Genomic DNA, 52,259 nt, shown 5'->3' with positions numbered 1-52,259 from the left:
AGGAATTTATAATGTTAATATTTGTTAGTAAAATGCAGGGCTTTATTAGAAGCTCTAGCGGATTTTACTTAACCGGTGGTATACTTTTCAATTATTTTAGTGGACTACTTTTCAATTATATTATACACTTCTTTGCCGAATACATTAAATGCCCTGTCAAATATTTCGGCTTCTTTTTTCAGCAGGGAATCGGGAGTTTCCGCTTTGGGTGGCTCCTTGTCTGAATACTGGAATTTGCGGCACGAGCTGACAAGGCTTAAGGGTGTTTTAGTCTCTCCGTAGCCTAATACCAAAAAACCTTCTTCTCTCATGCGTTGGGCTAAAAGCGTGTAGTCGCCATCGCTGGCCACAATGCAAAAACCGTTTACAATACCTGAATGGATTAAATCCATGGCATCCATAACTAAGGCAATATCCGTAGAGTTTTTACCCTTAACATAGGATGGAGCTTCTATTAAGCGGAATGCAAGTTCTTTAGCAGGTTCTTTCCATTGGGATGTCCCTGTTTTAGACCAGTCGGCATATATTCTTTTTACAATGGGAGTACCATAGCCGGATACAAATTTCACTGCATCGTTTAACTTTGAAGCTGTCGCATTATCTCCGTCTACCAGAATGGCGAGAGATACCTGAGATTTGTCTTTGGATTCTTTTTTTGCCATTGTACTACTATTTTGTTCGTTTTATTAGCCGGGATATAATGACTGCTTGCACAATAAACAGCCGCAAGCGTGAATCAGGGAGCATAAGATTCCCCCATAAGCAACTCTATTTTAGTTCAACGAAAAGCCACCGGGTCGATTTAGAAGATACTCAGCTACTGTCTGATCCTTGACTTCGGGATGGGGTATTAACGAATATTTATCAACTATTTCATCCAGCAAGTTAACAGGCAGATGCAAATAAACTGCAAAATCAGGGTAATAAGACAATCCGAAACCAAACATAATCCCGTCCCTTTCACCTGTGCAATCAATCATAAAAACACAGTAATTGTGTTTATGCTCCGCATCAAGATTAAGGATTACTTCTGCATCGGACAATTCCTGCGGTTGTATTTTCTGCGGCATTAATTGATAGTAGTCAAAATCTTTCCACCCTTTTTTGATATAAGTAGTGTATAGCTCCTGAAGCTCTCCGGTAGATAAATGTTTTATATTGTAAAAACGTTCCGTCATGATTCACTCCTTGTTTATCCTGCCACAAATATATGGATAAAAATAAAAAACAAGCCGTTCATTTTGATAAACAGCTTGTTCGATTGGGTTTTTGTTACTTTTTTTCGCACGTTTCTTGAAGCTCATGAAAAAGTAACCGGGCAAATTATTCACCCGTCTTATGTTATCAATAAAAGTTTTGTTATGTATCCTGTTTTTGTGAGTTTTCCATCTTGCCAAAATTCGAATTTTCCATATTGGAATTTCATCAGGGGGATGGTTTTATATTCGATATATGTCTTAAACTCTTTAATATTATTACTGCTCCTGCCTGTCAGATTGCCGAATATGAAAGGGATAAAGATAGTATCATCACTTTCGATAATCGTTTCTCCATTTTGTCTTATTTCCTGTTTCATACTATTATTGATGTATTTATTCGATTGTGTATTTTCCTAAAAAACCTCTACATGGGACTACTAAGAAATCCTGATCCATAAGGAATATATCGGCATCATGAAGTGCCTGGTTTTCATGTCCTACGGCATGGACGCAGATGTAAAATTCATCCCAATCCCATCCGTGAATAACAAGCCCTGTGAGCCTGCGTCCTACATATCCAAAATCTTCATGCGGTTTGAACTGCCGTTCGGCTTTGAATATATGACCTCTGTATCTGAATTCATAAACTTTCAATCCTTTGGTAACAACATGCTTTAGCTTTTCTATGAGTTTATTTCTCCTGCTATAATAATAATTTGGGATAGCTTTATCCATTAGGTTACGATACTTCATAGCTTCGTTGATCTCAGCCAAACCTGCAAGCAGGTCGGCTTCATCGGTACAATATCGGGCGTGCGTATAGTTAGATAGCTTTCGCATAGCGTTTTTGTATTTCGGTTTCTAAGATTGTTTCAAGTTCTACAAGTCGCTGTTCCTTATCTTTTACTTTCTGCATGGCATTGAGCCAAATAGGGTCAGCCTCAAAATCGTGGAACAATGTTTTCTTTCGTTCCTCTTCGTATTTCTTTACCTTGTTTCGGCTTCTTGTCAGCCACGCTTTAGCCGAAATAATTCGTGTGTAAAGACTATCGTGTTCTAACCGCAAGGAGGTACGTTTATCATAATTGGTCAGCCATGTACAAATGTCTTCTTTAGGGTGTTGGCATTGTACTTTGGCTGCTCGCCAACGGATTACCCAATTGTATTTTTCTTTCAGATAAAGCGGAATATCGTATCTGAATAAAATTGTATCGGGTGTTTTATTGTCCCTGCTTCTGTAACCGATGGATATAACTACCCATCGGTTTACATTGAGTTCTTGTTCTATTATCTTTTCCATTTTCTGTTGGTCGAAGTAATCTTTGAGTGCATCCATGTTTCAATAATTTATAGGTTTGCAATTCGATTATTTAATCAGTTACGCACTCATTCTCTTTTGAATCAGAGGTATATTCTGCCCGACAAGATTGAGTATTTGCTTGTGGTACTTACTGTTTTGGTTGCACACACCTGTACATTGGAGGATTTTCATTTCAGAGATCGATAACTCGATTGTTTCCATCGGCTGACCGTCTATAGAGGCGGTTAGAAGAAGTGAATCGGGTTTCAGATGATAATTGTTAGTAAAAATGCAATGGTGTAAATTATCTCCCTCCAACATTACTTCTTCGACACTCTCAAGTACTCTCACTTGGATTAACCCATCCGTAAATTGAATACCGAAGAACTTGGATTTTTCTTCGTTGAAAACGACTTGGTCTTCCAATGCTTTCTTTCTTGCTTCTTCCTTGCGTTCCTGTTCGTAGTATTCTTTTTTCTTCTTGACATATTTGTCGTGTTCGGCTTTTAGGTTCTTGGGACACACATATTTTGCATTGTGCAGATCTTTCCCGAAAAAGCGAAGCAAGTCGATATAATCACACCACTGGGAAACCTTTTCTATCTTATATCCATTTCTAAAACAAATGCGGACAGATGCCCAATAGTCGTTTATATCCTTTCGGGTGTTATAAGCAAAATAACGGAATAAATCTGTCTGCCCTGCTTTGAGTAGTGTTTCAGCTTTGCTGTTACTTAATAGAAAACTGAACAGATCAAAAGGTGTAAGGTTATAAAACTGTTTTTTATAGCCACTCCTTTGTACTTCGGGGATTAACTTCTGCTGTGGATATATTTCGGTAGGCGTGATATTGTACAATGACCTTTCGGGACGAATTTCAAGGTCGCTCCACCAACTCCATTCATGCCCATAGAAACCCATTGGTCTTAGTCGTGCCATAGTCGCATATTTGCCATTGGGAGCAACCCATCGTTGTACCACTTCCGAATGGAAATACTGAGGTTCTTCTCCTTTTTTCATCTTACATTCAATATAGAAGAAACGCAAGACTTGAAAACCCTCACAGGCAGTAACGATACACAGGTATTCGTAATCCAAGAAAGTACGTTTGCGTGTTTTTTCTATCTTTAGTTTGGTATTGCAATGCGGACAGGTACAGTGTTCCATTATTGTGGTATCAGTCCATGCGTGGTTGCATTCCAGACAAGTAATAACGCTCTTGGTTGTCTTATGTCCGATATGTTCTATACAGTTCCTATATGCCCATTGTATTTGGGTATCGGTTATTTTGGGTAATTTCTTACTCGCTTCAACGATTTGTTTTTGGAATTTAGTCTTTGGTTTCATGGGTCAAAACAGGCTTAGTTGGTTAGTAGACTCGGGTTGTTTGGCATTGGCTTTCTTCTTGGGTTGCATCGCTCGGTTATAGGCTTCGTTATGTGCTTTTTGGATGGCTTCTTTGCGTACTTCCTCCTGCTCTTCTGCCGTTAAAATTACCGTATGATTAACTACAACCTTGCAATTAATAGGATTGCCGATTTCAATATTTTCTTGTTGGTAAAAATGTACAGCCATGCCGAAAATCTCTTCCCTCGTAAATCCATTGCAACCGCTTTTCTGAACCGTATTTAATATAAATCGGATGCAGTCGTCAAGGTTCTTTTTGGGATTGGTGTATACCCTTTCAAAGAGTGTATCGCTTGCTACTCGTTCTTCCAAATAGGCTAGGATGGTATTTTTAAAATGATCGGTTGATTTCATGATTATTATGCTTTTAGGTTTAAAATTGTGTTTAACTCGTTTCTCTTGCTTTTGGAAAATATCCACCCTGCTTGCTTCTGTTCATTGTGGGTCAATCTCGGATTGAATTTTCCGCCCATTGCCAAAAGCAAGTCTTTGATAGCTTTGGTATCACCAAAGAGGGCAATTGCTTTCTGCGAATAATCTACTATCTCAAATTGTAGCTTTTCGTTACTGATTTGAGTTTTAGTCTGCTCTTTGGGTTCTGTTTTGAATGCTTTGACGGAGGTGGTTTTGATATGGATATTATCCGCACTTCCTGCGATATAGGCAAAGTATTCGATTGCTCTTTCACAATCTGAAAAGGTTTCCTTTTCGATAATCCATCCGTGGTAACTGCTTTCGCCTAAATAGTACCCTGCACCCATAGAATATTTTTCTCTGTGTTCATATTCTTCATTGTACTCTGCTAAATAGGCTGTTTCTTCAAAATTGGATGCACATTTACGCATTTCAGAGAAGATGTCCCTTTTGTGTTTGGAGAATCCGAGTATAACGGTTCGTGCGGTGGATGATGCAAAATAATCTGTTTGTGAATCGGATTCATCTTGTTTTAAATGTGCGACAATAATGGCTTTGGCATCCATTGGGAGGTTGTCTTTCAGCCATTGGCGACCAATTACTTTAACGGCTTCTACACGCTCTTTTTCTCGCTGTTCCTCTTCTTGTTCCTTAGCCTCTTGTTCTTTGGCTTTAGCTAGTATTTCGGCTACTTCTTCATCGGTTTTGAATACAATGTTGTGTTCATCGAAATACATACCGATACCAAACTTTTGGCTCAAAGGGCGTATGATTTCGGAGGTATCAAAATGGAATGTTCTGAGGTTGATTAAATGATAATGTACTCCCCAACGGTCTTGGGTTATATCGTACACTACATATTTATCATAGCTGTAACCCTCCATGCGGATGATTTGGTTAATGGCTACTGCTTGCTGGTCTTTATCTATGGTTTGTCTGCTTGCTAATAAATATACTTTGTTCATGGTATTGTTATTTGATGTTATACAAATTGATGATTGGTATTGAATTGGCTTTTGCCTTGCGGACAGTGTAAGCCGTTCCGCTTCTGAATCCTCCATCGTGGTAAGCAATAAGCAATGATGAATTGTGTATCATGTAATCGTTACGGCGAAGAAAACAACCGTCATAGTATTGGCTAGACAGAATGATATTGGATGTGGCTCTGTCTGCTATATCTATATAGCGTAGTTTGTCCTCCCTGTCAAATGCTCTGTGATGTCCTGCGTATGGAACGACACAAAAGAGTTGTATATCGGAATATATCTTTTGTAGTTCCAATACTGCTTCCGCTGCTAACAAGTCGAAGCCTTGTGCTGCACCCACATAACAGGCTCTGAAGCCATTGTTATAGGCTTGTGTCAGCGTTGCCAACAAATCGGTTCTTACTTGCTCTGCATCGGTTGACCCACTAATGGTACGGTGTCCTGTAAAGGCTATGGATTTGCTTTTTTCTACATGTATGATATTCATAGTTGGATGTTTTAAAAGATTAATACTACAATCAGGGAGATAACTATCATCAGCAACAGGATAGAGAGTACTGAAAAGAATATGCTGACTGACAAACGGATGATTTTAAGCACGCTACGGATAAGTATATATATTCCCACCACAGACACTGCTGATACTCCTATTCTGTACACACACCACACGCAAACACCCAACAGAGCTACTCTACAAACCAATTTTATGTTAATTCCGGCAGGAGCGTCATTTTGTTTCATTATTTGTTTTTCGTTTCTCATAATCATGACTTTTTTTTTCTTCTGCGGCATCCGACAGGTCGGTCATTTTTGTTTCATAGAGCAACAAGAGGTATTGTGATTTTTGATAGAGATATTTTTTTGGGATAAATACGCTCGCCCAAAGGGAAAGAGGAAGATTTTCACGAAAAATGCGAAGCGGAATATCTATGACAAAAACACCATCATACCTTTGCTCGATGAACAAATGACCGACTTTGGATAAAGGAAGAATTGAGGAATGATTATAGGAGAAATGAAAAAGAAATGCAATAATCAATTATTTCAAAATATATGGTTTAGACCATATCAATAAGGAGGAGATGAGTTGTTTAAATCAAGGGTATATCGGAAGAATATACGCTTGGTTCTCTATCCGGGACTTTCTTTGCAGTGGATAGTTATGTGGTGCAGGGGGAATATACAGTAATAGTATATATTTCGGCTGCAAAGGTACGTAATTGCTTTTTTGAAAGAATAACTTGTGAGAATAATTTGATTATTTTATCGCTTTCCCAATAAGCGTTTGCGTTGTTCCAGAGTGGATTCAGGGGGTTGTCTTTCACTGGGCTTTACGATACAGCTATTACTCCCGTATACTGAGTGTAAATAATAGATACTTTATTCCTTTATAAAGCTCTTTCTCTATTTAATTGATAAAGGTATTCTCACAAGCATATTTCTAAATACCAAACAATCAAAGTAAAATTACTTATTTAATGTTTCATATATTAAACATATAATATATATTTGCATTAAATATGAATCATAATGAAAAAGACAAACGCAATATTATTACCAAAGTTAGCACAGATCTTAGCTGATATGGGCGAGAATATAAAACTTGCACGTTTGCGGCGAAAACTAACGGCTGAACAAGTTTCAGAACGAGCAGGCATATCCCGATCTACACTTTGGCAAGTGGAAAAAGGAGAATCGAGTGTTTCGATGGGAATTTATGCCCAAGTGCTGTTTGTGCTTGGATTAGAAAAAGACTTGTCTCAGATCGCATCAAATGATATATTGGGACGCAAATTACAGGATGCTGAGCTGCTGGTCGGCAAACGTGCTCCAAAGAATAAAAAATCTGCACAATGAAGAATCAAAAGAAAGAAATATTCGTTTATGCTGACTGGCTTGAATTGAATGAGGCTCAGTTAATGGGCAAGCTGACTGTCGATTATTTGAGAGGTAAAGAGATCTTTTCCTTTGAATATAATAATAATTGGCTCAACTCGGGTAAAGCACAAACGCTAGATCCGGATTTAATGCTATTCTCAGGAATGCAATATTTGAGAGAAGAGAAATCAAATTTCGGATTATTTCTTGATTCCTCCCCTGACAGATGGGGACGGGTTCTAATGAAACGGCGAGAAGCAATCTTGGCTAAGTCTGAAAAAAGACCGATGAGTACTCTTTTTGAATCCGATTTCTTATTGGGTGTTTACGATTTGCATCGAATGGGGGCGTTGCGCTTCAAAATAGATGAGGATGGTATGTTCTTAGACGATAATAAGGATTATTCCGCTCCTCCTTGGACTTCAATACGAGAGTTGGAACATGCCAGCCTTGAGTTAGAGAAGAATATAGAAAAGGATAATCCCGAAATACTAAAGTGGTTGAATATGCTGATGGCTCCCGGCTCTTCTTTAGGTGGTGCCAGACCAAAAGCCAGTATTCAACATACAGATGGATCGCTTTGGATTGCAAAATTTCCGAGCAATAGCGATGATCAAAATACAGGAGCGTGGGAAATGGTTATAAGTGAGTTGGCTCAAAAAGCAGGAATTAATATGGCTGAGGGTATTGTGAAAAAATACAACAGTAAATACCATACCTATTTGACAAAGCGTTTTGATAGAACTAATGAAGGAAAAAGAATTCATTTTGCATCTGCCATGACCTTACTAGGATATATCGATGGAGCTGATTCTCAAGATGGAGTAAGCTATCTTGAGTTAGTTGAATTCATCATTCAGAATGGAGCTAATGTAAAAGAAGATTTAATTGAACTATTTAAACGTATTGTCTTTTCAATAGCAGTGAGTAATACGGATGACCACCTCCGAAATCATGGATTTATTTTGACAACATCGGGTTGGATATTGTCTCCTGCCTATGATATCAATCCCAATCCTTACGGAACAGGACTGAAGCTTAATATATCGGAAGATGATAATTCGTTAGATTTTGATTTGGCATTGAGCGTTGCAAAGTATTACAGATTATCGAATCAGGAAGCAGAAGATATAATTGCAAATATTAAGAGAATCGTTTCTAAATGGAGAGCGATTGCTATCAAATATCAGATTCCAAATTCAGAACAAGACATGATGGAATCAGCATTCACGTATTGACGGTAAGACCAATGAAAATGTGCATCTTCCGCTCTTTCGTTAGTTGCAGAAACTAAACAAGAAAAGCCGTATATTGAATATAATCTTTATATCGATCAGGACGATAAAACACATTTCATCTTCATCGAAGAATGACCCGACATAAAGGCATTGGATATTCATTGTCAGACAGAACACTTTAGAAGACTTGTTCCGCAAATAGATAAATTCTAATTGAAAAACGGTACGGTAATTATTATGGATTCATTTTGCAGATAAGTTAAGAATCATTTTTTCGCATAACAATCCCCACTTAGGCTTGTACTATTCAGCGGCAGTTGTTTCCAAAATGGAAACAACTGAATCGGATAGCAACTCGTTTGTTTCAAATATATTCTTAAGTGTATCACTTTACATAAGAATACACTTAGCATAATATCAGACTATAAGCAAGTGTACATTTTGGGACTCTTGTCCTCTATCCGAGAATGTCTTTGTAGTATATGGGAGCATAACCAACGGAATAGATTTTCACAGGGTTATTATATGTCTTAGTATTAAGATTTCAACATTAACAAATTAGGATAATACAACCATTGTTTTGTATTTGTTCCGATATGTTTTCATATATCTTATTTCAAAAATGATCGGCCCGCTCCTTCGAAAATCTACCTAAATATCTGCCTGAATAAAGATTGAAGGAAATGAGGTGGAAATTTCTAGAGTAGATAGCAGATATAAGACAGCCCATAAATAACTGTACCCGATACTTCAGATAGTACCGGGTACAGTTATTTATAATCCTGTCATTAGGGTTTTCAATTTAAGGAGAAGACGGACAGATTATGCAGAATATAAGATTCCGGCTTATTGTTATTTCTATTATAGAATTCAGTTTGTATAAGTTTCCTGATGGTTTCTGCCTGAAAAGTGCGTATGCGGTAGCATAATGTAATAATTGTTTCAAGATTGTAATAAACTGTAATACGTTCAATATCCTGTTCTTTGTATCTATACTCCTTGACAGCATCTTTTTCATTTAGAATACCGGCTTTGAAAATTGCCCGTAGATTGTTTCCAATAGTATTTTGATATACCATTAGCAAGTAGGCTATTTCAGGTTTTGTCATCCAGACTTCTCCACCGGCAGGAACTATCTCTATGGAGGTTCTTGTATTGAAATTTTCAGTTATTTTGATTATGCTTCTATTCATGATAATGTTATTTTACTATTGGAATTAATCCATTACTTTTTAGGTTTTCGCTTTACAGTATGTTTTACCGGGAGTATCGCTAAATTAAGCTCCAGGGTTGTCTCAGTATCAGTTGTCTCAAATGATGGCAATTGTTATTTGTGTTGCAACAGGATTTTTGAGAATCGTCGACAGCATATACAATGCTTTTTCACTCAGACTTTGTTATTGATGTCGATGAGAATCTGAGGTTTGAGAGGTGGTCAAATTTTTTGACCACCTTATTTTTGTCCTCTTCTGTCAAAGTAATAATGTAACCTTCGGGAAATTTATCAGAATTATTTCTTATAGCCTGATTAACATGTTTAGTTGCCACTGCGTACAAGTTTGCGACATCTGTATCCAGTATAACCTGTTGTCCCTGAATAAGAATAATTTTATCTTTAATTTTTTCTAAATTCATTGCTTTTAATTTCAGGTTTATTTTAGGCTGTTATTGTCTGATTATCTGATACATTCAGCTTTTGGGCTAATTTATCCATATCCTCGCTCAGCTTCTTATCGATTATCCGGGCATATATCTGAGTAGTTTTTATTTTTGTATGCCCCAATAACTTCGAAACACTCTCTATCGACATACCTTCTGTCAGGCATAAAGTTGCGAAAGTGTGCCTGGCAACGTGGCAGGTTATTTTTTTATCAATACCGCAAATAGTAGCAATTTCAAACAAGTAACTGTTCATTTTTTGATTACTGATAACCGGCAATAGTTTACCATTATCCTGTGAGTTTTCGTATTTCTTTAAAACAGCCGCCGGTATATCCAGCAAACGGACTTTGTAAGGAACCCCTGTTTTGTTACGTGTATCCATGATCCATAAATGACCATCTATTCCTTTCTTTATTTTATCTGTTGTCAGGTCAGATAAATCAGAGTAAGATAATCCGCTGTAGCAACAGAAAAGGAAAATATCCCTCACTTTGTCCAATCTTTCGCACCCGAATTCTTTATTCGACAGTACTGTTAATTCCTCCTGAGTCAAATACGAGCGTTCTATCTTTTCAAAATGAATCTTAAAATTGGCGAACGGGTCGGCAAAAGCTTCCCCCGTATTCTTAATATAGTAGAAGACAGCCCTCAAATGCTGAATCGTTTTCATTGTATTATTATTGGCAGAGTTATAATTATTGCGAAGAAACAAGTAAAAATCCTGAAGGAAAACAGTTGTAATCTCTCTGTAAGGCATATCAGTCACATCGTATTTCTCTTTCATAAATTCGCATAACCTTTTCTTTGCCGTTTCATATCTCATGTAAGTAGTTCGTGTAACCATCATACCTACTTTAGATTTGTATTGCTCATTGAATTTATCAAAATAATACATAATCGACTTGCTCTTTTCCTCTAATCCTAGCAATGCGTTTTTTATTTTATCAGGAGTAACATAACCATTGACATCCGTCAGTTTGTTATAATACATAGATGCTTTAGCCCGTATATTATCCAACATACGATTTAAGTTTGCCGCATTGACACTGTTTCCTTTGGCTTTTCCATAAGTATTATCCCAAAGCGAAGGGATAATTTCGAGCTTTGTACTGAACTGCGAACGTTCACCGTCTACAGTAATCCGTCCCATTATAATCACATTACCGTTTTTCTTCGGATTACCTCTTTTGATATAAAAAAGAATCCTGAATGTACTTCTTCTCATACTCTTTCGATTTAAATTACAAAAATAAATTTAATTGATTCGAAAGAAGAACAGGTAGGCAGACAATATGCGACAAAACAGAGACTTATGCTCTAAATCGGTACCTGTTTTGGCATTTTCAAAACAGGTACCGATTTAGTACCTATTTCTTGTCTGCCGTTGGCTTTTTGTAGTCTTTAAATTGGAATAGATATTAAAAAAATAGCTTCCAATCTATTGATTTGGAAGCTATTATCTATATATTTCTCTCTGATGTCTCTCAGAGACAGAGCGAAAGACGGGACTCGAACCCGCGACCCCGACCTTGGCAAGGTCGTGCTCTACCAACTGAGCTACTTTCGCAATTGAGAGTGCAAATATAGATGCTATTTTTAATTATTCAAAATTTTCTCTCAAATTTCCTCTAAAAATATTACAATTATTTGACTTCCCAAGTATCTTTAGTCATCAAATAATCTCTTAATGTGCGGGTTGTATCTTTTTCCTGCACATCTTTTATTTGTTGTTCTACCCCCTGATCATAAACCGGACTATCAACATCACGCACAACACCTAATGCGATAGGTAATCCCTGTTCTAATGACATCATGCCCAGCTTTTGATGCAAAGTATTATCTATTTCTTTAGCATCATGTACCAGCACATCATCCATTGTATAGCCTTCCTGACCAATAGTCACAGCTTTCAGCTTCCAACCGTCAACAACAAGCCCTTTATCTTTATTTGTACCGAACAACATCTTCTCACCATGCTTAAGCAAGATAGTACGTTCGTCTCTCCAAGCCTTGTTCACAATGTTGCTATGGATATCGTCATTAAAGATTACACAATTCTGAAGTATCTCAACTACAGAAGTCCCTTTATGATTAGCAGCTTTTACTAGCGTATCAGTAGTATTAGCCAAATCAACATCGATAGCACGGGCAAAAAATGTTCCGCGCGCACCAAGGCACAATTCTACGGGATGAAAAGGATCTTCAATCGTACCATAAGGCGACGATTTAGAAACAAAACCTCTATCCGATGTCGGAGAGTATTGCCCTTTCGTCAATCCGTATATTTTATTATTTAGTAGCAGTATATTCAAATCTATGTTGCGGCGTACGGCATGTATAAAGTGATTACCACCAATCGCCAAACAGTCTCCATCGCCTGTTGCCAACCAAACCGAAAGTTCAGGCTTAGCCGTTTTCACACCCGTTGCCACAGCTGCCCCACGTCCATGAATAGTATGGAAACCATAAGTATTCATATAATAAGGCAAACGCGAAGAGCAACCAATACCCGAAACAACAGCTGTCATATGGGGTTCGAGTTTCAACTCGGCCATCGCCTTATAAAGGCAGTTAAGTAAAGCATGGTCACCACACCCGGGGCACCAACGTACATACTGATCACTCTTATAATCTTTCGCCTGACGCGTATCTATTTGCAAATTTGTATCTATCATAATGTTTACTCCCCCATCTTTTTAGTGAAAGCCCCTATTAAATCTGACACCTCAAATGGTTGTCCTTCTATTTTATTATAACGCGAAAGTTGTAATCCGCTTATTTTCTCTTGCAGGTATCCTGCAAATTGTCCGCTATTTTGCTCTGCCACAATCACTTTATTATATTGCTTCAAAACAGATTCTGCATTCTTAGGCAATGGACTGATAAAATGGAAATGAGCTAGAGCAATCTTCTGACCTGCATCATTCATTTTCTCAATAGCTTCGCGTAAATGTCCATATGTACCACCCCACCCTACAACAAGTAAATCGGCATCTTTAGAACCAATAATTTCGAGTTCAGGTATATAATCGGCAATCTTATCTATTTTAGCCTGACGTACATCCACCATTTTTTGGTGATTAGCCGAGTCTGTAGAAATAGCACCTGTGTTGTAATCTTTCTCAAGTCCGCCTATACGGTGCGTACAGCCTTCTGTTCCTGCTGCTGCCCAATAACGAGCATAAGTCTCATCATCACGCAACGCACTGCTCCATTCATTGCTTCTAAATAGACTAACATCATGCGGAGTAATAGACGGAAATCTATCTAAATCGGGGATCCTCCATGCCGACGAGCCGTTCGCAATATATCCGTCTGTTAGTAATATAACAGGAGTTATATGCTCTAACGCTATTTTGGATGCCCAATAAGCCATATCGAAACAATTTGTCGGACTTGCTGCCGCAACTACCACAAGAGGGCTTTCGCCATTACGACCATAAAGAGCCTGACGCAAATCTGTTTGTTCAGTTTTAGTTGGTAAACCGGTAGAAGGACCTCCTCGCTGAACATCGACTACCACAAGCGGAAGTTCTGCCATAACAGCCAAGCCAATAGCCTCCCCTTTAAGAGCAAGCCCCGGACCGGATGTTGTAGTTACCGCAAGGCTTCCCGCAAAGCTGGCACCAATAGCAGTACATACACCTGCTATTTCATCTTCTAATTGAATCGCTTTTACGCCCAACTGTTTTAACTTAACCAGTTCGTGCAATATATCGGTAGCTGGTGTAATCGGATAAGAACCCAAGAACAACGGTTTGCCCGAAATCTCGGAAGCCGCAACCAAGCCATAAGCCGTCGCTGAATTCCCATTTACATCTATATAAAATCCTTTTTCTACATCTATTGTTTCTACACGATATGAAGAAACAGTCATATCACGGTTTTGTCCGTAGTTAAAGCCATCGGTCAAAACCTTTAGATTCGCCTCAACAAGTATCGGTTTTTTAGAAAATTTAGTCGAAAGCATATGGTTCGCCACATCCAACGACCTATTAAATAACCAACAAACAAGACCTAAAGAAAACATGTTTTTGCAACGCGTACGCGATTTACTATCCAAATCGAAACCTTCGAGGCTGGCACGCGTCAGCGACGTGATCGGCACAGCAACCACCTCTTGTGTAGTCAATCCGATTTCTACAAACGGATCTTCTGTCGCAAATAAAGCCTTCTCCAAATCTTTCTTCAAGAATGAATCTGTATCGATAAGAATCACAGAATCCTGTTTCAAATATTTGGCATTTACCTTTAATGCAGCAGGATTCATAGCAACCAAAACATCGGCTTTTTCGCCCGAGTTGTGAATATTAGCACCTAAATGTACCTGAAAACCCGAAACTCCGGAAAGTGTGCCCTGAGGCGCACGGATTTCGGCAGGATAATCCGGGAATGTAGCTATTTGATTACCAAAAATCGCTGATAAGTTAGAGAAGATTGTTCCTGTTAATTGCATTCCATCTCCCGAGTCTCCCGAGAAGCGGATAACGACATCTTTTACGTCTTTTATGTTTACTTTATTCTGCATTTTTCTATAAGAAATAGTCTTTATTAGTTTTAGAATAACAAAGTAACAAAATATATACAAGAAAACAAGGTTCTTACATATAGAAAATAAACTTTGCCTTTTAATGTCATTTAGATTACAAAAACAAGCTGATACAACAATGTGAGCCAAACATTTGAATATCCGGCTCACATTTTAACTATTCTATATTAAAAATTATTCTTTAGGAATAGCTGCTTCATCCATAAAAACCACTTCCCATAGATGCCCGTCGGGATCTTGAAATCCCCAACTATACATCCAGCCGTAATCCTGCGGTTTATTCGATGGAGCTGCTCCATTTTTAAGAGCGGTATTAATTAGATCTTCGACACGCTGCCTACTCTCAACCGAAAAACAAACAATAGCTTCGGTTGATGTTTTAGAATCGCTTATCGTTTTCTTCCCAATAAAATCTTTAAAGAAAGGCTCCTTTAAAAACATTACGTATGAATCGTTCGTAATAATCATACATGTCGCATTGTCGTCTGTAAAATCCGGATTGAATTTAAAATCCAACTTTTCCCAAAACTCTATTGTCCGCTTCAGGTCTTTAACCGGCAGATTCACATATATCCCTGTTGCCATATTATCACATCAATTATATAACTAATAAAATACTATATCTTATTAATAACAAATACCAAGCCGAAATGACTACCGGATTAACTATGTTTTACAACAATAAACTTTGATACTTATTCATCCCAAGCCTCATAGCCTCCATCTATACTATATACCTCTTGAAAGCCTTGCTGAGAAAGATACATGGCCACAGACTGGCTACTGTTACCATGGTAACACATCACCAAAACCGGATGGGAAAAATCTGTTTTTTGTATAAAATCAAAAATACTGTCCTGCGACAAATGAATAGCGCCTGAGGCATGCCCCTCTTTGTAACTTTCGGAATCTCTAACATCTACTATTACAGCATTGTCATCATTCAATATCTCTTTGGCTTTTGCAGCACTTATCCTTTTAAATACATTCATTTTATATTTTATCCTTTTAATTATATTCTAGATATACCCTAAATTATATATATGAACAATACAGAGTAGCTTTTGTTATAAAATTACAATAAATTTATATTATGGTTAAAAAATCAATAATCGCACTAAGCGCACTACTTTTATCAATTTCAGTATTCTCACAAACGGAACCGGCTTATAAAAAAGGGAAATTCTACGCTCTTTGGGGATGGAACAGAAATGCATACACCAACTCCAACATCCATTTTAAAGGTAACGACTACGATTTCACTCTCTATCGTGTGAAAGCATCGGATAAGCAGAATAAGTTCAGTTATCACAACTATTTACAACCAAATCGTATTACAATTCCTCAAACTAATCTAAGGCTAGGTTACTTCATTAAAGACAACTTAGCGATAACATTAGGAGTCGATCACATGAAATATGTGGTGAATCAAAATCAAACAGTAGATATATCGGGTAATGTACGCCCGGGATTTGAATCGCATATCAACGATGATAATTCGATAAAACTCACAGAAGATTTTCTGATGTTTGAACATACTGACGGTCTTAATTACATTAACTCAGAAATAGAATACTACCGCAACTTTTATAAAAAAGATTTCTTAAAAGTAAATGGCTTAATTGGAGGGGGTGCAGGATTTCTTCTTCCCAAAACCAATTCGACTCTCATGGGTGAAGAAAGACACGATGCATTCCATCTGGCGGGATTCGGACTTACGGCAAAAGGTGGATTAGATATTCTTCTTTGGGATTTATTCTTCCTCAGAAGTGAGATCAAACAAGGCTATATAAATATGCCTAGTATAAGAACAACAGCCGATAGCAGCGACAAGGCCAAACAGACCTTTTGGTTTGTAGAATGGACATATATGTTCGGGTTTAGCTGGAGTTTTTAGACATCACACTACATATAATGTCAATCCGATAGACATAAGTAAAAAAAAGAAATACGACTTATTTATGAATAATAAGTCGTATTTCTTTTTTAGATAAATTAGTTTGATTAGATATCAGTTTTTCTTACACCTGACTGACCATAAATGCCTGCGATTCGTATTACCACGTCCCACTCTTACATTATCGGCAGCCAAATTCCGATATACGGAAACACCAGCTTTAATATTTTGACTACCGGAGCTACTAGTCCAAAAATAAATGCGACTTCCATAATTTAACGACGTAGCACCATCTATACTACCAACTAAAAGGGAGTTAAAACCTCCTTCCGCTAAAGTCTTTGATGTGCCGTTAGTATTGGTCGATATGCCAGCAGACGGAGCGCATCCACTCTTCATCGCGGTCCCGTGACCGAAAGCAGTACTAGAGCCACGATAGACATTCATATAAACCAAACGAGTAGGCTCCCCTCCCCAGTCAACAACCCATGAAGTAGGGCTAAAATTCGATGTAGACGAACTACTATACGCACCGGCATTATTATAAATCTCTTGTTCTAACTGATTCCACTCGCGATCACTCGGAAGATGCCAACCGTCAGGGCAGACCCCCTGAACATATTTGTTAGGTGCTGTACCTAGTGGACCCACCATTTCAACTTCGAATGCTTCGACCGCAGCCCCAATCACCTGCTGATCGATGGCTATACTGGTATTGCCTTTGGCAGCGGCGAACCAACTATAAAGCAAACCTTGATTTGGACTCCATGTTGAAGGTGCAGAACTCCAGTTAGCTGAACTTCCATTGGGATAGGCATATGCTACAATAGTCGAATCTGTTCCGCTGGTATGAACAGGAATAGCACCACCACCCATGCTCGGTGCATAATTCTTAGCAGCCAGATTTTGTGTCATCCAAACACCGGCGCTTCCAAACGTGGCTGCTTTAAAACTATTGCCATCCTGATCTTTATATATTTTTACATTCGCTGACAACAGCTCATTCCCAAGAAGTTGCCACTTCGAACCATCCCAAACATTCATACCTGTCGGTGTGGGTGCGCAAACATTTGTGTTGTAAACCATCAGCCCGACATGCGCTATTTTCTGTGTAGCATAATCAGATTCGCTACCTGTGAGCATCGGATAAAGATTAGTCAAGCTCGTAAGAGATACGCGAGGCATCAGTAACCCTTTAGTAGAGGTCGCCAAATTGCCCGACTCAGCATTCTTATCTTTTAATTCGAGCAATGCACCCGATGCAGGAGGTATATTCGAACCGATAGTTACTTGCGCATATAGACCTGAAGTTAAAGCTAATAAACTAATAAAAATTAGCTTAGTTAAATAAATCATCTTCATACTTAATTTATTGGTAATTGTAAGTTAGTGTGAACTCTTAGCTCCTGCAAAATTAACGAGCAAAAGAGTTAGTGAAAAACAAAGGAATGACGAGCATTCCGAAAATCTAAATTATGTATACTTTGTGCGTAATATCGCACCTTTTCAATAAAATACACATAACAAGTCCGGCTTAAGTAATATAATATTTGTGGCTGACGTAATTTATAAAATTTAGTTGCAAAAATAACTTTATAATTTCAAATATAAGCCATTCCAGTTATAATTTTTTAGTTAAAAAGATCACAACTCATTATATCGTATATTTAACACAATATAAGAGCAAAACTATCTGCAAGTAAAACACTTTTAAGCATTAAAATGTTCTCCGAAGGCAATAGTCTTTATGGATTTATATACGATTAATCACACTATAAATTACTGACACGAAAGAGCGTGAAGATTTATATTATTTTCGTAACTTTGTTTCTCTATTAGAATTACCATTATAATATTACGAGATGCCTGTAAAAATCCCCGACAACTTACCTGCAATAGAGCTTCTTAAGAAGGAGAATATATTCGTTATGAGCCAACTAAGGGCCGACGAACAAGATATACGCCCTCTGAGGGTTCTCGTTCTTAATCTGATGCCTATAAAAATCACGACTGAGACCGATTTGATACGCTTGCTGTCAAACAATCCGTTACAGGTAGAAATCGAGTTTCTTAAGTTGCAGACTCATACATCTAAAAATACACCGGAAGAGCATTTACTTGCATTCTACAAAAATTTTGAGGATGTAAAAGACGATTATTATGACGGCATGATTATTACAGGTGCACCTGTTGAAATGTTCGAATTCGAAGATGTAAACTATTGGGGAGAAATTACCGAAATATTCGATTGGGCGCGTAAGCGTGTCACATCCACTTTATATATATGCTGGGCAGCTCAGGCAGCTATGCATCATTTTTACAAGGTAAAAAAAGAATTGCTACCCGAAAAAATGTTCGGTGTATTCAAGCATATTGCTCACGACAAAAAATTTCCTCTCTTTCGTGGGTTCGACGACGAATTTTACATTCCTCACAGTCGACATACAACTGTAACGAGAGAAGATATTGTGAAGCATAACGAACTAAGAATATTATCAGAATCGGACGATTCGGGTGTTGGCATCGTGTGCTCAAGAGGTGGACGTGAATTTTATCTGACAGGGCATTCGGAATATGCTCCGCATACTCTGCATACCGAGTACACGAGAGATAAAGAAAAAGGGATGGATATTAAATTACCTCAGAATTATTATAAGAACGACAATCCAGATAATGCTCCTTTAGTGACTTGGGCCGGACATGGCAATTTATTATTCAACAACTGGTTGAACTATTTCGTTTATCAGGAAACACCTTACGATAAGACGCTAATTGAGAAGCTAGACGAGATAAAATCTACTAACGATTCATATATGTATCACATATAAATTAAATAACAGATGAAAAGATTATCTTGTCTGATATTAGGTGTTATTCTTTCTTTAACATCGATACATGCACAATCTGTAAGAAAAAATATGAACAAAGCGCTTATCATAATAGATATACAAAACGACTACTTCGAAGGGGGAGCTAATCCGCTTGTAGGTTCTTATGAAGCCAGCCTGAATGCAAAACTATTGCTTAACGATTTCAGAGCAAAAGGCTTACCTATTATACACATACAACATCTTGCAAACAGGGAGGGTGCAACTTTCTTTGCACCGAATACAAAGGGAGCCGAAATTCATGCAAATGTAACTCCTGTTGATGGCGAAAAAGTGATTGTAAAACATTTCCCCAATAGCTTTAGAGAAACAGAATTGCACGCTTATCTGCAATCTCTCAAGATCGACAAATTGGTTATCTGCGGAATGATGACCTCTATGTGTGTCGATTCTACTACACGTGCTGCCAAAGACTTAGGATACAACTGCACTGTTGTAGGCGATGCGTGTGCTGCTCCTAACTTACAAATCAATGGAAAAACTGTGGCAGCAAAAGATGTGCAAAATGCTTTTCTTGCAGCCTTAAACTATTTCTACTCCACAGTTTTAACTACAGAACAATACCTCAAATAAATTGATAAAAGCCCGAAAAATAGAATTATTAGCTCCAGCTAAGAATTTAGAATGCGGTATCGAAGCTATTAATCATGGCGCAGATGCTGTTTATATAGGATCACCTCAGTTTGGCGCACGTGCTGCCGCCAGTAATACACTCGAAGATATAAAAGAACTGGCAGAATATGCCCATCTTTTCGGAGTAAAGGTATATGTGGCCCTCAATACTATACTATCGGACAGAGAATTAGCCGATGCCGAAAAACTTATCTGGGATCTTTACAGTATCGCAAAGGTGGATGCACTAATTGTACAGGATATGGGTATCACAATGCTCAACCTCCCTCCTATTGCACTGCATGCCAGCACACAAGTAGACAACAGAGACGCTAAGAAAATAAAATTTCTCGAAGATGCAGGCTTTAAACAAATAGTTCTAGCCCGCGAATTGACAATTGACGAAATACGAAATATCGCTTCACAAGTAAACACACCACTCGAAGCCTTTGTGCATGGTGCTTTGTGTGTTTGTTATAGCGGTCAATGCTATCTTAGCCATGCCCTATCGGGCAGAAGCGCAAACAAAGGGGCATGCGCTCAATACTGCCGCTTACCTTACGATCTGGTGGATGCAACAGGCGAGAAAGTAATCTCTAAAAAGCATTTGCTCTCAATGAAGGATCTTAACTTGTCGGAAGATTTGGAAGAACTACTCGAAGCGGGTGTCAGCTCTCTAAAGATAGAAGGACGATTGAAAGATGTATCGTATGTAAAAAACACGGTAGCTTATTACAGGAAAAAGTTAGATGCAGTTTTAGCAAAGCATCCCGAATATGTCAGAGCATCATCGGGAAAATCGACCTATACATTCGAACCCTTATTGGATAAGAGTTTCAACAGAGGATTTACCAAGTATTTCCTACACGATCGTACCGATAATATATGGTCTGCTGATTCGCCCAAATCGATAGGTGAACCAATTGGAAAAATTACAGAAATCACAACACGATTTATTAAAATAAGCACTTCAAAGAAATTGCATAATGGCGATGGGCTTTGCTTTTTCAACAACAAGAAAGAGTTGGAAGGTATCCATGTCAATCGTGTGGAGGGAGATATGATTTACCCCTTATCGATACCCGAAGTCAGAAAAGGGACATTTGTGTACAGGAACTTTGATCATGAGTTTGAAAAGAACTTGTCAAAGAAAACTGCCGAACGAAAAATCAATACAACTATTGATATTAACGAAGTAGCTTTCGGTTTTTCTATACAAATAACCGATGAAGATGATAACTATTCTATCCTCAATTTTGAACAGACAAAAGAACCGGCACAAAAAGATCAGTCGGATAACATACGGAACAATTTAAGTAAAACAGGAAATACTATATTTCAGGTAGAAAAAGTGAATATTAATTTCACTCAAAATTGGTTTCTACCTTCCTCTGTCGTCTCTGAATGGAGGAGACTACTTGTCGAGAAACTTCTTTCAGTTCGATCGATCAAGTACCGTCAAGATACCATTACGCACAAGCAAACAACCCATGCATTTCCATTAAAAGAACTTACTTATCTTGGTAATGTAATGAATACTAAAAGCCAACAGTTTTATCTGCAACATCAGACAAATATTATACAGCCTGCCTTCGAAAAAGAAGTACAAAAAGATGTACCTCTGATGTTTACACGCCATTGTATCAAACAATCGCTTGGTTATTGTCCGAAAGAAAAGACAGAGAAACATCCATATACCGAGCCGTTCTATTTAACATATAACAATACCCGCTTACGCTTATCTTTCGATTGCAAAAATTGTGAGATGAAAGTGTTTCACGATTCACATTGAGATAATACATTTTTGCTATATTTTCTGTATCTTTGACCTCACTATGTTATAACTAATTAGCATAGTTGATATTTATGTTGAAAAAATTATTGAAATATAGCTGGCCACCGGCAATTATAGCTGCTATTATATTTTACCTTTGCTGTCTGATTCCGAGCGATGATGTTCCCAATTCAGAAATTCCGCATTTCGACAAAATTGTGCATTTCTGTATGTATTTCGGGCTTTCGCTTGTTGCTTCATCCTACTATATCTACGAGAAAAAAGGTAAGGTTATTATCCTCAAATTGATTATATTTGCAATTATAATTCCCATATTTTATGGTGGACTAATTGAAATATTGCAAGAAGTTTTTTTCGACAGAAGTGGCGATTGGTTCGATCTGCTTGCCGATATGCTCGGCTCGTTAGCAGCACTTCCTTTCGCTCTGTCATTTAGGAAATTATTATTAAAACAACAAGAATTATGAAAAAGTTATGGCTTCTCTTGGCATTTATCTTAGTATTTGGTACAATGCAGGCACAAGATGTAGATAAACAATATAAGGTAAAAGTGGGCGACATGGCTCCCGATTTTGAAATGAGCCTGCCATCGGGTGAGATTGTAAAACTATCGTCACTTCGAGGTAAGGTCGTTATGCTTCAGTTCACAGCCAGCTGGTGTGGTGTATGCAGAAAAGAAATGCCTCACATAGAAAGTCAGATTTGGCAAAAGCATAAAAACAATCCCAACTTTGCTCTGTATGGCATAGACCGTGAAGAGCCTGCCGAAACTGTTATCAAATTTGCTGAAACAACAAAGGTTACCTACCCAATTGGACTAGATCCAAAGGCTGATATATTTGCACTTTATGCTGATCGTAAAGCCGGTATAACCCGAAATATTATTATAGATAAAGATGGAAAAATCGTAAAACTCACCCGCTTATTCGAAATGGAAGAGTTTAACGAAATGGTTAAATTAATAGATGGCTTATTAGCCGAATAAAATGGCTTGGATTTATTTACTCATAGCCGGTGCTGCTGAAATAGTATGGGCCTATGGTCTGAAGATGTCGCACGGCTTTACCAATATAGGATGGACTTTGTCCACTTTCTTTTTTATAGCATTTAGCTTTTATTTCTTTGCCCGCTCCATGCGGACAATACCAATAGGAACTGCTTATGCCGTATTTACGGGCATTGGAGCAGCGGGGACTGCTATTGTAGGAATCGTATATCTGAATGAGGATTTAAACTTTTTGAAAATAGCATCTCTAATTGTTCTTATTTCAGGCATAGTAGGCTTGAAAATGCTTGATAAAGGAGAGAGCAAAGGGCCGGAAACAAATAAAACAAAAGAACAATGATAAGTTGGTTATTACTTTTCTTAGCAGGTCTGTGCGAAATTGGATTCGTAACAATGATGAAGCTATCGAAGGGATTTAAAATATTGAAATTCTCAGTACTTACAATATTATTTATGGCGGTCAGTTTTACACTTCTATCCACTGCATTACGCACTATACAAATTGGTGTGGGTTATGCTGTATGGTCTGGAATCGGAGCAATAGGAAGCGTGCTTGCAGGTATGATCTTTTTCAAAGAATCGAAAGATATAAAAAAACTATTCTTCATATCGCTGATTATAATCGGTATCGTAGGACTTAAACTATCTACAAATTAATAAACAGACAAGAAAAATGAGTATTGTCATTATAAAGTATAACGCAGGAAATATATTCTCAGTCGAAAATGCGCTTAAACGCTTAGGAACCGAAGCCATTGTTACAGGTGATATTAAACTGATTCGTGAAGCCGACAAGGTTATATTTCCAGGAGTGGGCGAAGCCAGTTCGACGATGAAATATTTGCGGGAAAATGGCTTAGATAAATGTATCCAAGAATTAAAACAACCGGTATTGGGCATCTGTCTTGGAATGCAACTAATGTGTTCCCGATCGGAAGAAGGCAATGCCGATTGTCTGAATATTTTCGATATCGGCGTGAAGCGTTTCATATCACAGAAACACGAGGATAAAATTCCGCACATGGGCTGGAATACTATTACCAATCTGGAAGGTGCGATCTTCGACAACTCGATGGAGAATGAATATACTTACTTTGTACACAGCTACTATGTTCCAATGTGTGATCACACGGCTGCCACAACCGACTACATTCTTCCATTTAGCGCAGGATTACATAAAGAAAATTTTTATGCTACACAATTTCACCCCGAAAAGAGTGGAACGGTAGGCGAAGGTATATTACGAAATTTCTTAGATATAAAATAAATGATCGAGATTATTCCCGCTATAGATATTATTGACGGAAAGTGCGTGCGCCTTTCGCAAGGTGACTACAATATCAAAAAAGTATATAACGAAGACCCGCTCGAAGTAGCCAAGATGTTCGAAGATGCAGGTATTCACCGTTTACATCTGGTCGATCTGGATGGTGCAAAAGCAAAACATATTATCAATCATGCCGTTTTAGAAAAAATAGCTTCTAACACTTCTTTAACTATCGACTTTGGCGGTGGCGTACAGAGCGATGAAGACATAGACATCGCTTTTAATGCAGGTGCAGCAATGGTAACAGGTGGTAGCATTGCCGTAAGAGATAAGGAACTGTTCACAGGCTGGGTTAAGAAATATGGTGCTGATAAAATAATATTAGGCGCTGACTGCAAAGATCATAAAATAGCCGTTGCAGGCTGGCAGGAATCCACGTCTTTAGACATTCTTTCTTTTATAGGTGATTATAAAAAAGAGGGTGTGACAAAAGTAGTGTGTACAGACATAAGTAAAGATGGAATGTTGGAAGGTCCATCAACTGACCTGTATAAAGAAATACTAGTCTCTTTCCCCGATTTGTATCTGATTGCAAGCGGCGGAGTAAGCTGTTTTCAAGACATACTTGATCTTGAAAATGCAGGCGTACCCGCTGTAATACTGGGTAAAGCCATTTATGAAAACAGAGTAACCTTAGAAGAATTATCTAACTATAGTAAACACTAAAACTTATGCTAGCAAAAAGAATAATTCCTTGTTTAGATGTAAAAGACGGAATGACCGTAAAAGGTACAAACTTTGTCAATCTCCGTCAGGCAGGCGATCCCGTCGAATTAGCGATTCGTTATTGTAAAGAAGGTGCTGACGAACTTGTTTTTCTCGATATTACAGCTTCGCACGAAGAACGAAAAACATTTACAGATTTAGTAAAACGTATTGCCGAAAATATCAACATTCCCTTTACGATTGGTGGAGGTATTAACGAGCTATCGGATGTAGACCGGCTGTTAAGTGCAGGAGCCGATAAAGTGTCTCTGAACTCGATAGCTATAAGAAATCCTAAAATAATAGAAGAAATAGCGAAAAACTTTGGTTCTCAGGTGTGTGTTTGCGCAATAGATGCTAACTTTGAAGATGGCGCATGGAATTGTTACACAAGTGGCGGACGTATTAAAAGTGACAAAGAGCTTTTCTCATGGGCAAAAGAGGTTGAAAATCTTGGTGCAGGAGAAATCCTTTTCACAAGTATGAGCCATGATGGTGTGAAGACAGGTTACGCCAATGAGGCATTGTGCCAACTGTCCGAATCGTTGAATATTCCGATTATCGCATCAGGAGGTGCAGGTAGTATGGAACATTTCCGCGATGTGTTTACACAAGGAAAAGCTGATGCAGCATTAGCGGCAAGTGTTTTTCATTTCGGCGAGATCGATATAAAAGATTTGAAAGATTATTTGAGAAAAGAGAATATAAACGTAAGATAATGATGAATTATAAATTATGAGTGATGAATATAGTAAAAGATAAAAGCTATAAATTCGCCATAAGAATTGTTCGTTTATATAAATTCCTGACGAATGACAGAAATGAGTTTGTCTTAAGTAAACAGCTCTTGCGGAGTGGAACAGCAGTTGGAGCTTTAGTTAGAGAAGCTCAAAATGGAGAAAGCAAAGCGGATTTTATACACAAAATGGGCATAGCCCAAAAAGAATGCGATGAATCAATATACTGGATCGAATTACTTAAAGATACAGAATATATAAAAGAGTATGAATTTCGAACCATACATAATGATGCAACTGAAATATTAAAAATAATCAGAAGCATCATTCTGACTTCAAAAAATTCATAACTCATAACTTATAATTTATAATTAAATAACATGACTCTCGATTTTGATAAAGTAGGCGGACTCATCCCTGCCATTATACAAGATAATGAAACCAATAAAGTATTGATGCTTGGTTATATGAACCAAGAAGCTCTTACTAAAACAAAAGAGATTGGTAAAGTAACATTTTTCAGTCGTACTAAACAACGCCTATGGACTAAAGGCGAAGAAAGTGGTAACTTCCTCAACGTAGTAAGTATTGTTGATGATTGCGACCACGATACATTACTCATAAAAGTAAACCCTGTTGGCCCTGTTTGCCACACAGGAACAGATACTTGCTTCAACGAAGAGAATAAAGAAGATATACTCTTCCTGAAGTACCTTCAACACTTTATAGAGAAACGCTATAAAGATATGCCCGAAGGTTCTTATACGACCTCGCTTTTTGAGTCGGGTATAAACCGTATGGCACAGAAAGTTGGTGAAGAGGCTTTAGAATCTGTTATAGAGGCATGCAATGGCACAGACGACCGCCTAATCTACGAATCGGCAGATATGCTCTATCATTTGATCGTATTACTTACATCAAAAGGACTGAGTATTGAAGACCTATCTCGCGAACTTCAGAAAAGACATAAAAAATAATTACCCGCTATGAATAATGACAAAGATGTTATAGTTGAATATAAAGGTGTTGAGCTAGATCGTGATGGAAACGTTATTCTAAGCGACATTAATGTATCGATATGCGAAGGCGATTTTGTATATCTGATAGGAAAAGTCGGTGCAGGGAAAAGTACTTTTCTGAAAAGCCTTTATCGTGAAATACCGGTTAATAAGGGTACGGGAAGAATCTTGGAATACGAATTGGGAAGTATGAAAAAGAAAGACATTCCCTATCTGAGAAGAAAGATCGGTATCGTTTTTCAGGACTTTCAATTACTGATTGACCGCTCTGCGTCTAAGAATCTGGAATTTGTTCTTCGAGCCACAGGTTGGAGTAACAAAGATCTTATAGATATTCGTATCAATGAAGTACTTACACAAGTAGGTATGCAAAATAAAGGCTATAAAATGCCTCACGAACTATCGGGTGGCGAACAGCAACGTATTGTTATTGCACGTGCTTTACTTAATTCTCCCGAAATAATTCTAGCCGATGAACCTACGGGAAACCTCGACCCTGAAACAGGAAATCAAATTGTACAACTATTGCATGATATATCGAAAGAAGGAACGGCCGTCATTATGTCGACACACAACTATGCAGTAGTACAGAAATATCCCGGACGCATTGTAAAATGTGAAGACGGACACCTAAAAGAAGTAAATGTTGGAAACAGAGAGCATGCATAAGATGCTCTCGCACTAGCTGAACTTCTCACAATATTCTATTAATAACTTATGAAAATAATCATTATAATGTCTTCAATCCTCCTATCCTTAGCCATTACCTCATGCGATACAAATAAAGCGGTAAGAGCAGAATATGCGGGTGTTGACATTTCTGATAAAGCATCCATTGTTAGAGACAAGAATACAAAACAAGCATCGCTAATAATAGATACAGATGGTAAATGGGCACTATACGCAGGCCCATCTGCCGATCAAATCAATTTCGAAAAAGCCATAGCAACAGGCGAAAATAGCGGAACATTCCCATTAGATGGGAACGACTCAACCAGAACATATTTTCAACTTGTCACCAATGATGGGAAAGCAATCCTTGCCGAACGTCATTTGCCCATGGCAGGAGGATACAATTTCAGGGATATAGGAGGAATAAAGACTACAGACGGGAAATACGTTAAATGGGGAAAAGTTTTAAGATCTGACGAACTGCATAACCTTACAGAAGCCGATTTAAACTATTTGAGTAGTATTCCACTTATTTCGATTGTCGATTTCAGAGCTAACAACGAAGTAGAGAAAGCACCGGATAAAAACCCGGTTTCGTTACATAAAAACTATCATCTGCCTATCAGTCCGGGTAACTTACTATCCATAGAAAGTATAGTTACTTTACCTGAAGCAGATATGGACAGCATCATGAGAAATATAAATAAAATGCTGGTTACTGATAGTGCCAGTATAAAGCAATATAAAATATTTTTCGAGTTGCTGCAAAACGAGAAAGACATTCCACTTATGTTTCACTGCTCGGCAGGTAAAGACCGCACGGGTATGGGAGCTGCGCTATTTCTTTATTCATTAGGCGTTGATGAAGAAACAATACTTAAAGATTACTTGGCATCTAATAAATATCTAGGTGATAAATATACCCCTATAGTTTCGAAATATCCTAACTTAAAACCATTATTGGAAGTCAGACCTCAATATATACAAGCCGGCATCGAAGAAATAAAAAATAAATATGGTTCTATCGATAATTTCTTAACGAAAGAACTTAAAGTAGATACTCTAAAAATGAGAGAACTGTATTTATATTAAGAATCCATTTTAAGCATAAAACAATGATATTACAACGATTAGACATTTCGAGCAATAAAGAATATACTTTTGTGGAAAATCTATATATAGAATCTTTTCCCCTCAGTGAACGTCGCCCTGTGGAAAAAATGTTTAATCTCTACAAAGAGAATCCCAGATTTACAATTGCCATTCTAATTGAAGATGAACAACTTGTAGGTTTCCTAACCTATTGGGATCTGGATACATTTATCTATGCAGAACATTTTGCTATTTCGCCCGAATTTAGAAACGGTGGTTATGGCAAAAAAGTTATGGATTTATTTATTGAAGACATGTCGAAGCCTATAATATTGGAAGTAGAGCTTCCGACAACTATTCTTTCGGAGCGCCGTATTGGCTTCTATCAGCGTATAGGATTCAAACTGTGGGAGAATATACAATATCAACAGCCTCCTTATATACAAGGAGGAAGTAATATTCCAATGAAGCTCATGTCGATTGGTGATATAGACCTAGAAGCGAATATCACAGAAATAAGAAATGCAATATATAGCAATGCTTACGGTTGCTAAATAGCCATTGTCATCGAAAACTCTCTTTGATTTTATAAGGTAAAGAAATAAGTGAGTAAAATCTGCCAAATGAAGTCCAAAATATTACTTTGTACATTTTTCTTTTTGTTCTTAGTTACACCTTCAGCATACTCTCAGGAAAATGTGCAAACAAAGCAAATCAATCATAATGTCCACACTTGGAATGGGCTACTTACTACCCATCGTCTTTCTGACAATTGGGGAGTCACTGCCGATTTTATCATCAGAAGGGATGACTTTCTAAAAGAACCGGGGTTCTATTTTGCTCGATTAGGAGGAGGATATTGGTTTAATGACAATGTATCTGTCTCCGGAGCGTATGGTAATCTCTGGCTTTACAGGCCTCAACTTAGAGATAAAAACTTCACACTTGAATACCGTTTCGACCAACAATTAATAGTAGCATCCAGCCTTTGGAAGTTTAATGTAACGCAACGTTTCAGAATAGAATCCCGTTGGCGAGAAATAGTAGAAGGTGATCAAACAATGGGCAGAACGTTTTCGGAACGTATCAGATATTTATATACTTTCCGCTTACCCATATCTAAAAAACCTAACGTGCCACAATTGATGTTTAGCAACGAAGTCTTGCTCCAATTTGGCAAGCATATTGTTAATAATCCATTGGATCAGATTCGTTTATTTGTAGGTATTCGTCAATCGTTGGGTAAAGGTGTTGCTTATGATTTCGGATACTTCCCTATCTATCAGCAAACCGGTGCAGGAAATGTATATAACCTGAACCATACAGTGCGGCTTTTATTCTATTTCTCAACAAATAAGTCGAAGCTTGACAATCATAATCTTCAAATGGAAGAACAGGAGTAATATTTTCTGATAGAGTTCGTCTTGACTTTTAACCACAGAGTCGCACAGAGTACCACGGAGTATATATTACTGTAAAATTGAATGTTTCATCTTTAGAATATGATTCATTTCAGTACTGAACTTAAAAAACTCCGTAAAACTCCTTTTACTCTGTGGTTAAAGTAAAAGTCGAGACGACTTCACAAGTAAAAAAGATTGCCCGAAAATTTCTCTCGGGCAATCTAAACTCAAACATGCATTAAAACACAAACACTAAAAGGAAATCTATCCATCTTAATTAATTACTCGATATTAATTCCATCCCGGATTTTGCACTAAAGTAGGTGAGCGTTGAATCTCGGTTTCCATAATAGGGAACAAATAATGGCGTGGTACATCAAATACCCTCTCTTCCACGCAATAACGCTCCATTCTATACTTTACGCCATTTATTACAATCTTTCCGTTCGGATCTTCTACGGGACGCATACCATTAATCATACGCTGGCTTTTAGGGTATGATCTTAAACCTGTTGCCCAGTATTTCTGAGAACGTTCATCGTTTGTCGATCCGGCAGACTTCCAAGCTTGCTCCTTTATCAGCTCCCCTTCATTACTTGGCTCAACGTACAAGCGACAATCCCAAGCACGCTTATTCTCATAGTAAAACTCAACCCTGCGCTCGCGTTTAATGTACTCACGCATAAGATTTTTATCCATTTTGGTAGCAGGTGGCATTGGCGCCATAAACGAACGGGCTCTCACCGCATTTACCTTTTGATATATTTCTTCGTTTGGACCCGATATCTCATTTACCGCTTCACAGTAGATATAGACAAAGTCGGGCAGACGCCATATAGGAGGTGCACTTATACTAACGCTTCCGCTTCTATTCCATGAATCTCTGAAATATTTACGGTGATAATAGCCTGTTTTAGTAGCATTAGACGCGTTGATCTTATCAGAACCTGTAGCAACATCGACAATAGCCGGATTGTTATTACCATCGCGGAAAGGTGCTCCATGATAAATAATATCTCTATAAAAACGAGGATCACGCTTTACCGATTTATATGGATTGCCATCGTCATATCCGTCTGCTTTGGCTTTTGCCGAATATACGGGATAACCATATCCATCGGGCGAAATATATTCATACTCGTCTACTTGCTCTTGTACCGGTTGCTGACGGGCACTACCCCCACGAGACGGAGGGTACATATCGCCATACCAACCTTCATATTTGTCTTTTGTAACAAACCATACAGCTTCATTTTGAAATGCCGTCATATCATAATACATATCCCAGAGACGAGCATAGACAGTCGATTCATTCTTATTCTCCCCTGCGTCATCGTTAAAATCTGTTTCAGAGTGTGTATCATACAGTTTATACCTAAGCTTTCCATCGTTTTGACATTCTAATACAGCTTTTGCGGCATCTCTGGCCGAAACCCATCGTGATTGGTCGTAAGTATATTCATTTTCAAAAACACGCTCACCTGTGTAACCGGCCTCTTTCGCTCCATTCCAGAGAGGAGTGGCAGCAGTCCATCTGGCAATGGCAATAAGGCCTAAACATGCCCCTTTGTCAACTCGTCCGAAATGTTCACCTCCCCATGCTCCGGGAACTCTTTTGTATCCTTCCTCAGCATCGGCTACTATCTTCTCAACAATAGAGTGAACAGATTCTTTAGTAAAATCCATAGACGAATTGGGATCAACGGAATGATCTAAATAAGGAATTTCTCCGTATGAGCGCAAAAGTAAATAATGCAAATAACCCCTAAGGAAATAAACTTCTCCTATCCGTTTTTCTAAACTACCAGGTTCCAGTGGATTGTCGGGCGAATTATATTTTGCTACACCTTCAAGAATTACATTTGCACGTCTTATAAAAGCATAAATATCCCACCAGTATTGTCCATTGCTGCCTGCAAGGCTCATTGTACTCCAGTCGCCAGTATTGAACCGGTTTGTAATATTACCCTCAACTGTTGTTCCTTCAGCCTCGTCGGTAATCGCTGCCGACGAAAAGTGATAAAACCATGCTAAAGGTCTATTTGCCACTTTGGCTCTCGAATATAAATCTGTAACCAGCTTATTAACCTCAGTATAACGTGTAAAAACCTCTTCTTCCGTTTTCTGATCATCCGGCTGCTTATCAAGATAATCTTCGCAGGCAAAAGATAGTATCGCAAGCAGAATACAACTTATTATATATTTTATATTTCTCATATTCATTATAATTTATTGTTTTACAATTTTAGAATGTGACATCTACACCAAAGTTCATGACCTTAAGTACCGGATACCAGTAACCACTTGTTTGTCCTACTTCCGGATCGATATCAACATCACCCAAACCATCCCACGTAATTAAATTCTGGGCTTGAGCATAAAGCCGTACTTGCTTTAAACCTGTTTTACGAAGAAGATTACGCGGAAGATTATATCCCACCTCCACATTTTTCAATCGGATATACTTTGCATCGTACAAGAAAAGGCTACTTTGATTATTCTTATTATTTGTATGCGCCCCCATATGCAAAGCAGGATACTTGGCGGTTTCAGCAGTTTCGGGAGTCCATCGGTCTAAGTGCATAGGGCGCACCTTTCCCAATTTATCCTGATCATATTGCGGAAAATCCCAAACCGACCCATCAGTAAGCAATACCGATGTATTGGCAGCTCCCTGAAACAAGAAACTGATGTCGAATCCCTTATATTGCAATGTGATCGGAATACCAAATTGAATCTCGGGACTACGTGGATTTCCCATTATAGTACGGTCACCCAAATCATCTATTTTACCATCGCCATCTAAATCTTTGTAAACAACATCTCCCGGTATTAATTTGCCCCATGGTTGGAAACCATTACCATTATTCATACCGTTCAGTTTATCAGCCTCTTCCTGATTATTAACAAAATGATCAAATACATAAACGAAGTTTTCATATAATCGGGATCCTGTTTCAGTTCTCCAGCTATTTTCTCTGGGAATCTCATTCATAAACACAATTTTATTTCGTGCAAACGTTAAATTCGGTTTGATAAAATATCTGAAGTCTTTACCAATTTTATCAGACCAGGTAACTTCAAAATCAATTCCTCGGTTCCGTACTTTTCCCGAATTGATATACGGAGCGCCTTTACCTACTATTGTAGGGAAACCAAGTTTGTTGTCATCGCCGACATTGGTAATAATATCGTATCTGAATTCGTTAAACACATCAAATGCAATACCTAGCCTCTGATTTAAGAAAGAAGCATCGATCCCTATATTTGTTTTACGCGATTTTTCCCATGTCAAATCAGGATTGGCTAAGCGTCCTTCCCTTATCCCGCCGGGATTCGTATTGAAATACTGCGTACCGAAATCGTACCCGTCTCCTCCTTCGAAGAATGGTAAATATGCAAACCTTCCGCTAGGCAATTTATCGCTACCTACCAAACCGTAAGAACCTCTTAACTTAAGATGATCTAACCAAGATTTCGTACCATCCATAAACTTCTCGTTCGACATAACCCAACCGGCAGATGCTGCGGGAAAGAACCCGAAACGTTTGCTTTTTGCAAAATTCTCCGATCCGTTATATCCAAAATTAAATTCGAACAGATAACGTTTATCATAATTATAAGTCGTTTGCCATGTTAAACCCTGATAGCGATAATCAACATCAGCTCTATCAGTTGTATATGCGCTTTGAGATGAACGATTCAATAATGCCATCGCTGCAACTTCATGCAGTTTATTAAAAATATTGGCATAACTGAGTCTAAACTGAAAATAGGTTCTGTTGCTAGGAGCAGACTGAGTCAATCTATTACGGACTGTTTGATCAACATCAAATTTATTACCTGTCTTAAAGGCACCATCATAAAAGCCGGGGGTCATAAACACATCTCGTCCGTCTACCGGTTGAAATGTCGCATAACCGGGATATTCACGGTAACCTTCGCTATACGTTTCCACATCTCTGTAAATCCATTGCTCTTCTTTGGTATCGTACGAAAATAGCCCTTCAATTTTAAGTCCGTCTGTAATAAAATCGAGATCGTATCCCATAGAATAACTACCATCGAATGAAGATATTTTTTGGTTATGGTATCCTGTACGGCTTAACTCACCCAGTATATTGAAACGATACAACTGATCTCCAAAAAGTAACCCTTGAGGGTTATTCAGTATGTACGCCTGATTAGCTGGATTATCGTTAGGTGCCAGTGTTATGGGCAAATGGGGAGGTTGTGTCATTGCGAGTGTCATAAGTCTGGATGCACTTGTTCCCGGTGCATTACGATCTGTAATGCGTGCTCCGAGATCTAATCTGACCCAGAATTTATCTGTGATATTGACATCGATATTAGATCGGAAATTATATCTTTTAAAAACGGCCTGCGTATCCGATTCACCCAAATCGGTATGCTTATAATTACCCCCTTGTTGGAAATAGCCTGCCATTACATAATAACGGGCTCTGTCATTTCCACCGCGTACCGATAATGTATAATCTTGTTGTTTCCCAGTCTTAAATATATAGTCGAAATAATCCCAATTGTAGCCTAAGCCATCACTATTATCACCTTTAGCCATTCGGAATTTATCAATAGCATCCTGAGTAAATAAATTCGTCATACCGGGATTGTCATTTCTCATAGCCTCGTTATATAGCATTGCATAATCGCCAGACCCTAATAATGAAGGTAATTTGGTCGGACTATTAAATCCGTATGCTGCTTTAAAATTTACTGTTGCACCATCCTGAGCCTTTCCTCTTTTGGTTGTTATTACCACAACACCATTGGCTCCACGTATTCCGAAAGGGGCAGTAGATGACGCATCTTTCAGAATAGTAAATGTCTCTATTTCTTCCGGCGAGATATACGACATCTCACGTTCCACACCATCTACGATAACGATGGGCGATTGATCGCCATAAGTTGCTTTACCTCTGATAAATATTTCACTCTTATCGACTCCGGGTTCTCCCCCACTATACTGATTAACAATCAGCCCCGGAAGACGCCCAGCCAAAGCATTATTGATATTTGCCGTAGGGCTTTGTACCAGATCCCGGGTAGTAATAGTAGATACTGCTCCGGTTATTGTCATTTTCTTTTGCGTAGTATAACCAACTACTACCACTTCTTCCAATGCTTTGGTATCCTCCACTAGATAAATCTCGAGAGTCTTCTTACCTGCTAAAGATATCTCCTGTGGCTGAAAACCTAAGTAGGAAAACGTGAGTAAAGCATTTGCAAATGGAACTGTGATGGTGAAATTGCCATCAGTATCAGTCATTGTTGCAGTATTAGTTCCTTTAACGATTACACTTACTCCCGGTAAGGTTTCTTTTGTTGATTGATCGAATACTTTACCTGTAACCTTAGTGGCATCTTGCTGCGTACTGTTTATTTCATTCTTGCTTACGCCAATAGCATTTATCCTGATACTACCTCCCAGCATAAAAAATGTAATCAGGAAAAGTAGCGTTCGGATATGAACGTGCGTATTCTGCATAGAACCGTTTTTTTCCATAGTCAATAAGATATTAGATTAATAATAAATGTTTTAACTGAATCTCATCCTCTAATGCTAATATGTAAGAAGCAGAAACAAAGGCATGAGAATCACGATTAATAGGTTAACTGTTAATTTAAGATTTGCGTCTCATCATAGGCCTCGATTTAAAATATTAGACATAGGTTTATAGCTCAATACCCGATTGAGATTAAGGAAATGTTCTAATTTTGGACGGAAAATAAGAATTGATATGGCTAAGGTAGGTATATAGAAAAATAGAACAGGAACTAATTCTCTTAAGAAAATCAGCCTATTCTTTGATATAAATAATATTTTGGTTAAATTATCGCAGGGGTGCCCGTTATAGTGATGGCTCTCTCTCTCTCTCTCTCTCTCTCTCTCTCTCTCTCTCTCTCTCTCTCTCTCTCTCTCTCTCTAATAAAATAGAGCTAACCTCCAAATTTCCAAGAAAGAAAATGGTTGAATCAGTAATAAATTTTTGAGGATATTTTAGCATTAAATAAGGTCTTGATATACTTCGTATAATAATATCGACAGCAAATATAGCACATAATATAAAATATACAAATATTTATTAATAAAAACATTGTTATAATCAAACCCCACTGAAAATAACATACACAATTACCATCACATCTATACTTATTAAATAAGATTACAATACACCAATATATCATAAAACAAATAACACACAACACATATTATTTACAAAAAAAGGAGTTGCCAAATTTGACAACTCCTTTCAAGCAAAATATATAATTTTATACTTCTATTATCTTAATAGCATATTCTTAATATCAGGATTTGCCAAGAATCGTGCAAATTCTCCATCAATAGCGATATCGGATGCTGATGCACCATTATCTAACGCCGATTTAAGATTTCCAGCTACACCTGCCGCATTATTTGTTCTGGCAGCAACAATAGCCGCCAAATAGTAAGTTGTTGCATCCTTAGTAGGAACAGCATCTAATATTTGTAGAGCTTTACTATAATTCTTAGTCAATAGTTGAGCTAAAGCAGCATTGTTCGATTTAGTTTCACCAAAAGCCTGAACAGCTTTGCTGTATTCGCCATTCTTAATATATAGCAATCCTAAAGCTTCACCTAAAGTATTTGCTCCGGCTGCACTACCCAATAATTGCTCTGCCTTAGCAGTATTATTATCAGCCATTGCTAACAAAGCAAGATTCATATTTGCTTCAGGGGCACGGGATGAAACTTGATTTGCTTTAGTGAATGCTTGCGAAGCTTTAGCCATATCTCCTCTTTCGAAGTAATATGCTCCTAGGTTATTCCATCCACGGTAATCGTTAGGGTATTTTTGAGTCACGTATGTATATACTTTATCTTTTGAAACACCATCTAAAGTTGCAGCATATAACAATTCTTCTACTGATAAACCAGTCATACCAGAGTTTACGGCAGCCTTCAATTCTTCATTTGTTTTTCCAATAACTTCAACATTTGCAATCAAACGCGAACGACGAAGTTTTGGTAGAATAGTTGCAGCCAAATCTGAATATACAATAGAAATATTCTTAATTTCTTTTTCTCTTTCTACAGGATCAGAATACATAGAAAGGACACTCAATATCAGATCTTTATCTTGCAAACTAGAAGCTTGAACAAGTTTTTGGAATCCTTCCCAGTCTTGAGCCGTATATTTTGCATTGATTTCTGTATCAACATTCTTTTTCTCGAACTCTTTCGACAAGAATTTAGTTGTATTTTGCTCACGTTTTTCTGCTAGTTTTTCATTCAATTCAAAACCACCATCAGGAGAAGCATAAGCAGAAACCTCAACATTTACATTTTTACGATCATTATGATCTGCTTCTTTTACAAGATCTTGCCATGCTGCAAGGTTTTTAGATGTCAATTCGCTAGAACGCAGTTCTGCTTGTTGAATCAAGAACATTATATCAGCATCGTAAGTCTCTTTAATAATACGTTGGAAAGCATCCGGAGCAACCGCAGGAGTCGAAGATGCAGCACTTGCCAAAGCAGCTGTTGCTATCACACCATCGGCAATCTTCATATCAGGGAAATTAACAAGGGCCTTACCATTCTTAAGTACATCGACTCTCAAGCAAAGTTCCGATTTTTTCATTGCCGGAATGTAGTCGAAAGCCGATCGAAGAGTAATTGCGCCGCCGTCAGCCTGACTTATAACAATACCGTTTCCGGCAACTTTCTCTCCTTGGTAGGTTTCTGATGTCCCTAAAGCTTCACCACCATCGTATTTCAATACCGGCGTTACGATAACTGTTACATTTTTGTCGAACCATTTTGCAGGGAAACGACCATTGACTGTTACCGGAACTTTTGTTCCCACTAACTCTAAAGGAGATGGATTTGCTGTGAACAACGAACTTGATAACGGATTCATTTTCTTACTACACGAAGTCATCATTATAGCCGCAAAAGCTATAAAGCATAGAAATAATTGTAATCTCTGTTTTTTCATAGAGCTAAAATTACTGATTTTATTATTGATATTATATGATTAACCTTATCATACAAAGCTAGCCTATTTATTTGGCACAATAGAATGTTGAAATCACTGTTTTCTCCTATCCATACTAGTTTTAATATTTTTTAATCTTTCAGCATTTTCACCGCCACTGTTGCTGAAGCATAAATAGCATTTTCAATGAATGCAGAATAGATTGCCTCATTCAGCGACACATTTATAGAAGCATAATCCGAAGAATCTACCCATACACGTATAGTAACATCTATTGTCCCATTATTAAGCATAGTTACCCCAACAAAAGGAGCCGGACTTTGTTTTATTTTAGCTTCTTTGCTGATAACCGATGAAAGAATATCTTTTACTTGCGAAATATCAGCCCCATAGCCAACAGACAGAGTAATATCGATACGCCTCTCATTTTGAGTAGAATAATTTGTAATACTACCTGTAGACAAAGGACCATTGGGCATAAATATCGTCCTATTATCTCCTGTCAGAAGTACAGTATATAGAATACCAATCGATTGAACAACTCCATCCATACCTTGTGCTACAATACGATCTCCAATCTTAAATGGTTTATTGATAAGAATCATTATACCACCCGCAAAATTAGACAGGTTATCTTTCATTGCCATACCAATAGCCAAACCTGCAGCGGCCAGAATTGCAGCGAAAGAAGTCAAAGAGAATCCCAAGATATTAACAATAAGCAGGAATAGAGTAATTTGAAGTGTTATATTGGCCAGGCTATCTAAGAAAGATTTTACTGTACTCTCAATATGGCGTTTTTCAAGAAAACGACCAATCAATTTTCGCAGCCACCCAATAAGCCAACGGCCAACAAAAAAGATTATAGCAGCCAGAATTATCTTCTGACCCAACACAATAGCATGGTCGAATAACTGACCTAACAAATTATCGATTCGGGAAACTGATAGTTCTCCATTTTGAAGCACTTCTGCCGGAATTACATCTAAAAACATCATAGCTTATTTTTTAATTATGAATTAAATTAATTATATTGCAAAAATTTCAATAGTAAAGGAATAAAAAAGAAAAGAATTATCTTCCCAAAAAGTCAGAACTTATGGGTAACCTTATTTGTTACATTTTAATAAGGCAACAAACTAAACTCTAATTTAAAACAAAATAATTATGAAAAAGTTATTATTTACGTTTATTTTATTAATCACTTCTTTTTCTGTTATTGCTTGTAGTAATGATGATGACGACAGAATTATTTCGCTAAAAGAGCTTCCAGCAATTTCTCAAGCTTTTTTAGAGAAGCACTTCCCTGAACAAACAGTAACGTTGGCCGAAAAAGATGATGATGGCTATGAAGTTGTTTTGAATAATAAATTCAAAATTGATTTTTCATTATCGGGCGATTGGGATGATATCAATGGATATGGACAGGCAATTCCCAAAAGTATATTAGAATTACTACCTACAGGAATTGTTTCACATGTTGAAACAAACTATCCTGCGGAAACATTTATAACCGAGATTAATAAAGAAACTTATGGATTTGAAATAGAATTATCGAATAAGTTAGAATTAAAATTTAAGTCTGACGGTACATATATTGGGATTGATAAGTGATATTGATAAGACAAAAAAATTCACACAGGAGATACTAAATGTTTAGTATCTCCTGTTTTGTTATACACTTAAGCACATTCATTTACCTTAACCTATTAATTACTGGGCATAATATTCTCTAAAAGTTTTCACTTCAACAAAATATTTAATACTTAATCATTTGCATTACAACGATTAATATTTAAATTTGCCGACAGTTAAGGAATTTGTTAAATTTCATGCATCATATTACTCAAAATATGACGTAAATATTACCACCAAAACTTAAATATCTTTTACAAAACTTTTTTCTCACCCGTCTCCAACTAGAGAGGCTGAGGCTACTTAACCAACAAACATATGAAGATAAACTATCTGACAAAAAAATTCTTATTTTTTCTACTTATGGCTTCTTCCTCAACATTAAATGCCCAAGTAACTATTGGCTCTGATATTCCTCCAAAAGAAGGCGCTTTACTCGAATTAAAAAACAATATCGATGGCTCATCAACTAAAGGGTTAGGTATGCCACGAGTGGCAATTATCAGCTTAACTGACATCAAGTTAAGTATACCCAGTGTTCAAGTAGGGGAAGAATCCCAACATGCCGGATTAATGGTGTATAATGTAAATGAAGACCAATGTGCCCCGGCCCCTATCTTTAAAGGTTTATATGTCTGGGACGGTTCTGTATGGCAGCATCTAGGTAATGCAACATTTCCTGATGTTCAAATATATCAGGATCAGGATGGCAACGACTTTAAAGCCCGTCAGTTTGGTGCAGCAGGTGTATGGATGGTAGAGAACCTATATGTAAAAAACTTTGCGCCCGGTATGGGCGGTGCACCTATACCTTTACCCACCGGTACTATTGTTTATAGTACTATAGCCTACGTCTATCCTAAAGGAACCTCTAGCAACTGGAGTGCTGTACCTCCCACTTGGGATAAAAGTCAGGGGTTGCTCTATACTTGGGCTACTGCTGCAAAAGGCAATACATCGGCAGCGAATCAAGGTCAGATATCCGGGGCAAGTCCCGGCGTGGCAGAGGTGGAAAATATTGGACCTCTTGGTAGTGTTCCTCTTAAGTACGTACAGGGCGTTTGCCCTGATGGCTGGCATTTACCAAGTGACCGCGAATGGAATGAGCTTGAAAAAGAAATCTACAACAAAGCGAATATTTATAGCACTTCATCATCGTCGGAATTCTCTCCTACTACGTGGGTTTCAAGCTGGGAAACAACTCCTGATGATCGTGGTTCTAGTAGCACTCACGGTCATGCTAATGCAATGATGGTTCAATGTAGATTAGCGGGTAGCGGCATTGGTAATCCTGCCGGAACAAGTAGACCCGCAGCACAAGGAGGCTTTAGCGCCACTCTTCCCGGTGGCATATTCGCCAGCAGCGCACAAAACTATGGCTATTATAATTACTTATGGTCAAGCAGCTCCGCGGGCAATAGCGAGTCCGCATGGTCTCGGGATATTCATGTAAATAAAGCTACAGTAGCCCGTAAGAACAGCTCCCGAAATAGTATGTACTCGGTAAGATGCAAAAAGAATCAATAAATTAAATGATATCCTCATCGATATGTAATATTAATAAAGCACAGTAAAATTCTGACAGAGGATACTAAACATGCAGTATTCTCTGTTTTTATCACACGCTTATATATTTAGTATATTTAAGCAACTGATATCATTTTAAGTTAAAAAAAACGATTCAAATTCAATTATTAAGCCACATTCTCTAAATATTTACATCACAACAAATAATAACCCTTAATCATTTGGATTATAGCGATTTATATCTATATTTACAGAGTATTAATGAAGAGTTTATTAGACTTTATAATTCATTTGTTCTAGATTAATATATACTGGAATTATTTTATACAACTACTCTTCTTCTTTTTCTTCCAAATTATTAGGAAAAAAGAGAATGATTAACACTAAAAAGCAGATGAAAAAGAAATATTTAAGAGAGTTTTTTATAATTACTTTCCTCTTCCTTTTTTCAATAGTAAATGCTCAGGTAACTATTGGCTCTGATACTCCTCCAGGAATAGGATCCCTGCTTGATTTAAAAGAGAAAGCCGATGGCACGTCAACCAGAGGGCTAGGTATGCCACGGGTAGCAATTACTAATTTAACAGACATCAAAGTAAATATTCCTAGTGTTCTGGCCGGAGAAGAATCCGCACATACAGGCTTGATGGTTTACAATATCAACGAAAATTGGTGCTTAAAAACGCCTATCACTAAAGGTCTTTATGTATGGGATGGTTCGATGTGGGAGAATCTTCTCTCACAGGAATCTCGTGAGGTAACAACCTATAAAGATCAGGATGGAAATAATTTTAGGGCACGAAGGTTTGGAAATGCGGGAATTTGGATGATAGAAAACCTTGCAGCAAAAACCTATGCTTCGGGCGTGGGCGGCGGTAATATCCCAGTTCATGCCGGTGGCCAAAACACTAGTACTGAAGGTCGTGCCTATCCTCAACCTACTAGTAGCAGCGGAACCGACTGGGGAGCCGTGCCTCCCACATGGGAAAAGAAACACGGATTGCTTTACAGCTGGCCGACAGCTGCGAAAGGTAATACTTCTACTGTGGATCAAGGTCAGGGAGCAGCAGAAGAAAATATTGGAGTAATGATTCAGGGAGTTTGCCCTGACGGCTGGCATTTACCGAGCGATCGCGAATGGAATGAACTTGAAAAGGAGATTTATAATAATGCCGGCACGTATAGTAGTTCGTCGACTTCAAGTTTCAATCCGACATCATGGAATCCGGCATGGGAAACAACTGTCGGCCACCGTGGTTCTGGTTCTCCTAGCGGACACAGCACTGCTATGAAAAGTGAGTGTCCTCCAACTGGTAGTACCAAGATTAATGGCACAAGTAAATCTGCGGCACAGGGTGGATTCGCAAGTATACTTACCGGCTATGTGGACGGCGTCACAATCCAGAGTTATGGTGCAAGTACTTTTTTTTGGTCCAGTAGTAGCTCCGAGACCGCTGGTGGTACCAACGCATACTACCGGAACTTATATAAAGACACCATTACAATCTTCCGAAGTCCCATCCGTCGGTTCTACTTGTGTGCGGTCAGGTGCAAGAAAAACTGAATTTCTTTTTTAAACCATAGTCGATTTAGTTACTTTACCGAGACAGATAAGTAATATCAATAACGTATAAACAAGCTTACACAGAGAATACTATATCGCTTAGTATTCTCTGTTTTGATATATACTTATATATTATGCTATGAAATATATAACTTTACTTCTTCAACATAGAAAACTATATTTTGGACAACAAACAAATAACTGATCTTAAGGATTTTCTCAACCAAAAGGTAGAGCAATACAACACTCCCGATTTTATTGCAAACGATCCTATCTGCATTCCCCATAGTTTTACATCGAAACAAGACATTGAAATTATGGGATTCTTTGCTTCGATATTCGCATGGGGGCAACGCAAGACTATTATAAATAAATGTAAAGAACTTGCTCTAAGAATGGATAACAGTCCTCATGATTTTATAACGAATCACAAAGATTCGGATCTGAAAGTTCTACTGGAATTTAAACATCGTACATTCAATGACACCGATCTGCTATACTGTATCCACTTCATGAAACAGCATTATGCCAAATATGAAAGTTTAGAGGATGCCTTTGTTTCAATGCCAGATATGAGTGCAGAAGAAGCTTTAAATCATTTCGAATCTTATTTCTTTTCTCTACCCGAAGCTCCCCATCGCACGCGGAAGCATATCCCATCCCCTCACCGACAATCGGCATGTAAACGATTGAATATGTACCTGCGATGGATGGTCAGGGATGACAATAAAGGTGTAGACTTTGGCATATGGAAACAACTGAAACCAAAAGATCTTATTTGCCCTTTAGACCTTCATGTAGAGCGCACGGCACATATGTTAGGACTATTACAACGAGACAAAGCCGACTGGAAAGCAGCAATTGAACTAACCGAAAATTTAAGATTGTTAGATATTAATGATCCTGCAAAATATGATTTTGCCCTGTTTGGAATCTCTATCGAAGAAAAATGTCTCATTGATAGAAGTATACGAATATAGAACGACGAATTTTTAACATGTAAATCAACAATATACATGTTTTATATACGTAAACTTAATTTTTTAGTATCTTTGCTCTGTTATTCGAACTTATATTATTCGACAACCGATGGGCAAATTATATATCATACCCACGCCAATAGGGAATCTCGAAGATATGACTTTCAGAGCCATCAGGCTATTAAAAGAAGTCAATCTCATTCTGGCAGAAGATACACGTAAAACGGGTATCCTTCTCAAGCATTTTGAAATTCAGAACAAAATGCAATCATACCACAAATTCAATGAACATAAAGCAATATCTCATATTATAGATAGGATAAATGCAGGGGAAGATATGGCTCTGGTTTCGGATGCTGGCACACCCGGCATATCCGATCCAGGCTTTCTGGTTGCACGTGAATGTGCTAAAGAAGGTATTGAAGTAATATGTTTACCGGGAGCTACGGCTTTCGTTCCGGCTCTTGTTGCATCGGGCATACCATGCGACAAATTCTATTTTGAAGGTTTCCTTCCACAGAAGAAAGGAAGAATGACCCGCCTAAAAGCTTTAGCCGAAGAAACCAGAACAATCGTATTATATGAATCGCCTCATAGAGTGGTTAAAACATTGACCCAATTAGCTGAATATATGGGCGAAGAAAGGTATGCAGCGACCTGCCGCGAAATATCAAAAATATATGAAGATACCCGCAGAGGAAATTTACAAGAACTAATTTCTCATTTTTCGGTGAACGAACCTAAAGGAGAATTTGTTATAATAGTATCAGGTAAAAATGAATAAATATTAAATTAACCAAAATAATTGGATATGAATATGAAAAAGTTAATTATTGGATGTCTATGCGCCCTTGCATTAGCATCGTGTAACGTGAAAAATTCGGATGAATATAAGGCTTTGCAGGCTGAAAGGGACTCTCTATTGCAGAAAAACGCACAGGGAAGTACTGAAATGGCAGAGATGATGGGTATTATCAACGAAGTTGAAGAAAATTTCAACCAAATAAAGGAAGCAGAAAAATATTTGACTGTTGAATCGAAAGCAAAAGGTGAGATGACAACAGATACCAAAACCCGTGTAAGAGACAATTTCGAAATGATCCACGAAATTTTGAAAAAGAATCAAGCTGAATTAGATAAATTAAATACACGCCTTAAAAATAGTTCAGGCGAAATGTCCGGTTTGAAAAAGACTATCGAACGTCTTAGCGCTGAATTGACAGAAAGAGCAAATACAATTACCGAATTGCAAACATCTTTAGCAACTCGTGATGCTCAAATTGCACAATTGGAAACAAGTGTACAATCACTTTCTGAAAATGTAGATAATCTTTCTACTCAAACTGCCGCTCAAGCTTCTAAAATTAAGGAGCAAGATAAAGAATTGAATACTGCTTACTATATGTTTGGTACTTCTAAAGAATTGAAAGAAGCGAAAGTAGTTTCAGGTGGTTTCTTAGCTTCTCCTAAAATTTTGAAAGAAAACATTGAGAAAAGTCAGTTTATTAAAATTGATATTCGCGAAACTAAAAGCATCCCTGTATATGCAAAGAAAGCTAAACTTCTTTCTAACCACGCTAGTGATAGCTATACACTAGAAAAAGACGCGAACGGAAATATCACTATAAAAATTACAGATTATAAGAAATTCTGGAATCTTAGCAGCTTCTTGATTATAGAAGTAGGATAAGTAGAATTATAGGATAACAACAAGAAAGGCCGGTATTAGTTAATACCGGCCTTTCTTGTTGTTACAAATATATAAGTTAACGTGAGTTTGATATAAACACCGTATAATAGTGCGCTATAATCTGGTATCTGCCTTTAGTACATTCTGTCATCCCGATACGCAGTGAGGAATCTATTATACCTTGATGTTATTAACTGCCAACTTATTTCATAAGAGACCCCTCCTTTCAGTTCGGGATGACAGAATCTTCGGGAAATTTTATTCGTTATTGTCTCTTCTTTTATTTCGAACTCATGTTAGATTAAGTAGTTCTTATTACTGTCCCCCCTTTTTGATTTATACACCACAGCCCAAAGGCAGTTAACAGACCATTCAATAATAGTATTTCATAGCCTACAGTATAACCAAATTGATATTTCAAAGCAATCTCTAGTCCATAACAAAGTATCGGTGCTATAATACACACAACCGGCACAAATTTATCTTTCAGCGATATCTTTGTAAACAGCCCCATAAAGAATAAGCCAAGTAGAGGTCCGTAAGTATACGATGCTGCTTTATAGATTGTATCTAAAATATTGCTTCTTCCTAAATAATCGATAAGAAATATTGTGACAAGGAAAAGCAAACTAACGAATATATGCACTCTATTTCTCATTCTTTTAGCTGTTTTAGCGTTCTTCTTTTCAGTTTCAAGCAAATCGACACAGACAGATGTAGTCAAAGATGTTAGCGCAGAATCAGCGTTAGAGAAAGAGGCGGCAACTATGCCGATAGCAAAACAGATCAAGACAGGTAATCCTAAATATTCAGTAGCTAGTAAAGGCAATATTTCATCCGAATTCTCGGGCAATGAAATATTATATTGAGAGGCAAAAGCAAGAAGCAAAATACCTAAAGCCAGAAACAGATAATTCATAGGTATGAAACCGAATCCGTAGCTTACCATATTTTTCTGTGCATCTTTCAAGTTTTTACAAGATAAATTCTTTTGCATCATATTTTGATCAAGCCCAGTCATCACGATTACAATCAATATTCCACTAAGGAATTGTTTAAAGAAATTTTGCTTCGAAGCCCAGTCATCAAAAACGAATATACGTGAATGTTCGCTGCTCATTATTACATCTATTGCTTGTGGAATATCAAGCTCCAATCGTGATACAACCTGCCAGATGATTAGGATTAATGCTGTGAGTAAACATATGGTTTGCAAAGCATCAGTCCACACAATTGTCTTTATCCCACTTCGGAACGTATATCCCCAGATAAGAACTATTATTCCGGTAACCGTTACATAAAAAGGAATATTCCACTGGTCGAAAACCAGAACCTGAAGAATCAGTGCAACCAGATATAGTTTGGATGCAGAACCTATTATTCGAGATAAGATAAAAAATGATGCTCCTGTTTTATAAGAATAGAATCCGAATCGCTTCTCCAGATACCCATATATTGTTGTCAAATTCAGCTTATAGTATAGTGGAAGCAAAACAAAAGCTACAATCAGATAACCCGGAAAAAAGCCCAGAACCATCTGCATATAACTCATATCGAATTGCCCAACCATACCCGGCACAGATACAAATGTTACTCCTGATATGGAATCGCCCAACATACCAATAGCAACTATATACCACGGCGACTTCCTATTACCTAAAAAAAATGCATCATTATCGGTATGCTTTCTGCCGACCAGATATGAAATCAGAAGTAAAACTCCAAAATATACAGCTATGACAATTAAGATAGATGTTCCCATTTATTTTTCGTCTTCAATATACACATTTTGATAACCATTTGAGAAAAACACCTTCCGTTTGACCGTTGCATCATTACCCGAATCAATAATTACATAACCCTGATGTCTGATTGTATCTGCGCTTATCCTTTCGTTAGTATCGATAGTAAGATCTTGCGGGTTATACCCTCTACTAATAAACTCGAATTCGAAATTGATATATGATGGACCTATATAGTAGGTCTTGTTTTTTTCTTTCAGAACCAGATTATTTATTTCACTACTTTGCGTATTAAATGATTCGAGGGCACCGATTTGCCGACTAAAGTTTACAAATGAAATTATCTGTATAACTATAACACCTATGATCAGAACAACATTTGGCAATTGTTCTATATATCTTCCAATGGACACACCAATAAGAAAAATAAACACAAATGCGTAATAAACAAATGTACGAGGGAATGGTATAACAGAATGAGCGATAAGTAAAATAACAGGAGCTAAAAGAAAAAGCACCCAAAGTACCATCGTCCATTTGTCTTTATTCTTAAAAGCAATTACACATCCCGCTAAAATTAAAACAATAGAAATAAAGAACGGTACTCCAAAAATATCTTGCAGTGTCTCCCTGAAAAAATCTGGCAAAGCCTCTATAACCACAAATCGGCTTTTAGGTTCCACAAATTGATTACCGGTCAAAGCCTTTATACCATCTACAATCATAATAGGGGCATAAAGAAGTATTACCGAAGCGATAGTGAGCACATTATACACGATCTGCTTTTTTATATTTCTGTAATTATAGATCAGAATCAAGACATTAAGTATTGCAAAAGGGTATAAAAATGATGGCATTGTATAAAACCCTAAAACACTACTGAGCATAAAAAAGAGCCAATCCTTCGTTCTATTATCATTCTTAATAATATTATAGCTCGCATAAAGGCTTATAATGAAGAACAATGTTACCATGCCATATCCCCTAGCCATAAAATTGAAATATACCGACATAAAAGCCATCGATACGATACCAACAACAAATGTGGCAACCTTCTGAGAATAAAATTTCTTAACAAAAGAATATGCTATCGTCCAGGCTAGAATAGATGAAATGATAGCAGTTAAACGCAAACAAAAAAGCGTTGGTAAGAATGGGATACAGTCTGTTATATTCGTTAGTAGAGAATGTAATACATGATTGTTAGGATAGGGATAGAAGATCATGCAATAGTAAAACGGCTTATTGGTAAAATTAAGGAAAGTAAAGGCTTCATCGTATGATACAGGAATAGTTAGCCCTAAATAAATTGACGAAACTATAGGAATGGCTAAAACAAGTAAAGCTTTCTTAGTCTTAAAATCCGTAAAAACTGATTTAACAGCACGCAGAAAATAATATATAAACTTCTGTATGTAAGTGTACACTTTATCAAATGAGAAGAAAAGGAATCCAATAAGAAGCAAGCCAAACAACAAGGCACCTTGCAAAATAAGTAATCGGGAAGGATTTATCATTTCAGCTAAAACATCCCGCTTATCTGATGGATAATTCACTAATTGCAAAACCAAGTCTATAAAAGCATCATAAGGAAATATAAAAGAAAGAACCAACACAGCGAATAGCAACATGAAAGAGACTATAACACCTAACTTGAGAATGAGCTTATTTATACTTTTATTCTTTATTTTCATCAGCTTATATCTAATAAGCACAAAGATACTACTTTGCCATTAACTGACAAGAGGCCATTTACCTCAAAATATAAATGAACAGATAGCTTCTGATATTTGATTATAATGTTGTTTTTCTTAAGTTTGTAACTCAACATACTGAAACATTTATTAAGCGCCAATTTCCCCAAAGAACAATAAAAATGTCATATTCAAATTCATCATTCCGACAAAATGACAGTCCGAATGTTAAAATAATAATAAAGCTAAAACAGAGGGTTAAAAGTGTTAAAAAATAGACTTTGAATATCCTAAATGAATGATTTTTGTGTTTACATTTGAAGAAATTTAAAGTAAAAAAATTACAAACTAAAAACAATACTTACATATGAAAAAGATTTGGAAAAACATTTCAACTTATGCTATGGTTGCGTTAGTGAGTATCGGTGCAACATATGGAATGTATCGCTTTATGGACGCTAAAGGTCATTATAGCTCATCTGATATTTTCAGCTACGGCCAAGAATTCGATCAGCAAAATGTACATTTAGCCAGTTTAACAGCAGATGGATATCCTGACTTTACAAAAGCTGCCGAAAGCTCCATACACGCCGTAGTACATATAAAATCTACTGTAAAAAGCCAGGCAGCCGCTCAACCACAAGGACGTCAGCGGATGATAGATCCTTTTGAATACTTCTTTGGCTTCGGCGATAGAGGAGGCAATGACTTTCAATACGGCAACCCTCAGCCAAGCGTTGGTTTCGGTTCGGGTGTTATTATATCCAAAGACGGGTATATTATTACCAACAACCATGTAATCGATAAGGCAACCGAAATAGAAGTTACGCTTAATGACAATAGCAAACATAGTGCTAAGCTTATCGGTGCAGACCCAACAACTGATATTGCTCTCTTAAAAATTGAAGGGAATGATTTCGCATACGTACCATTCGGCGATTCAGACAATCTTAAGGTTGGAGAGTGGGTATTAGCAGTAGGAAACCCATTCAATTTGACATCGACCGTTACAGCCGGTATAGTTAGTGCCAAAGGACGTGGAGGTATAGGAGCAGGAGGTAAGAATGATATGACGATACAATCGTTCATTCAAACTGATGCTGCAATTAACCCCGGTAATAGTGGTGGTGCATTAGTAAATACAAATGGACAGCTTATCGGTATCAATACAGCCATATATTCACAAACAGGTAATTTCGCAGGATATGGCTTTGCCGTACCTATTTCTATTGCAGGTAAAGTTGTGGCTGATATAAAAGAATACGGAGCAGTACAACGTGCCGTTCTGGGAGTTATGATCAGTGATTTGTCGGTAGCAAAAGAAGCTGCTCCTGAAAAAACTAAAAACCTGAAAATAAATGAAGGTGCTTATGTTGGAGGGTTTGCAGAACACAGTCCGGCTAAGCAAGCAGGAATAGAGGAAGGCGATGTTATCATTGCTGTGAACGGAACTAAAGTACGTAGTGTAGGCGAATTGCAAGACCAAGTAAATCGCTTCCGCCCTGGGGACAAAGTGAAAATCACAGTAAAACGTGGTGACGCAGATAAAACATTCGATGTTACTCTGAAAAATAGTGACGGTAATACCTCTGTTGTGAAAAAAGGAGACGGATTAGCAACTGTAGGAGCAGCGTTCAAAGATTTATCTGCTGAAAAGAAAAAAGAATATGGCATTAGTTATGGAGTTGAGGTTGCAGGAGTAGACAATAGTGGTAAGTTCAATAAAGAAGGAATCACTAAAGGCTTTATTATCCAAAAGATAAATAACCAACCGGTTACTTCGCCAAGCGATGTGGAAAGTATAATTCAAGCAGCGGCTAACAGTCAGGATAAAGCCCTGTTTATCACAGGATTTTATCCGACTACCGGAGCAAGAAAATACTATGCAATTGATTTGAGTGAGAAATAATGTTTTTTTAATATAAAATAGCGCTCAGGCTAAAACAATCAGAAGGCTTGAGCGTTATTTCATTTAGTAACGATCAAGAAAAAGCTATCTCAAGAACATCTGTTAATTAAAATACCTAGTTAAATAAAAGGGGGCTGACACTGTCGTTCTTATTCAAAAATTCACTATATTTGCAAACATTTTGGGATGCATAAAATTATATATCTATAGATGAGGCAGTTAAAGATTACAAAGTCGATCACTAATCGCGAAAGTGCGTCGTTAGACAAGTACTTACAAGAAATTGGACGAGAAGACTTAATTACAGTTGAAGAAGAAGTTGAATTAGCTCAAGCTATCAAAAAGGGAGACAGGGCTGCTTTAGAGAAACTTACACGAGCAAATCTAAGATTTGTCGTTTCTGTTGCAAAACAATATCAGAACCAAGGATTAAGTTTACCCGATCTAATTAATGAGGGAAATTTAGGTCTGATAAAAGCCGCAGAAAAATTTGATGAGACAAGAGGTTTTAAATTTATCAGTTACGCAGTATGGTGGATTCGTCAATCTATTTTGCAAGCGTTAGCTGAACAATCTCGTATTGTACGTTTACCTCTCAATCAAGTAGGTTCTCTAAACAAAATCAGCAAAGCGTTTTCTAAATTTGAACAAGAGAATGAGCGCAAACCTTCGGCTGAAGAGTTAGCCGAAAAACTGGATATTCCGGTTGACAAAATTTCGGACTCACTGAAAGTCTCGGGACGACACATTTCTATGGATGCTCCTTTCGTTGAAGGAGAAGACAACAGTCTATTGGATGTGCTTGTAAACGATGACGCTCCCATTGCCGACCGTTCGTTGATGAATGAATCGCTCCAACAAGAGATTGACAGAGCATTATCAACTTTGACCGAAAGAGAAAGCGAAATCATTAAGATGTTCTTTGGACTTGGGTATCAGGAAATGACCCTCGAAGAAATCGGTGATAAATTTCAATTAACACGAGAACGTGTACGTCAAATCAAGGAAAAGGCAATTAAACGTCTACGTCAAAATTCGCGAAGTAAACTATTGAAAAGCTATTTAGGCTAAATTTCAATTAGAAATAAACTGAAGAGTTGGAGAGATCCAGCTCTTTTTTATTTAAAGTTATATGTGGTAGAGTAATAATAATCGACTGTCCCCTCCTCTATTTGTATAACAATATCTTCTATTGCTCTGTCTTTACCCAAAGGATCGTATTCCGTCTTCAGGCTATTCCCGAAGATACCGGCAAAAGTATTATAGACTCCGGCCTTAAAACTACCGACTAATGATTTTACAATATTGTAGGATGATGTATTGCATTGCCTATCGATGAGTTTAATCAGTATCCTACCCTGACTGCGACTCATCTTCTTCATCTTGGGCTTATAGGTATCCATCATGTGTTTTTGAACTGCCTCGAGATGCTTTTGCTTAGCTTTCTCATCAGGGATAGTCTGCATATACTCATAAGTTTCAATAATAGAACCAGCTATCATTTTAGCATAAGGATAAGTTGCCTTTACATCTCTTACAAGCTTAGTATACTCTTCTCTATCTTTTTTGTTTTTGAATTTATAAGGGGCAAATACATGTACAGGGCGTAATTGCACAACAGCGATAGTATCACCCTCATATATAGAGTACATATCCAGATACGTCTTCACCCCCTCTTGACCTTTCACCGTATTCCATGAAAAGACAAGCAAAAGACATGATATAAATACTA

Annotated in this window: 52 protein-coding genes and 1 tRNA gene (1 of these 53 only partly in view); 27 read left to right on the top strand and 26 right to left on the bottom strand. The window is 37.6% G+C overall.

Annotated elements, in window-relative coordinates:
* Positions 1-104: 104 nt before the first annotated feature.
* The 10 genes from G7Y56_RS11250 to G7Y56_RS11205 form a co-directional block, all read right to left on the bottom strand.
* Positions 105-662 (bottom strand): NYN domain-containing protein, encoded by a 558-nt coding sequence (locus G7Y56_RS11250; RefSeq protein WP_165043481.1) that lies wholly within the window; start codon positions 660-662, stop codon positions 105-107.
* A gap of 111 nt (positions 663-773) precedes the next feature.
* Positions 774-1,178 (bottom strand): hypothetical protein, encoded by a 405-nt coding sequence (locus G7Y56_RS11245; protein WP_165043479.1) that lies wholly within the window; start codon positions 1,176-1,178, stop codon positions 774-776.
* Between the two features lie 158 nt (positions 1,179-1,336).
* On the bottom strand, positions 1,337-1,576 hold the full coding sequence (locus G7Y56_RS11240; protein ID WP_165043477.1) for a hypothetical protein: 240 nt from the start codon (positions 1,574-1,576) through the stop codon (positions 1,337-1,339).
* Positions 1,577-1,592: 16 nt separating this feature from the next.
* Positions 1,593-2,039 carry a hypothetical protein gene (locus tag G7Y56_RS11235; protein ID WP_165043475.1) on the bottom strand — a complete coding sequence of 149 codons (447 nt, stop codon included), beginning with the start codon at positions 2,037-2,039 and terminating at the stop codon, positions 1,593-1,595.
* Complete coding sequence (locus G7Y56_RS11230; protein WP_165043473.1) at positions 2,023-2,535, bottom strand: hypothetical protein; 513 nt, start codon at positions 2,533-2,535, stop codon at positions 2,023-2,025. Before G7Y56_RS11230 ends, G7Y56_RS11235 begins: the two co-directional genes overlap by 17 nt.
* 42 nt (positions 2,536-2,577) lie before the next feature.
* On the bottom strand, positions 2,578-3,846 hold the full coding sequence (locus tag G7Y56_RS11225; RefSeq protein ID WP_165043471.1) for a PcfJ domain-containing protein: 1,269 nt from the start codon (positions 3,844-3,846) through the stop codon (positions 2,578-2,580).
* 3 nt (positions 3,847-3,849) lie between these two features.
* Positions 3,850-4,260, bottom strand: a complete 411-nt coding sequence (locus G7Y56_RS11220) for a PcfK-like family protein (RefSeq protein ID WP_165043469.1) — start codon at positions 4,258-4,260, stop codon at positions 3,850-3,852.
* A gap of 5 nt (positions 4,261-4,265) precedes the next feature.
* Positions 4,266-5,285, bottom strand: a complete 1,020-nt coding sequence (locus tag G7Y56_RS11215) for a fusion protein (RefSeq protein WP_165043467.1) — start codon at positions 5,283-5,285, stop codon at positions 4,266-4,268.
* 7 nt (positions 5,286-5,292) lie between these two features.
* A complete protein-coding gene (locus tag G7Y56_RS11210; RefSeq protein WP_165027309.1) occupies positions 5,293-5,793 on the bottom strand; it encodes an SLOG family protein in 501 nt (166 codons plus the stop codon).
* Between the two features lie 11 nt (positions 5,794-5,804).
* Complete coding sequence (locus G7Y56_RS11205) at positions 5,805-6,068, bottom strand: hypothetical protein (protein WP_165027306.1); 264 nt, start codon at positions 6,066-6,068, stop codon at positions 5,805-5,807.
* Between the two features lie 768 nt (positions 6,069-6,836).
* Between G7Y56_RS11205 and G7Y56_RS11200 the strand changes: the two genes are divergently transcribed.
* Entirely contained in the window at positions 6,837-7,163 is a 327-nt protein-coding gene (locus G7Y56_RS11200; protein ID WP_165027302.1) for a helix-turn-helix domain-containing protein, read from the top strand.
* Entirely contained in the window at positions 7,160-8,422 is a 1,263-nt protein-coding gene (locus G7Y56_RS11195; RefSeq protein WP_165027295.1) for a type II toxin-antitoxin system HipA family toxin, read from the top strand. Before G7Y56_RS11200 ends, G7Y56_RS11195 begins: the two co-directional genes overlap by 4 nt.
* 797 nt (positions 8,423-9,219) lie before the next feature.
* On the opposite strand, the gene G7Y56_RS11190 is transcribed toward G7Y56_RS11195, so the two are convergent.
* The 8 genes from G7Y56_RS11190 to glpE form a co-directional block, all read right to left on the bottom strand.
* The gene (locus tag G7Y56_RS11190) at positions 9,220-9,615 is read right to left on the bottom strand and encodes a hypothetical protein (RefSeq protein WP_165027317.1); all 396 of its coding nucleotides are present in this window, start codon (positions 9,613-9,615) and stop codon (positions 9,220-9,222) included.
* A 190-nt stretch (positions 9,616-9,805) separates the two neighbouring features.
* Entirely contained in the window at positions 9,806-10,057 is a 252-nt protein-coding gene (locus G7Y56_RS18615; RefSeq protein ID WP_255491509.1) for an ORF6N domain-containing protein, read from the bottom strand.
* Positions 10,058-10,079: 22 nt separating this feature from the next.
* Positions 10,080-11,309, bottom strand: a complete 1,230-nt coding sequence (locus tag G7Y56_RS11180; protein ID WP_165027315.1) for a site-specific integrase — start codon at positions 11,307-11,309, stop codon at positions 10,080-10,082.
* Between the two features lie 269 nt (positions 11,310-11,578).
* Positions 11,579-11,651: transfer RNA gene (locus tag G7Y56_RS11175), tRNA-Gly, on the bottom strand.
* 76 nt (positions 11,652-11,727) lie between these two features.
* A complete protein-coding gene (locus G7Y56_RS11170) occupies positions 11,728-12,759 on the bottom strand; it encodes a 2-oxoacid:ferredoxin oxidoreductase subunit beta (RefSeq protein ID WP_165043465.1) in 1,032 nt (343 codons plus the stop codon).
* 5 nt (positions 12,760-12,764) lie between these two features.
* On the bottom strand, positions 12,765-14,612 hold the full coding sequence (locus G7Y56_RS11165) for a 2-oxoacid:acceptor oxidoreductase subunit alpha (RefSeq protein WP_165043463.1): 1,848 nt from the start codon (positions 14,610-14,612) through the stop codon (positions 12,765-12,767).
* 195 nt (positions 14,613-14,807) lie between these two features.
* Positions 14,808-15,218 carry a VOC family protein gene (locus G7Y56_RS11160; RefSeq protein ID WP_165043461.1) on the bottom strand — a complete coding sequence of 137 codons (411 nt, stop codon included), beginning with the start codon at positions 15,216-15,218 and terminating at the stop codon, positions 14,808-14,810.
* A 110-nt stretch (positions 15,219-15,328) separates the two neighbouring features.
* The gene (gene glpE / locus G7Y56_RS11155) at positions 15,329-15,625 is read right to left on the bottom strand and encodes a thiosulfate sulfurtransferase GlpE (protein ID WP_165043459.1); all 297 of its coding nucleotides are present in this window, start codon (positions 15,623-15,625) and stop codon (positions 15,329-15,331) included.
* 101 nt (positions 15,626-15,726) lie between these two features.
* Here glpE and G7Y56_RS11150 point away from each other — a divergent pair, with 101 nt between their 5' ends.
* Complete coding sequence (locus G7Y56_RS11150; RefSeq protein ID WP_221412556.1) at positions 15,727-16,530, top strand: hypothetical protein; 804 nt, start codon at positions 15,727-15,729, stop codon at positions 16,528-16,530.
* 114 nt (positions 16,531-16,644) lie between these two features.
* Here G7Y56_RS11150 and G7Y56_RS11145 read toward each other — a convergent pair whose 3' ends face one another.
* The gene (locus tag G7Y56_RS11145; protein WP_165043457.1) at positions 16,645-17,886 is read right to left on the bottom strand and encodes an FISUMP domain-containing protein; all 1,242 of its coding nucleotides are present in this window, start codon (positions 17,884-17,886) and stop codon (positions 16,645-16,647) included.
* A gap of 506 nt (positions 17,887-18,392) precedes the next feature.
* Here G7Y56_RS11145 and metA point away from each other — a divergent pair.
* The 16 genes from metA (at position 18,393) to G7Y56_RS11065 (ending at position 29,786) form a co-directional block, all read left to right on the top strand.
* On the top strand, positions 18,393-19,358 hold the full coding sequence (metA, locus tag G7Y56_RS11140; protein ID WP_165024451.1) for a homoserine O-succinyltransferase: 966 nt from the start codon (positions 18,393-18,395) through the stop codon (positions 19,356-19,358).
* A 12-nt stretch (positions 19,359-19,370) separates the two neighbouring features.
* Positions 19,371-19,991, top strand: a complete 621-nt coding sequence (locus G7Y56_RS11135) for a cysteine hydrolase family protein (protein ID WP_255498729.1) — start codon at positions 19,371-19,373, stop codon at positions 19,989-19,991.
* A gap of 1 nt (position 19,992) precedes the next feature.
* Entirely contained in the window at positions 19,993-21,822 is a 1,830-nt protein-coding gene (locus G7Y56_RS11130) for a U32 family peptidase (RefSeq protein WP_165043455.1), read from the top strand.
* Positions 21,823-21,896: 74 nt separating this feature from the next.
* Entirely contained in the window at positions 21,897-22,292 is a 396-nt protein-coding gene (locus tag G7Y56_RS11125) for a VanZ family protein (protein WP_165043452.1), read from the top strand.
* Positions 22,289-22,810, top strand: coding sequence for a TlpA disulfide reductase family protein (locus G7Y56_RS11120; protein WP_165043450.1), 522 nt, complete (start codon positions 22,289-22,291; stop codon positions 22,808-22,810). Before G7Y56_RS11125 ends, G7Y56_RS11120 begins: the two co-directional genes overlap by 4 nt.
* A 1-nt stretch (position 22,811) precedes the next feature.
* The gene (locus tag G7Y56_RS11115) at positions 22,812-23,171 is read left to right on the top strand and encodes a multidrug efflux SMR transporter (RefSeq protein WP_165024461.1); all 360 of its coding nucleotides are present in this window, start codon (positions 22,812-22,814) and stop codon (positions 23,169-23,171) included.
* The gene (locus G7Y56_RS11110; RefSeq protein ID WP_304487066.1) at positions 23,168-23,488 is read left to right on the top strand and encodes a multidrug efflux SMR transporter; all 321 of its coding nucleotides are present in this window, start codon (positions 23,168-23,170) and stop codon (positions 23,486-23,488) included. Before G7Y56_RS11115 ends, G7Y56_RS11110 begins: the two co-directional genes overlap by 4 nt.
* A gap of 16 nt (positions 23,489-23,504) precedes the next feature.
* Positions 23,505-24,098: an imidazole glycerol phosphate synthase subunit HisH gene (hisH, locus tag G7Y56_RS11105; protein ID WP_165043448.1), complete on the top strand. Its 594-nt coding sequence runs from the start codon at positions 23,505-23,507 to the stop codon at positions 24,096-24,098.
* A complete protein-coding gene (hisA, locus tag G7Y56_RS11100; RefSeq protein WP_165043446.1) occupies positions 24,099-24,824 on the top strand; it encodes a 1-(5-phosphoribosyl)-5-[(5-phosphoribosylamino)methylideneamino]imidazole-4-carboxamide isomerase in 726 nt (241 codons plus the stop codon).
* Positions 24,825-24,829: 5 nt separating this feature from the next.
* On the top strand, positions 24,830-25,582 hold the full coding sequence (gene hisF, locus G7Y56_RS11095) for an imidazole glycerol phosphate synthase subunit HisF (RefSeq protein WP_165024468.1): 753 nt from the start codon (positions 24,830-24,832) through the stop codon (positions 25,580-25,582).
* Between the two features lie 23 nt (positions 25,583-25,605).
* Positions 25,606-25,950 (top strand): four helix bundle protein, encoded by a 345-nt coding sequence (locus tag G7Y56_RS11090; RefSeq protein ID WP_165024471.1) that lies wholly within the window; start codon positions 25,606-25,608, stop codon positions 25,948-25,950.
* Between the two features lie 30 nt (positions 25,951-25,980).
* On the top strand, positions 25,981-26,577 hold the full coding sequence (hisIE, locus tag G7Y56_RS11085; RefSeq protein WP_165024473.1) for a bifunctional phosphoribosyl-AMP cyclohydrolase/phosphoribosyl-ATP diphosphatase HisIE: 597 nt from the start codon (positions 25,981-25,983) through the stop codon (positions 26,575-26,577).
* 9 nt (positions 26,578-26,586) lie between these two features.
* Positions 26,587-27,288 (top strand): cell division ATP-binding protein FtsE, encoded by a 702-nt coding sequence (locus G7Y56_RS11080; protein WP_165024476.1) that lies wholly within the window; start codon positions 26,587-26,589, stop codon positions 27,286-27,288.
* Between the two features lie 48 nt (positions 27,289-27,336).
* Positions 27,337-28,383: a tyrosine-protein phosphatase gene (locus G7Y56_RS11075; RefSeq protein ID WP_165024478.1), complete on the top strand. Its 1,047-nt coding sequence runs from the start codon at positions 27,337-27,339 to the stop codon at positions 28,381-28,383.
* A gap of 23 nt (positions 28,384-28,406) precedes the next feature.
* Positions 28,407-28,937, top strand: coding sequence for a GNAT family N-acetyltransferase (locus G7Y56_RS11070; protein WP_165043444.1), 531 nt, complete (start codon positions 28,407-28,409; stop codon positions 28,935-28,937).
* Between the two features lie 69 nt (positions 28,938-29,006).
* Positions 29,007-29,786, top strand: a complete 780-nt coding sequence (locus G7Y56_RS11065; RefSeq protein WP_165043442.1) for a DUF2490 domain-containing protein — start codon at positions 29,007-29,009, stop codon at positions 29,784-29,786.
* A gap of 291 nt (positions 29,787-30,077) precedes the next feature.
* Here G7Y56_RS11065 and G7Y56_RS11060 read toward each other — a convergent pair whose 3' ends face one another.
* From G7Y56_RS11060 to G7Y56_RS11045, 4 genes are all read right to left on the bottom strand, one after another.
* Positions 30,078-32,003, bottom strand: coding sequence for a RagB/SusD family nutrient uptake outer membrane protein (locus tag G7Y56_RS11060; RefSeq protein ID WP_165043440.1), 1,926 nt, complete (start codon positions 32,001-32,003; stop codon positions 30,078-30,080).
* A gap of 28 nt (positions 32,004-32,031) precedes the next feature.
* Positions 32,032-35,238 (bottom strand): TonB-dependent receptor, encoded by a 3,207-nt coding sequence (locus G7Y56_RS11055; RefSeq protein WP_165043491.1) that lies wholly within the window; start codon positions 35,236-35,238, stop codon positions 32,032-32,034.
* Between the two features lie 850 nt (positions 35,239-36,088).
* Positions 36,089-37,786, bottom strand: a complete 1,698-nt coding sequence (locus G7Y56_RS11050; protein WP_165043438.1) for a hypothetical protein — start codon at positions 37,784-37,786, stop codon at positions 36,089-36,091.
* Between the two features lie 131 nt (positions 37,787-37,917).
* Positions 37,918-38,784, bottom strand: a complete 867-nt coding sequence (locus G7Y56_RS11045) for a mechanosensitive ion channel family protein (RefSeq protein ID WP_255498728.1) — start codon at positions 38,782-38,784, stop codon at positions 37,918-37,920.
* 169 nt (positions 38,785-38,953) lie between these two features.
* Between G7Y56_RS11045 and G7Y56_RS11040 the strand changes: the two genes are divergently transcribed.
* The 6 genes from G7Y56_RS11040 (at position 38,954) to G7Y56_RS11015 (ending at position 45,182) form a co-directional block, all read left to right on the top strand.
* A complete protein-coding gene (locus G7Y56_RS11040; RefSeq protein ID WP_165043436.1) occupies positions 38,954-39,400 on the top strand; it encodes a PepSY-like domain-containing protein in 447 nt (148 codons plus the stop codon).
* Positions 39,401-39,784: 384 nt separating this feature from the next.
* Positions 39,785-40,948, top strand: a complete 1,164-nt coding sequence (locus G7Y56_RS11035) for an FISUMP domain-containing protein (protein WP_165043434.1) — start codon at positions 39,785-39,787, stop codon at positions 40,946-40,948.
* Between the two features lie 394 nt (positions 40,949-41,342).
* Entirely contained in the window at positions 41,343-42,512 is a 1,170-nt protein-coding gene (locus tag G7Y56_RS11030) for an FISUMP domain-containing protein (RefSeq protein WP_165043433.1), read from the top strand.
* 182 nt (positions 42,513-42,694) lie between these two features.
* The gene (locus tag G7Y56_RS11025) at positions 42,695-43,492 is read left to right on the top strand and encodes a TIGR02757 family protein (RefSeq protein WP_221412555.1); all 798 of its coding nucleotides are present in this window, start codon (positions 42,695-42,697) and stop codon (positions 43,490-43,492) included.
* A gap of 109 nt (positions 43,493-43,601) precedes the next feature.
* Positions 43,602-44,276, top strand: a complete 675-nt coding sequence (gene rsmI / locus G7Y56_RS11020) for a 16S rRNA (cytidine(1402)-2'-O)-methyltransferase (protein WP_165024504.1) — start codon at positions 43,602-43,604, stop codon at positions 44,274-44,276.
* Between the two features lie 33 nt (positions 44,277-44,309).
* Positions 44,310-45,182: a hypothetical protein gene (locus G7Y56_RS11015; RefSeq protein WP_165043430.1), complete on the top strand. Its 873-nt coding sequence runs from the start codon at positions 44,310-44,312 to the stop codon at positions 45,180-45,182.
* 301 nt (positions 45,183-45,483) lie between these two features.
* Here G7Y56_RS11015 and G7Y56_RS11010 read toward each other — a convergent pair whose 3' ends face one another.
* Positions 45,484-46,944, bottom strand: coding sequence for a sodium:solute symporter (locus tag G7Y56_RS11010; protein WP_165043428.1), 1,461 nt, complete (start codon positions 46,942-46,944; stop codon positions 45,484-45,486).
* Positions 46,945-48,618 carry a glycosyltransferase family 39 protein gene (locus G7Y56_RS11005; protein ID WP_165043426.1) on the bottom strand — a complete coding sequence of 558 codons (1,674 nt, stop codon included), beginning with the start codon at positions 48,616-48,618 and terminating at the stop codon, positions 46,945-46,947.
* A 367-nt stretch (positions 48,619-48,985) separates the two neighbouring features.
* Here G7Y56_RS11005 and G7Y56_RS11000 point away from each other — a divergent pair, with 367 nt between their 5' ends.
* Both G7Y56_RS11000 and G7Y56_RS10995 read left to right on the top strand, forming a co-directional pair.
* Entirely contained in the window at positions 48,986-50,527 is a 1,542-nt protein-coding gene (locus tag G7Y56_RS11000) for a Do family serine endopeptidase (RefSeq protein WP_165043424.1), read from the top strand.
* 210 nt (positions 50,528-50,737) lie between these two features.
* Positions 50,738-51,598 (top strand): RNA polymerase sigma factor RpoD/SigA, encoded by an 861-nt coding sequence (locus G7Y56_RS10995; protein ID WP_165024517.1) that lies wholly within the window; start codon positions 50,738-50,740, stop codon positions 51,596-51,598.
* A gap of 47 nt (positions 51,599-51,645) precedes the next feature.
* Here G7Y56_RS10995 and G7Y56_RS10990 read toward each other — a convergent pair whose 3' ends face one another.
* A protein-coding gene (locus G7Y56_RS10990) for a DUF4294 domain-containing protein (RefSeq protein WP_165043422.1) crosses the window boundary here: on the bottom strand, positions 51,646-52,259 show its 3' portion. The gene runs 10 nt beyond the window's last position; the window shows 614 of its 624 coding nt (coding positions 11-624); the start codon falls outside the window, past its right edge; its stop codon occupies positions 51,646-51,648.

Source organism: Dysgonomonas sp. ZJ709, assembly GCF_011039195.1.
Taxonomy (GTDB): Bacteria; Bacteroidota; Bacteroidia; order Bacteroidales; family Dysgonomonadaceae; genus Dysgonomonas.
This window is presented reverse-complemented; position numbering and strand designations above follow the sequence as displayed.

Coding starts and splice junctions, on each gene's coding strand:
- G7Y56_RS11250 (WP_165043481.1), bottom strand. CDS start 662: ATGGCAAAAAAAGAATCCAAAGACAAATCTCAGGTATCTCTCGCCATT.
- G7Y56_RS11245 (WP_165043479.1), bottom strand. CDS start 1,178: ATGACGGAACGTTTTTACAATATAAAACATTTATCTACCGGAGAGCTT.
- G7Y56_RS11240 (WP_165043477.1), bottom strand. CDS start 1,576: ATGAAACAGGAAATAAGACAAAATGGAGAAACGATTATCGAAAGTGAT.
- G7Y56_RS11235 (WP_165043475.1), bottom strand. CDS start 2,039: ATGCGAAAGCTATCTAACTATACGCACGCCCGATATTGTACCGATGAA.
- G7Y56_RS11230 (WP_165043473.1), bottom strand. CDS start 2,535: ATGGATGCACTCAAAGATTACTTCGACCAACAGAAAATGGAAAAGATA.
- G7Y56_RS11225 (WP_165043471.1), bottom strand. CDS start 3,846: ATGAAACCAAAGACTAAATTCCAAAAACAAATCGTTGAAGCGAGTAAG.
- G7Y56_RS11220 (WP_165043469.1), bottom strand. CDS start 4,260: ATGAAATCAACCGATCATTTTAAAAATACCATCCTAGCCTATTTGGAA.
- G7Y56_RS11215 (WP_165043467.1), bottom strand. CDS start 5,285: ATGAACAAAGTATATTTATTAGCAAGCAGACAAACCATAGATAAAGAC.
- G7Y56_RS11210 (WP_165027309.1), bottom strand. CDS start 5,793: ATGAATATCATACATGTAGAAAAAAGCAAATCCATAGCCTTTACAGGA.
- G7Y56_RS11205 (WP_165027306.1), bottom strand. CDS start 6,068: ATGAGAAACGAAAAACAAATAATGAAACAAAATGACGCTCCTGCCGGA.
- G7Y56_RS11200 (WP_165027302.1), top strand. CDS start 6,837: ATGAAAAAGACAAACGCAATATTATTACCAAAGTTAGCACAGATCTTA.
- G7Y56_RS11195 (WP_165027295.1), top strand. CDS start 7,160: ATGAAGAATCAAAAGAAAGAAATATTCGTTTATGCTGACTGGCTTGAA.
- G7Y56_RS11190 (WP_165027317.1), bottom strand. CDS start 9,615: ATGAATAGAAGCATAATCAAAATAACTGAAAATTTCAATACAAGAACC.
- G7Y56_RS18615 (WP_255491509.1), bottom strand. CDS start 10,057: ATGAATTTAGAAAAAATTAAAGATAAAATTATTCTTATTCAGGGACAA.
- G7Y56_RS11180 (WP_165027315.1), bottom strand. CDS start 11,309: ATGAGAAGAAGTACATTCAGGATTCTTTTTTATATCAAAAGAGGTAAT.
- G7Y56_RS11170 (WP_165043465.1), bottom strand. CDS start 12,759: ATGATAGATACAAATTTGCAAATAGATACGCGTCAGGCGAAAGATTAT.
- G7Y56_RS11165 (WP_165043463.1), bottom strand. CDS start 14,612: ATGCAGAATAAAGTAAACATAAAAGACGTAAAAGATGTCGTTATCCGC.
- G7Y56_RS11160 (WP_165043461.1), bottom strand. CDS start 15,218: ATGGCAACAGGGATATATGTGAATCTGCCGGTTAAAGACCTGAAGCGG.
- glpE (WP_165043459.1), bottom strand. CDS start 15,625: ATGAATGTATTTAAAAGGATAAGTGCTGCAAAAGCCAAAGAGATATTG.
- G7Y56_RS11150 (WP_221412556.1), top strand. CDS start 15,727: ATGGTTAAAAAATCAATAATCGCACTAAGCGCACTACTTTTATCAATT.
- G7Y56_RS11145 (WP_165043457.1), bottom strand. CDS start 17,886: ATGATTTATTTAACTAAGCTAATTTTTATTAGTTTATTAGCTTTAACT.
- metA (WP_165024451.1), top strand. CDS start 18,393: ATGCCTGTAAAAATCCCCGACAACTTACCTGCAATAGAGCTTCTTAAG.
- G7Y56_RS11135 (WP_255498729.1), top strand. CDS start 19,371: ATGAAAAGATTATCTTGTCTGATATTAGGTGTTATTCTTTCTTTAACA.
- G7Y56_RS11125 (WP_165043452.1), top strand. CDS start 21,897: ATGTTGAAAAAATTATTGAAATATAGCTGGCCACCGGCAATTATAGCT.
- G7Y56_RS11120 (WP_165043450.1), top strand. CDS start 22,289: ATGAAAAAGTTATGGCTTCTCTTGGCATTTATCTTAGTATTTGGTACA.
- G7Y56_RS11115 (WP_165024461.1), top strand. CDS start 22,812: ATGGCTTGGATTTATTTACTCATAGCCGGTGCTGCTGAAATAGTATGG.
- G7Y56_RS11110 (WP_304487066.1), top strand. CDS start 23,168: ATGATAAGTTGGTTATTACTTTTCTTAGCAGGTCTGTGCGAAATTGGA.
- hisH (WP_165043448.1), top strand. CDS start 23,505: ATGAGTATTGTCATTATAAAGTATAACGCAGGAAATATATTCTCAGTC.
- hisA (WP_165043446.1), top strand. CDS start 24,099: ATGATCGAGATTATTCCCGCTATAGATATTATTGACGGAAAGTGCGTG.
- hisF (WP_165024468.1), top strand. CDS start 24,830: ATGCTAGCAAAAAGAATAATTCCTTGTTTAGATGTAAAAGACGGAATG.
- G7Y56_RS11090 (WP_165024471.1), top strand. CDS start 25,606: ATGAATATAGTAAAAGATAAAAGCTATAAATTCGCCATAAGAATTGTT.
- hisIE (WP_165024473.1), top strand. CDS start 25,981: ATGACTCTCGATTTTGATAAAGTAGGCGGACTCATCCCTGCCATTATA.
- G7Y56_RS11080 (WP_165024476.1), top strand. CDS start 26,587: ATGAATAATGACAAAGATGTTATAGTTGAATATAAAGGTGTTGAGCTA.
- G7Y56_RS11075 (WP_165024478.1), top strand. CDS start 27,337: ATGAAAATAATCATTATAATGTCTTCAATCCTCCTATCCTTAGCCATT.
- G7Y56_RS11070 (WP_165043444.1), top strand. CDS start 28,407: ATGATATTACAACGATTAGACATTTCGAGCAATAAAGAATATACTTTT.
- G7Y56_RS11065 (WP_165043442.1), top strand. CDS start 29,007: ATGAAGTCCAAAATATTACTTTGTACATTTTTCTTTTTGTTCTTAGTT.
- G7Y56_RS11060 (WP_165043440.1), bottom strand. CDS start 32,003: ATGAGAAATATAAAATATATAATAAGTTGTATTCTGCTTGCGATACTA.
- G7Y56_RS11055 (WP_165043491.1), bottom strand. CDS start 35,238: ATGCTGGGAGGTAGTATCAGGATAAATGCTATTGGCGTAAGCAAGAAT.
- G7Y56_RS11050 (WP_165043438.1), bottom strand. CDS start 37,786: ATGAAAAAACAGAGATTACAATTATTTCTATGCTTTATAGCTTTTGCG.
- G7Y56_RS11045 (WP_255498728.1), bottom strand. CDS start 38,784: ATGATGTTTTTAGATGTAATTCCGGCAGAAGTGCTTCAAAATGGAGAA.
- G7Y56_RS11040 (WP_165043436.1), top strand. CDS start 38,954: ATGAAAAAGTTATTATTTACGTTTATTTTATTAATCACTTCTTTTTCT.
- G7Y56_RS11035 (WP_165043434.1), top strand. CDS start 39,785: ATGGCTTCTTCCTCAACATTAAATGCCCAAGTAACTATTGGCTCTGAT.
- G7Y56_RS11030 (WP_165043433.1), top strand. CDS start 41,343: ATGAAAAAGAAATATTTAAGAGAGTTTTTTATAATTACTTTCCTCTTC.
- rsmI (WP_165024504.1), top strand. CDS start 43,602: ATGGGCAAATTATATATCATACCCACGCCAATAGGGAATCTCGAAGAT.
- G7Y56_RS11015 (WP_165043430.1), top strand. CDS start 44,310: ATGAAAAAGTTAATTATTGGATGTCTATGCGCCCTTGCATTAGCATCG.
- G7Y56_RS11010 (WP_165043428.1), bottom strand. CDS start 46,944: ATGGGAACATCTATCTTAATTGTCATAGCTGTATATTTTGGAGTTTTA.
- G7Y56_RS11005 (WP_165043426.1), bottom strand. CDS start 48,618: ATGAAAATAAAGAATAAAAGTATAAATAAGCTCATTCTCAAGTTAGGT.
- G7Y56_RS11000 (WP_165043424.1), top strand. CDS start 48,986: ATGAAAAAGATTTGGAAAAACATTTCAACTTATGCTATGGTTGCGTTA.
- G7Y56_RS10995 (WP_165024517.1), top strand. CDS start 50,738: ATGAGGCAGTTAAAGATTACAAAGTCGATCACTAATCGCGAAAGTGCG.